Consider the following 57,671-nt stretch of genomic DNA (forward strand, 5'->3'; position numbering starts at 1 on the left):
AGAGAATGTCAATATTGCTAATTCTAGTGCAGAGATTAGTGAGAGAGTAGATAAGGTAGCTAAAGATATATTAGATGATGTGAATAAGAAGAGGTTTTAGCCACAAAGAATTTTAAATTGCCCAAAATCACAAGTATTTTGGGCTTTCTTAAACAAATCTTTTAAGTTTATCTACCTATGAAACACTGCTTTAGTTTGTGCATTTTGCATAATAAGTTTATCGCCATTCACATATATTTGGCTGACACCATCACGTATAATGTTCATTAAACTATCCTCAATAGCCATACTTTCATTGCTACACAGCATACGCGTAAGACCTGCACCCTTGATATTTATATTATTGCCCTTAAGAGAATATGAGGCAAAAAATTGATTGCACCCAGCATTTCCATTTATGGTTTTACCTTCTTCAAACTGCACAAATGGTGTATTTTCACTTGCCCTGACATCTTTTTGTAAAGCACCATCACTTAGCTCTTGCAAATACCAAGTGCCTGAAATATCTATATTTTGAGCATTCCCGCAGCCTATCATTAATGCACCTAAAAACCATATATATTTACTTCTCATCATTAACTCCTTACATTTTAGTTTCAAAAACTTAGCCCTGCCATTCAAGTTCGGCAAATGCTTCTTTAATGCTAGAATGCACCTTTAAACGACTGACAAATGTATAGCCTAATTGATCATTTTTAATTCTAAAATGCAATTCACGCTCACCTTTGAGTTGCTCTGCGTGAGCTTTGAGTTTATCCAAAATGCCACTTTCCACACAAGTAGAATCAATCACCACACATAAAGGCGTGCAGGTATCAATTTCTGTAGGTTTCATATCAATAGGGATAATCTCCTCCTCTTCTCTATTTGAAGCTTTAAATTCTACTCGCGTCTTTTCTTTTGCCGCCTCTTCAAGTGTAGAAATTTTTAAGATTCTAAAACTTGGGCTTTCTTCTCTTTCTTCTATTTTACATTTTAATGCTAAAGGTTCTTGTAAATCAAGATTTTCAAGTGTTTCAAGGTGTTTTTCAAATACCATTATTTCAACTTTCCCACCATAATCCAAAAATTCAATTGTGCCAAAAGGTTTGCCACTTTTTTTGCTAATCCTACGCTTAATATTCAATATCTTTCCCACAAGCATACAAGTAGAATCTACCTTTAATTCTCCCAAATCCATACCTTTAGCTACACCCTTAATCTTTTGTATCTGTTCCTTAAAATCATCAAGTGGGTGTCCTGATATATAAAACCCCATACATTCATATTCGTAATCAAGCAAAGTGCGTATATCATACTCATCTTGATTACTAATAGACAAGCACACATTAAATTCCACCTCATTTTCGCCAAAAAGTGAATTGTTAAACATCTCTTGTGCCTTATCTTTTTCGCGTCCTTTATCGCAGAGTAAATCTATAGATTCAAGCATACTTCTGCGTGAGTAGCCTAGATTATCCAATCCTCCTGATTTTATAAGTGGTTCTAAAGAGCGTTTAGTAAGCTTAGAGAAATCTACTCTTGCAATAAAATCTTCTAAACTCTTATATGCACCATTTTTTTCTCGCTCCTCTATGATATTTTCAATGGGCGCATCACCTAACCCTTTAATTGCACTTAGTCCGAAAATGATTTTTTTCACTCCATCAAATTCGCCCACACCAAAATTATTTTCAGAAATATTCACGTGTGGTGGGACAATTTCAATACCAAGATTTTTTACTTCATCAATGTATTTTGCCACAGATTCTATTTTGTTTGTCTCACTTGTAAGCATAGCTGCCATAAATTCGTGTTCATAGTAAGTTTTTAAATATGCAGTTTGGTAGGTAATCATCGCATAAGCTGCAGAATGAGATTTATTAAATCCATATCCAGCAAATTTCACAATAAGTTCCCATAAATCCTCTGCTTTAGAGCGATTATAACCTTGTTTCTCTGCGCCATCGGCAAATTCTTTTTTTAACCTTAACATTTCATCAAGTTTCTTTTTACCCATAGCTCGACGAACTAAATCTGCTCCACCCAAAGAAAATCCACCGATAGTCTGCACAATTTGCATTACTTGCTCTTGATAGACAATCACTCCATAGGTTGATTTTAAAATTGGCTCTAATGTATCAAAAGCATAATGTATTTGTGCTAAGCCGTGTTTGCGATTAATAAAATCATCAAGCATACCAGATTCCATAGGACCCGGACGATAAAGAGCAAGCATCGCCACAATGTCTTCAAAAGTATTTGGCTTGAGTTTTTTAGCCAAACTTTGCATACCTTCAGATTCTATTTGAAATAATCCCAAAGTGTTGCCGCTTTGGATTGTTTCATAGACTTTAGAATCTTCCATATCCATTGTGCTAAAATCAATCTCTTTTCCATATCGCTTTTGAATAAGCTTGAGGGCATCATCAATCACAGTGAGTGTTTTAAGTCCCAAAAAGTCGAATTTAATCAAATCCACTGGCTCAAGCCAATTCATAGAATATTGCGTAGCTACGCCATTCATCTTATCATTTGTGTAAAGAGGGACTTTATTCCACAGCTCCTCTTTAGAATCTATCACTATCGCTGCAGCGTGTGTGCCTGCATTGCGTTTTAACCCCTCAAGCAGCAGAGCATAATCCCATACTTGCTTTGCTAGAGGATTTTTTTCTACAAGCTCTTTAATTTTTGGTTCTTTTTCCCACGCACCATCTTTTTCTTTGCCATCTTTACCTATATGTTTTGTAAGGGTAATTCCAAGTTCAGCTGGGATAAGTTTTGCAAAAGCATCAGCGTCATTATAGGGCATATTAAGCACACGTGCAACATCGCGTATCACACCTTTTGCAAGAAGCGAACCAAAGGTGATTACTTGTGCGACATTATATTTTCCATAAGTGCTTGCCACATACTCTATCATCTCGCCGCGTCTGCGTTGGCAAAAATCCATATCAATATCAGGCATACTCACTCGCTCGGGATTTAAAAATCGCTCAAAAAGTAAATCATATTTAAGCGGGTCAATATTTGTAATTTTAAGCGCATATGCTACGAGACTGCCTGCTGCCGAGCCACGTCCTGGTCCTACGGGGATATGATTTTGTTTTGCAAAATTTACAAAATCCCACACAATCAGCATATAGCCGGGAAATTTCATTGAGCTAATCACTTCTATCTCGTGTTCTAATCGTTCCTTGTATAAAGAATGAGATTGTATTGGGATATATTTAAGTCGCTCCTCTAAGCCTTGACGACATTTAAAGGCAAAATACACGCTATCATCGATAGATTCTAAAGAGCAGTTTAGAATCTGTGGCAAATTTTCATTGAGTGCATAATGTGTAGTGAGTTTAAAAGTAGGCGGGGTAGCAGGAGTATTATTTAAGAGTATCTCGCCTGTATGTTTGTTCTTAATCTCAATATTTTTTAAATCTAAGTCTAAATGACATTTTTTAGCGATTTCTTGTGTGTTTTCTAACACTTCAGGCACATCGCAAAAGAGCTTTTGCATCTCCTGTGGGGATTTAACATAAAATTCTTTAACCGAATGTTTGAGTCTGTCTTTATCGTTAAATGTTTTACCCATAGCTACACACATTGCAACCTCTTGCGCACTTGCATCTTCTTGCAAAGAATAATGTGTATCATTTGTCGCAATCACTTTGATACCAAGCTCTTTGCCAAGCTTTAGAATCTGCTCATCAATGAAAAGCTGGTCATTAATGCCGTGTCGCATAAGCTCAAGGTAAAAATCTTCACCAAAAATATCTTTGTATTCTAATGCTACTTCTTTGGCTACTTCATAGCCCTTTGCTCCAAATCGCACATTGCGTTGATTATTGATATTAAGCTGCCAATTTATCTCACCTTGCAAACAAGCAGAAGAACATACAAGCCCCTCGCTCCTCTCTCTTAGTAAAGCTTTGTTAATACGAGGATAGTAATAAAATCCCTCAATAAAAGATTGTGAGGAAAGATACATTAGATTCTTATAGCCTATTTCATTTTTGGCAAAGAGGCAGAGATGGAATCGCTGCTTGATTGTTTTATCTCCGAGTGTATCGCCATTATGCAGATAGGCTTCCATACCTATAATGGGATTAAGCCCCTCTTCTTTCATACTCACATAAAAATCAAGCGCACCAAACATATTGCCGTGGTCAGTAATCGCAACAGATTCCATACCTAATTCACGAATGCGTTTAGCTAGAAATTTAATTTTATTTGCACCATCAAGTAAAGAGTATTCAGTATGAAGATGAAGATGTGTAAAACTCATAAGCAAGTCCTTTCAATGCAATATTCATTATTACTAATAATTAAGTGGAATTGTAAAATAAACTCCATTAGAAACACTTAAAATGAGAAAGATTCTTTATTTTATTCTTTGTGGAACATTGTATCGTAGAGTTAGGTGATATTTAGATATTTGTAGTGCCATAAATCCATCACCTTGTTTTGCTTAAGACTTAAAGAGGGAACTAAGAGCGTCTATACCTATTTTTTCCACAGATGCAGATTCATTTTCAAGTGGCTTAGATTCTGTAATTTCTTGAAGCTCAATATCACATTCACAAAGCATACTTGCAAGACGGATATTTACACCATTTTTCCCAATAGCCTTGCTTTTTTGCTCACTTTTTATTTGCACAATCGCTTTTTTTCGCTCTCCCTCTTGTGCCTCTTCAATCTTAACACTTAACACTTGTGCAGGGGTTAAAGCTTTAGCGACAAAAATTTCAAGTGCGCTATGATACTCCACACAATCAATATTTTCATTCGCTAATTCTTTACTCACAGCATTGATTCTTACGCCTTTAACGCCTACGCAACACCCAATGGGGTCAATACGCGCACTATTTGAATATACCGCAACTTTTGCTCTATCACCGGGGATTCTTGCACTTTTGTGGATAATCACTTCATTATCTTTTATCTCTGGCACTTCCATTGCAAGGAGTTCTTCTAAGAATTTTGGCGTTGTGCGTGATAGCTCCACTTGCAATCCATATTTATTGATACTTACAAATTTAAGTATAGCACGAATCGTATCTCCCACCTTGAATTGCTCACCTTTAATGCGGTTTTTTTGTGGCAAAATTGCACGAATGCTCTCAATTTCAACAAAAGTATTTCCACTATCATCTACGCCTACAACTTGTCCATTGACGATTTTACCTACCATTGAGCGAAAATTTTGCAAAATTTGATTTTCAATTGAACGTTGTAAATTGTATTCAAGATTCAAAAAAAGCTTATTAATTGCTCCCCTACTCATAGAATCTAGCTGTAATTCACAATCCACTTCATCACCTATATTTACATCACCAATATCTTTTGCAGCAGAAAGCGGTATGCACCTTGCTTTTTGCTCTTCATCAAGCACTTCTGAATCTGCACATACCTTTAAACGATAAAAAAGTTTCAAGGTGCGCTCTTTACTATCTTCCTCAACAAAATAGTTACGATGAGGATTAATCTCTTCTTGAGCAATTTTGATAAGCCCCTCTTTTACAATGCTTATTACAATTTGATGATCTAAACCTTTGTCATAAGCAATTAAGTCAATAATATCTAAAATCTTCTCCAAAATTACATCTCCTAATTATTATGATTTCCCCTATATAGTGCAGCTTCAAACTTTCTAACAAACAGAAAGTTTAAGAAATGAAGAAAAGTATTATAATAAATTTTTGCTTAAAGTTTTACAAATATGCCTATTTTTAGCTATAATGAGCGATTCTATAAAACAATAAGGAGAGATATTATGGAACTCAAAGTTGCCAAAACTACACTTGATACAAAAAGCAAAGCCGCTACCAAAATCGCTTGTGAAGATATCCTTAAAAAATGCACAGAAGGCATTAATACTTTTTATTTTGATAGAGAAAATTCACATAAAGATATGCAAAAAGCTTGCGCATTTTTTCAAAAAGCAGGGCATAGCACTTATCTCAATGAAGTGCGCTATGGTCTTGATGAAACAAGTTATATTTATGAGCTTCATATCATTTAAGCAAAGTGAATAACTTTAAGACTTTAACACAATGAAACTTTTTATACAGACATTAGGTTGTGCGATGAACGAGCGGGATTCTGCACATATGATTGCCGAATTACAAAATAAACTTAATTACACCCTCACGCAAGATTCAAAAGAGGCAGATTTAATCCTTATCAATACTTGTTCTGTGCGTGAAAAACCTGAAAAAAAACTTTTTTCGGAGATTGGAGCATTTGCCAAAACGAAAAAAATAGGTGCAAAAATTGGTATTTGTGGCTGCACGGCAAGTCATTTAGGTGAGGAGATTATTAAAAAAGCCCCGAGCGTAGATTTTGTGCTAGGGGCAAGAAATGTATCAAAAATCACACAAGTGCTAGAGCGTCCTAAAGCTGTTGAGGTAGATATTGATTATGATGATAGCACTTATGTCTTTGCTTCTTCACAAGATATGGGTATTAAAGCGCATTTAAATATTTCCATTGGTTGTGATAAAAAATGTAGCTACTGCATTGTGCCTTTTACACGTGGAAAGGAAATTTCAATCCCCACGGATTTGCTCTTAGCTGAAGCACAAAAGCTTGTCTCAAATGGTGTGAAAGAATTACTTTTGCTCGGGCAAAATGTGAATAATTATGGTATAAGATTCTCTCACTCTCACCCAAAAACAAACTTTACACAACTTTTGCGTGAGATTAGCCAAATTGAGGGACTTTATAGAATCCGCTTTACTTCACCCCACCCTTTACATATGGACGATGAGTTTTTAGAAGAATTTGCAAATAATCCTATAATTGCCAAAGGCATACATATTCCATTACAAAGTGGTTCAAGCAGGATTCTCAAAATGATGAGACGAGGTTATGACAAGCAGTGGTATCTTGATAGAATCGCTAAACTCAAAGCTCTTGTGCCAAATGTTGGTATTGGCACAGATATTATTGTAGGATTCCCAACAGAATCTAATGAAGACTTTGAAGATACACTTGATGTGCTTAAAATTGTAGAATTTGATACACTTTATAGTTTTGTTTATTCGCCTCGTCCGCATACAAGTGCGTATGAATATGATAAAAGTATGCTTATTCCTCCTCAAATAGCAAAAGAGCGTCTAGCACGATTGCAGCAACTTCACAAGGAGATTCTTAATAAAAAAGCACAACTTGAAATTGGACGCATTCATCAAGTGTTTATTGAAAATCATTATGACAACGAAGGACAATGCTTTAGCGAAGGGCGGAGCAGCAGTAATAAACTTATTAAGATTCTAGGCAAAAAGTGTGATATTGGCTCGATTACAGAAGTAGAAGTTACGCATAATGAAGGGGGTGCTCTTATGGGAAAATTTATACGCGAGATAAGCTTAGGTGAAGCTCTTAGCTCAAAAAATGGTATCACTTTAAGAAGCTATAATGTTTAAAATAAGTAGAGAAAAAAAGCGTCAAATCCTTATCAAAATCGCTCCACCGCTTATGTATATGGCATTACGCATTATCTATGTTTTTACACGGCATAGATTCCATATTAATGAATATGCGCGGGAGCATAATTTTATTGGTGCGTTTTGGCACGGAGAGTTGCTGATGTTGCCTTTTTTATATAAACATTTTCAAAAAGAAGTAAGCAAAGAGCGTGATAAGGGTTTTTATATTGTGCAATCTCATCATTTTGATGCTGAACTTATGGTTCGCGTTATTGCTCTTTTTCACTTAAAGAGCTTACGTGGCTCATCTTCAAAGGGTGGCTTACGCGTATTAATGGAAGCTTTAAAGTTACTTAGAGAAGGCTATGATATAGGCTTATCTCTTGATGGACCAAAGGGACCTTATCATACAATATCTGATGGCATAGTGGCAATGAGTCAAAAAACTGAGCGACATATTATCCCTATACGCGTAGTATATAGCCGTTATTGGGAGTTAAAAACTTGGGATAAATTTCGTATCCCTAAACCATTTTCACGCATAGATTATTATATGCTTGATGGTTTTGTAATTGACAAAGATATGAATCTTGACGAAGCTAAAACCTTAATATGCACTCACTTAGAAAAGGAACTCTAAATGCTTATAGATTCACAAACAGATTTTGTTAGGCATAATATACAATACGACAAATTCCTAAGAGTGAGGGCTTAAAGAGTTGCTAAAATTTTTGCTTCGTCCATTTTTTTCTACAATTCTCATCGGTGTAAATCTTGATGCGAAAGTATGCCTCCTTAAAATAGTGGTCATTAAAAACAAACGCGTAAAAAACACCATAAGCAAAGAATTTAAAATCGTAGATAAAGAGCTACCAATGGAGGCAGCAAAGCTTATCAAGGACTACAAACGTAAATACCCTTTTACTTATCTTAGTGCTATGAGCAAAACTTACAATCAAGGTTTAGCAAATTGTGCAAAAAAGGGAGATCTTATCAAATTTGGTATTAATGCTAAAACTTCGCATATCATAGAAATGCCAAATCAATGGCTTTTTTATATTCAAAATCTTGCTATAGATGAAAATCGCGTGAAATTTATCCGTGCCTTGGGGCTTGATTATCTTTTCTCACCTTTTGTGGTTATGTATGAAAATATCAAAACACAGCTCAAAACTTCTATTAACCTCTATGTTTTACAAGAGCGCGGGAGTATGACGCTTTTTGTCGCGAATAAAAAAGGAGTGTATTTTGGTGGATTCTTTATGGTGGGTGGCGAGCTAGAGCAAAATGATGATGATAAAAACTCAATGAAAGAAGTGCATTCACTTCAAGAACTAAGTGAGCTAGATTCTATACTTGGCTCACTTGATGAGCTCAATGAAATTGGTGAATTAGAAGGCTTAGACGAAGACCTTATCCGCAAAGAATTTGCACCAGAGGAAGTAGATTCCCAAGAGCAGCAAAAAGCTGAAATATCGCGTTTAGAGAGATTAAGAGATTTGGCACGAGCATCAAATGCGGTAGAGATTCTCAAAAATTCTATCAATGAATTTTATAGTAATCCTATCTACAATGCGCAATTTATAGAATCTATCATCATTCTTGATACCTATGGTATGACAGAACAAGCCATAGAACATATTCGCAATGCATTGATGCTAAATCTTGAGGTGCGCCCACTTGATATTCCTGATGCGCTCATTAAACTTGCGCAACAAGAACTTAAAAGTATGTGAGGATAAATTATGACTTCTTATAGTTTCATACGCCCTAAACCCAAAAGTATTTTTAAACGTTACACAAAAATTTGGTTTGCTTATACTCTATTAGCGGTGATTTGCGTGTTTAGTTTTGCAAAAGTGCTGGAGAGGCAAAGTATTGCCAAAATCAATGAGCAAACACAAATTGAAGAAAAAATCCAGCACACAAAGCTTAAAGCCATTGTTGTGAAAGACTACATAGAGCGGCTTGATTATGAAGTCAAACTTGGCGAAGAGATTGAGTTGCAAAATAAAATGCTCCAAGAGGGCTTGTCAAACCTGCTTAAACTTATCCCTGACCAAATTGTTGCTACAAGCATAGAGCTTGATTATAATATGTTAGCAATGAAAGGCATCACACCTTCAAAAGAAGTATATAAGTTTCTTCTTGAAGCCCCATTACGTGCGATTTTTACACAAACAAGGGTAGATTTTTATCCTCTTATGAGTGGGTGGTTTAATTTTGTATCCATAAGCAAAACAAATCCTATGCTTAAACCGCTCAATCTTGAAAAAAAGGAGTCAAACGATGAATAGCGATTTTCGCATAGACTATGCACTCAAAAATTTTGTATGGTTTTTAGTGTTTAGTGCTATTTGCGCGCTTTGTATTGTAAAAATCCTCCTCCCTCAAATCACAGAATACAAAAAGCAAGCCTTGGAGAGTAGAAAATCACGCCTCACCTTTAATCAAATCAACAAAGATTATCTTGCCATAGAAGCACAATTAAAGACTTTTTCTATTCAACACCATAAAATGCTAACAAGCCTTAATAATGAAGGCGATGAGGCAAAATTGCTTGAACTCTTACAAACGCGATTTAATGCCGTAGAAGTCAAAAAACTTGATTCAACAAAAGAAAATGAGATTATTAATACGCGTTATCAAATTATCGGTTATGCCACAGATTCTCAAAATATTGAAGACTTCATCGGCTGGGTAAATACGATGCCTTACTTTGCACGAGTAGATTTGCCAATCAAAATGCAATTTGATGAGAAAAGCAAACATATTTATTTTGTGATGATAATTAGTCTCAAATACTCTGATTACGCTGAACACCCTATTATTCTTGACAATCATTTGCGTTTTGATTATTTCAAACCATAAGATTTACAATGTCAAAGCATTTTTCTGTTTTAAAAAATGAATTACTCCAATCTTTTGCGTGGCAAGGTGGTGTGCTTATTGACTGCACACTCGGTTATGGCGGACATAGCCTTGCTTTTTTAGAATCTTCTCCAGATACACAAATCTATGCTTTTGATAGAGATAGCTCTGCCCTTGCTTTAGCGCAGGAGCGACTACAAGAGTATGCTTCACACATACATTTTTATCATAGTGCTTTTTCTTACGCCATACCCTCTTTAGACGATGCAATACTTGCCAAAAGTAGAGGAATTATCGCTGATATTGGCGTAAGCTCTATGCAGCTTGATGATATGCATAGAGGCTTTGGATTCGCTTCTTTAAATTTAGATATGCGTATGGATACACGCACTGAACTTAGCGCACAAAAGGTGCTTAATTCTTACTCACCCACGCGCTTAGAAGAAATTTTTAGAATCTACGGCGAGATAACACAAAGTAAAAAACTTACACATATTATTGTAGAATCACGAGAAAAAAAACTATTTGAAAGTTGTGTCGAGTTAAGTGAGCTTATTGAGCGACATTTTCCTCGCACAAGTGGGATTCACCCAGCTACTTTAGCCTTTCAAGCTCTGCGAATAGAAGTCAATGATGAGCTTAATGAGCTACGTGCCTTATTACAAAGCATAGAAGAAGCTTATCGCAAGGGTGTATTATACAACTGCAAGGTAGGTATTATCTCCTTTCATTCTTTGGAAGATAGAATCATCAAGCAGTGCTTCAAACAATGGAGTAAATCTTGTATTTGTGCAAAGGAGAGTTATAAATGCGAATGTGGAAACAATCACGCTTTGGGGGAGATTCTCACCAAAAAACCAATCACACCCACACAAGAAGAAATCAAACAAAACAAACGCTCTCGTAGTGCGAAATTGCGTATTTTTGCATTAGGTGAAAGCAATGAATGAACAATATCCATTAAAAGACCTTATTCTACCCAAATCACGCGTGAGTGAGTGGGAAAAAGATGATCTTTTAGAAACTTTTGAATCTCATAACTCCTCCACACAAAACAAAGTCAATGGCTTGGGACTTAAAGAGTTAAAAAATGCGGGACTTATTATTCTTTGTGTGCTGCTTCTTTGTGTGCCAAAAATCTATCTTGCAAATACAATTTATTACTTAAGTAAAGATATCAATACTTTACAAACCCAGCACGATACTCTCCTTGACGAAAATAAACGCCTAAAACACGAAGTTGAAAGTCTTCGTTATAAATTTTTAATCCTCAAAAAACCTTCAAGCAAAGCTCAATAAATTTTGCTTAATGAGGAGGTATTTTATGCGCTGTAATAATAGTATAGCTTTGTGCGTGGATTGTTAGCTTACAATGGGGACAATACACATAAAAGTTTTTACCTCTTTTTTCTAAAATGGTATTCTTGCTTAGAATCTGCTTTTTACACCAAGAAAGAATATCATCGCTTTCAAGTTCTAAATTCCTCTTTATCCGCTCCATTCCCATTTGCGTGGTGTGGAGTTTATCAATATTCTCAATCAAAGACTTCATCTCATACCACCAATAACCTGCTTTGCAAATTATAGCCTAATTGATAATACTCAAAGATTTTATGCTTATTTTTATATTTATTCCCTTGCAATTTGTTTTTTTTTTTTTTGATAAAATGCAGGGTTTGAAATCAATAAAAAGGATTTACAATGTTTCATAATGATGATTTAGGCAAATTGATTGTGCGCTTATGCGTAGGTGGGCTTATGCTCTTTCACGGAGTTAATAAAATAACAAATGGTATAAGCGGTATAGAAGGTTTTATGGAATCTCAAGGATTACCCATATTTTTTGCCTATGGTGCGTATATTGGCGAAGTCCTTGCACCATTGATGATAATTGTAGGTTATCAAGTGCGTATAGCTGCTGCCTTAGAGGCTTTTACAATGCTTGTAGCAATTTATGTTGCAACAGGCTTTGAGATTTTTGCCCTTGACAAGTACGGAGGATGGGTGATTGAGCTGCATTTACTCTATATGCTTCCTTGTATTGCCTTGACATTTATGGGTGGAGGTAGATATGGCGTGAGGTTTAAGAAATAAAAGAATAAAAGGTTTTCGTAATGCCACCAAAAAAATCCGCAAGTGCAAAATTTGATTTTAAAAAAGTGTATAAAGACTGCTACGCGCCCAAACCTACGCCCTTAAGGATTTTTGTGCCAATGCTTTCTTTTATCGTTGTGCAAGGGGCAGGGAATCCAAATGAGAGCGCGTATCAAAAGGCATTGCAAACTCTCTATGCCCTCTCTTATACACTCAAGATGAGTAAGCAAACAAAAAACTTAAAAGACTATATGGAATATGTCGTGCCTCCGCTAGAGAGCCTTTGGTGGGGCAATGAGAATTTGAGTGATAAAGCAAATTTCAAATGGCAAGCGATGATTGCCCAGCCTGATTTTATCACGCAAGAACTCTTTGAATGGGCACAAAAGGAAGTGCAAGGCAAAAAGGGCATTGATTGCGCAAAGGCACGATTACTACGTTTTGAAGAGGGGCAATGTGTGCAAATACTACATATCGGCTCGTATGATGAGGAACCACAAAGTCTTGCAAAGTTAGAAGATTTTATCGTGCGGACTGGTTTGCAAAACGACACAAGCAAAGACAATCCCATAAGGGCACACCACGAAATCTATTTGAGCAATCCAAACAAAACTCCCGCGCATAAGCTTAAAACGATTTTACGCATTCCTGTGCGAGAAGTGTGAGGTAAAAACACAAAGAGAAAGCACGAGAGTGAAAGGCTGAAAATCGCGGCAAATTAAGCTTTTGGCACAAGCGGGAATGAATAATAAACAAATGAAAGCGCACTACACAAAATTATTCCCGACACTAAAAAGGTGGCAAAGGAATTAAGGAATCTAAATTTTAGGCAATCTTAAAATATTGATAAAGTCCCTCTATTTAGTATTATTTCAAGTAATTTTTAAATCTATACCATAAGAGAAAGCTAGAATTTATATCGTGCCTCTGCATAGACACTTGCTCCCGCCACACGATAAAAATCATAATAGCGATTGTTTGTTATATTAAAAAAGCTAAGTGAGGTATCTAAGCCCATTTTCCAAGTATAACCAATCTTTGCATTAAAGGTAAATTGACTTTCATAATAGCCATAGGTGTTGCCAAGAGGCTTAGAGTTTGCATCATCATTATAGAATGCAGGAGCATAATACGCCCAAAGCGAACTATACAATCCATAATTTGGCAGATAATTGAGAGCTATATTTGCCATATGCTTTGGCACACCAACAAGCTGTTTCCCCACTGATTGTGGTCTTGCTGTATTCTCTAGCACTTTAGCCATAAGTAATGTATAGTTTGTCTCAACACTTAAATCTCGCCAAAGAGGAATAAGCGCACTCAATTCAATTCCATTAATGCGCCCTTTTCCTGCGTTGATATATCGCCACGGGTCAGCTTGACTTCCACCACCAGAGCGATAAATCATATCTTTGCTTTCAAGTTGAAAATAATATAAGCTCCCTATAATATATGATGTGCGAATCTCTGCACCTATATCAAAACTAAGCGCACTCTCTTTTTTCAAATTTGGATTCAGTGCCCAATAGTTACTTGCGTGCGTAAATTGATACATATCGCGCATTGTAGGCATTCTAAAGCCTGTGCCTATACTTGATTTAATAAGCAATGCCTTTATAGGTGCGTAGCTTAAGCTAAATTTTGGGCTAAATATAGATTCATAATTTTCTATATTATCTTGACTTGTGTGAGGTGTTACAAGGTTATTTACCATATAGCCATTGAAATTACGCCAATAATCATATCTCCCTCCTAGATTTGTGGCTAGGTTATCTAGCCATTGTGCTTCCCAATTCACATAAGCAGAACCAACAAAGGCTTTATTTCCAAATTTACGGCGAGTGTCTGCCCTCGTGCTGTTTTCAAGCCAATTTGACATATTCCTTTGCTCTTGTGTGTAAGTGTAGTAGCGAAACTGCGCACCTAATGAGAGTTTATGTCTATTAGATACATCTGTTTGATAGATAATATCTAAATAATTAGAACTTGAATCTGTATCTTGTGTGGTTCCAGCTCCTCCATAGCGATTTGCACTCCCTTGAGCTGCATCTTGCCAAATACTCATAAGATTCATAGAAGAAAGTGCGACTTTTAAAATAGAATCTTCAAAAGAGTGCATATAGGTGAGATTGCCATAGAGATGTGAATATCGCCCTATACCGCCAAGCCCAGAACCGACAAAATAATCAATAGAATTGCCCCCACTTGTGATGAGGTGTGTAGGATTTCCATTATTGTCTCTCAAATAACTCACAAAGTTTTTGAATCTATAATCATAACTGCTAAAGCCCACCATTGCGTTTATTGCATCTGTATCACTTATATCATACTCAAGCTTAAAGCGTGTATCATAGATATTATAATCCCTATCTCCACCTGTGCCGATGATTGTCTGTCCTGCTTTATCCACATAATAGCCGCTTATATTACTATCACTTTGTGCAGTATTATCTCCTTTGGCAAAGTAAGTAGGAAAGCTTGAATATCCATCACTGCCTTTATAGCCAAAATTAAATTTCACGCGCAATCTCTTGTCTAAAAACACATTGCCCACGCTACCATAAAACTTGAAAAGATTTTTATCAGCTACATTTTTTGCCAATTCTGTGCCATAGCCTACTATCGCTTGAGATTCAAAGTCTTTTGGCATAGCTGTAATAAAGTTTATCACCCCGCCAATTGCACCTGTTCCATAAAGACTTGAATACGAGCCTCTAGCAATCTCTACACGCGCAATGTCTTCTAAGAATATTTGATTAATAATGCGATTTTCTCCCTCCAAATCGCTTAAAATCATTCCATCAAGCATAAGCAGCGTGCCATAATTAATTCCACGAATTTTAATCTTTGGGCGCGGATTGAAGCTTACATCGTTATCAATCCTTACACCCGCAGTCTTTTTGAGAATATCGCTGATTTTTGTATTTGGAGATTTTTGAATCTCTTTAGATTCTATAACTGAAATATTACCTGGGATATTTACTACATCTGTCTCTAGTGGTGAGCCTGTAACAATAGAGTGTTTCAAAGTATGAATGGGGTAAATATCACTCTGTGCAAAGACAGAATCTTCCTTACCAAAACTCACATTTACTAGCATACTCCCAAATGCAATAATAATCCCTACTTTGCATAGACTACCCCTTGCTATATTAATAGCATAAATCTTGCACATCTTTTATTCCTCCTTAAAATTATATTACTAAAATATAATAAATAATATCTTAGTAATACTTATATAAAAATTATATGTAAAAAAAAGTATAATTTTCTTATGCAAGATATTTATTTTTTATTGCTTGGGCTAAGGTAAAAACTTTTATTTTCTAAATTAGATAAACACAAATTATAGAGGAGAATACATACAAAATAAAATATGTCAAAATTAAAGTAATGGATTTATCCATTTCGGGTGGAATAGATAAACCATAATTGGAGAAAAGCTTACTTAGTGGTAAGAGTGTGCTTAAATACTGAAATAAACAGCAAGTATAGTAACAACTAATCCTATGCCTAAAACACCAAAAGCACTCTTGCGTTTGCCTTTGCAAAATGAAGTCATAATGAGTCCAGAGAGATAAAAAAGTATCATAGATAGCCCAAAACACACAGCGATAAAATCAAAAAATGTGAATTTAAAGCCGCCAAGCTCAAACTTGCTCCCGCCACTTTTGTGCATCATCATTAATACCCCATAGAGATTCCTATCGACAGAGCGCAAAATTGGTCTATCGCGTTTATCTTTTGTGAGAGCCACGCTATATTTGATATTTCCCATAGTTGCTTGTCCTTTCATTTCACGCACTTGGGTATTTGAAGGGACTTTGAGATTATGCTCTTTGAGGATTTTGAGAATAAAGTCTTGTTCTTCACCCTTTTGAGGCAAATTTTCAAGAGGTATTTCTATGATAGTAGCACCAGAATTTTGGCGAATCTCAAAGATATAAAGTGCTCCTGTGATAGCATAAATTAATGCCGCAGGTAAAAAAAACAAACTTAAATATAAGTGAATTTGCATCCATAATTTGCGATGAAGTTTCATTGAAAGCCCTCCTAATAAGATTCTAATATATATTCTCACAATCTTATCTAAAAAGTGTGAGTTATATGTGAAGTATTAAAAATCTGCCCTAAAACTCACCCAATAATTTCTGCTTGGCAAGATTCTTTGATAGGCATTTTGCGCACTTTGACTGCCTCTATTTGTATAGGGTATATAATCCATAAAATACACATCAAAGAGATTATTTACTGCTAGAGTGAGCGCATAATGTTTAGCAAATTTATAAGTTGCCGCAACATCTACAAGCTGATAATCTTTGTAATACTGCCCTACAATTTGACGCACATTGGTTCGCGCATTGCTCCCTGCATAAGGTGTAGGTGTTTTGTATTTCCCACTCCAACGCACATACATATTGAAGTTTTTATAAGTATAGCTTGGCTTAATGGTGAAATTATGACGCGGGATAGAATTAACAGATTCGCCTTTACCTGCTCCACTTAAAGCCTCTGTATAGGTGAATCCATAGCTAGTATCAAGTCCAAAGCCATTAATAGGCTTAAGTGTGAAACTTGCTTCTACGCCGCTCACTAAGGATTTATCGATATTGCGATAATAAGAGCAAGTTGTATTTGCAGGGCAAGTGATATTAATTTCAGACATATATGTCCCTGTTGGTAAGCCACTAAGTGTTTCAATTTGATTATGGAAGTCTGTGTAGTAACCCGTTAAAATAAACATTGCTGGGTCAAAATCAAGAATAGCACTTAGCTCATAATTTAGACTTTGCTCAGGCTTGAGGTTTGGATTCCCATAGGTATTGGTCGTTTGTCCATTATTTGAAACTTCTGCATAGCCATCTATTGTGCGAAGTAGTGGAGGCGTAAGCATACCACTTGCCACACCAGCTTTAAGTGTGAGCCAATCTGTTGGATTAAAATTCACATAAAATCGCGGATTGAGTGCAGTAGCTGATGCGTATGTATCGCTGTAATTGTAGCGCAATCCCAAAGTTGTGCTGATGTATTCATTGAAAATATATTCCCCCTCTCCAAAGAGCGCGGCTTGATTTTGATGTAAATTTCTTTTACCAAATCCATTGCCAAAGTTTCCCGCAAGATTCTCATACAGATAATACACCCCTCCATTAAAAATAAGACTTCCTGCCTTATCAAAATCAAAATTATTTGTATAAGTGCTTTGAAAGACGATATTTTGATTTGTGCGCTTATTTGCCCAATTTATAGAATCTCCTCTATCTGCACCCATTTTTACTCCTGTATGTGGAGCAATAACATTATAAGCATATTGAATATAGCTAGAGAGTTTCCCCCAGTCATAGTTCCCCTCGTAGCTAAGAATGCTATTATTTTTATAAAGTTCTTGAATAGAAGTAATGCTGTTAGAAGAGGTGTTTAAAGTCCCAAATCGCCCATTATACACTTCAGAATCTAAATAAATATAGTCTCTTGTAGTAGGTGTATAGTTAATCCGAAATCCTGCACTCCAATTTTGTGAGCCTGTGGAAGAGTGTGCAGCATATGGGTTCCCCGCAGCATTGACTACATAACTCGGATTCAAAAAAGCATTTGCTTCATTATAGCGATAAGAACCTCGCAAACTAAGAGAAAGCTTATCTTTTATAAGTGGGGTGTTTAAATAAGCATTTAGTCCATAAGCATTGCCCCATTCACCAGGCTCAAAAAACTTAGATTCTAGTTGCGCACCACTTGAGATAGTATTAAAATGTTTTTTAGTGATAATATTAATAACTCCTCCCATTGCATCAGATCCATAAATTGTAGATGCAGGTCCTCTTATCACTTCAATGCGTTCAATCATACTTGGCGGTGGCATAAATGAAGTTTGATTCCCTAAGCCATTTTGGATAAAGCCTTGTGAAGTATTTTGCCTTTTGCCATCAATAAGGATAAGCACATAAGCAGAACTAAGACCACGCATAGAAATTGTATTTTGTCCTGTTTTGTCCTGCTCGACATACACACCCGGCACATCTTGCACTGCGTCTCCAATATCTCTAAGAGGGCGAGTCATAATATCCTCTTTATTAATAATGCTTATACTTGCGGGTGCTGTTTTTATATCCTGCTCATATCCACTTGCACTTACAACAGAGCGATTAAGATTGATTGTCTTATATGCCCCCCCCCACTAGCATTTGTATCTTGTGTATAAGTCTCTAATTGGTCTGCCATTACGCTTGTAAGTCCCATACTTGCTAAGATAAACGCGTTTAAATATTCTTTCATAAAGACCCCTTTTGTTTGATAGCCTATTCTAAATAATAAGAATAGTTTTTATAAATAGATATTAATATTACATCACTTAAAAATAAATTAAAAATGAAATTTTTTACCAATATTAAATATTGAGTAAGATGAGTATCATCACATATATCCTCAATATTTTTAAAACTTTCATAGGTTTTAAGCGATATTTATATTTGATTTGTTTTGCGAAATTAGAATCAATATGCGTTAGAGCAAATTTCTTAAAGGAGTAGGTTATGAGAAAGATTTCATTTTTTGCAGCAGTTGGGCTATTGTGTGCCTCTTCACTTATGGCAGAAAGCTATGTAGTTGATGCAAGTCATTCATCTGTAGGGTTTGGCGTAAAACACATGTCTGTAAGTAATGTGAAAGGTAACTTTAATAAATTTAGCGGAACTCTTGATGTAGAGGGGAAAAAAATTACAGCACTTGAAGGCGAAGTGCAAATCTCCTCTATCAACACAAACAGCGATGGGCGAGACAAACATCTCAACGCTCCTGACTTTTTTGATTCAAAAAAATTCCCAAAAGCAACTCTCTCACTTGTCAAGCACAATGGCAAAAAGCTTGAAGCAAATATCACAATGAGAGGTATTACAAAAAAAGTCAATTTTGAAGTAGAACTTAATGGTCCTGTGAAGCACCCAAAAACAAACAAAGACATCATTGCGGTTACATTAGAAGGAAAACTTAATCGTAAAGATTTTGACATCGGCACAGATACTGCAAATGTAATGGTAAGCGATAATGTCGAAATAAAAATTGAGCTTGAAGCTTTAGCAAAATAGACTCATTACTTTTTTAGATTCTCTTACTTGAGAATCTAAACTCCTTATTTTACTTTAAATTTTTTATTGACTTTGATATTTTTAACTTCACCCTTAAAAACACAGAAATTTATTTTTAAATTCCATTCATCTTTATAACATAAACTTTTTTATATACTTCCACACCTCAAAATATTACGCGTAAATCACACATATATATTTGCAGAATCCCAAAAAACACAAGCAATAAAAACAATACCAAACATACTCCTCAAATCTTTAAAGAGGTAGGTATAACAATCTCAATTCTTGTAAATTTTATAATATAGTAAAAAGAAGAAATCTCCCCTCTTTTATTAAGAGGAGAGAAAAGAAATTAATGGACTTCACTCCAAATACGTTTTTTCCAAAGGTATGCAAGCACACTCATTATACCAAAGAATATCATTAAATAGATACCAAGAGTTTCTCGTTGTTCTTTTTTCGCATCACCAATAGATTCCAAATAAGCAACAACTCGCTCTTGCGCTTCTTCTGTCAAACCAACGCGTGGCATAGAAAGCCCAACAGGCATTACACCAAGCTCTTTGGCAAGATTGCTATAATCTCTGTCATCTTGCCAAGGACTCTTTTTGTCATTTGGTGGAAGTGTGCCTTCCTTTTGAATAATTGCATCTTGTATCGCTTTAAAAGATACTTTTTGCGGATCATTAATGAAATATTCCAAATAATGTTTGCCTTTACTACGAATCATCATTGAAAGGTCAGGTGCAGTAGAACCAAGATAAACATTAAGGCTTTCAGGTGTAGTGCGAGAAGCTACATCATCATATTTCATTGTATGACAGCGAGAACACGCATTGAGAAATACAGCTTTATTTGTAAGGTTTTCTTCAAGCGAAGCAATCTCTGTTTGTTTTTGTTCATTAGAAAGTTCTGTTTTTTCAATCGCTTCTTTTTTAGCGATAAACTCTTCAGATTCTAATACTTGCTTTTTAAGAGAAATAGAACCAACTGATTTAAGATAAGCTACAATGTCCGCAACTTCTTGATTCGTATCTTCAAGTCCAAAGTATTGTGTCATTGGGAAATCACCATTAGGAAACTTATGCGCAAGGTGAAGTGCATTCACAGGGTCAATAATAAGATTAGCTAAAAACTTCCCATCATAAATCGCGCCTGCAGTAGAAATATCTGGAGTAAAGATAGTAGCCTCTTTGTTATCACGGAAATACATTGTCATATCTGCACCAGCAATACCTGCATCATTAAGCGTATGACACGCCACACAATTTGTCTCTACAATCTCTTTACCACGAGTTGCATCACCTTTGCTTAAGTCAATATCTTGCAAATCTTTAAACTCAAAATCAGCTTTTGCCACTTCAGGGTGGAATGTCGCGTGAGCAAGAGGTTCAACACCCCAATACAACACACCTACAATGACTACAATAATTGCTAAAATTTTTATTTCTTTCATCTTAGTGTGCTCCTTTCTTTTTTTCAAGTATTGTTACGATTGGCAATGCCACAAACACAAGGAACAAGAATCCAATAGAAGCTACAAAACCAATGAAGTTATTTGCTCCTTCAGGTGGAAGCTTACCAAAGATTGTAAGAACAATCATATCAACAACAAGTAGCACAAACCATAAAAGATATCCAGGACGCTTATGAGCAGGAGCAACAACAGAGCTTCTATCAAGCCAAGGCAAGAATAAAAACGCTACTTGTGCAATACCAAAAGCCGCTAAACCAAGGTCAGCACTAAAGAAAAAGCCTCTCAATACTTCATAGCTCCACAAGAAATACCATTCAGGGTAAATGTGAGCAGGAGTTTTGAGATTGTTTGCAGGGTCAAAATTGATAGGGTCCATCGCAAAATCAAAATGGAAACATACAAGATAGAAGAATCCAATCATAAACAAGCATACTACAAAAATATCTTTTGAAAGGAATACAGGCCAGAAAGGAATAACTTTAGATTCTTTTTTCTTACCTTCCTCATATTTTTTAGCTTCAGCTTCATAATCAATATGTTCGCCATCTTCGTTATTTACGTGAGGCATTCTCAAAGTATAGAAGTGTAATCCTATAACACCAAGAATTACAATAGGAAGTAAGCACACGTGAAGCATAAAGAATCTTGTCAATGTAGAATCCGCTACTACAAAGTTACCACGCACCCATTCAACTACATCAGGTCCAATTACAGGAATACCACCAAAAAGATTTGTAATAACTGCAGCAGCCCAGTAGCTCATTTGTCCCCAAGGAAGCATATAACCACTAAATGCTTCAGCTGAAAAAAGAACAAAAATGAGCATACCACCTATCCACACCATTTCTCGCCCTTTTTTAAACGAGCCATAGTAAATTGCTACAAACATATGGATATAAATAATAAGGAATATCATACTTGCAGCCACTGCGTGAATATGTCGCCATAACCAACCAAATGCTACTTCAGTCATAATCGTATGATTTACACTATCAAAAGCAAGATTCACATCGGGTTTATAATACATTAAAAGAAAAAAACCAGATACAACAAGCAATGAAAATAGCGTAAGTAGCACAACACCCATAGCCCATAAGAAGTTGATGTTTTTTGGAATCCAATACTTAGTCATCAATACTTCTACTAATTTTCTAACAGCAAGGCGTTGGTCGAGCCAATCTACCAAACCTTCAGCTTTTTTTACTTCCATATTGTCTCCTTATGCGTTTTTAGCTTCAAGCAAGGCTTTGTATTCTTGCCCTTCTTCGCCTAGCACCATTTTTGTCCCATCAATTTTAAAAGGTGGGATATCCATAGGACGAGGTGGTGGTGTGCCAGCTTCATTTACTCCAGAAGAGTCAAATCTTCCACCGTGGCACGCACACGCAAACTCTTGTGTTCCTTGATTAAAACTAGGAATACAACCCAAATGGGTGCATATTTGAATCCCAACCGTATAAAGCGCACCATTGAGTTCAAAATCTCTCCCTTGTGTTTTTTTGCTATTAGGTAACTTTTTGAGGATATATACAGGCTTCCCCCTCCATTCCACCGTTTGAAGCACTCCTTCTTGTAGTGCGCTCAAATCAAATGTCGTAAAACCAGCCGAGACAACACTAGGCAATGGGTCCCAAGAGCGTTTCATTGCATATAAAGATGCCACAGCACCTACAGCAGCAACACCACCTAGAGCCATTCCCAGAAAATCGCGTCTTTTTGTGTCTTGCATCTTTTCTCCTTTCTTTCACCTTATCGTGAGGTTATTAAAACTCAATATCGTATGTAAAAAAAACTTAAATATTGTTTATTTAAATAAAGGTTTTTTTGTTTGTTTTAAGAGTGTGTTATAATGCGACATTTACACAAAATTTACTAAAAAATGAAAACAATATTAATAAATTAATAAATGCAAAAGAATTTTCAACTAAGATGTGTTCAAAGGACTATGATATGGATAAATTTGTGCGTGATTGCATATATTTTATACAAGATGAATTTACCAAACGCGGATTCAAAAAAGCAGTGTTGGGTTTAAGTGGCGGTATAGATTCTGCGCTTGTAGCAACCCTAGCAACCCTAGCTTTAGGCAAAGAACATCTTTGCGCCCTGCTTATGCCATCTCTTAGCTCACATCATAGTCATTTTGATGATGCTCTTTTTCTCGCCCAACATTTAGATATCAATCACAGAATTATCCAACTCGCACCTTTTCAAGAAGTCTTTGCAAAACAAGAGGGTATGGATTTAGGCGGAATACATATGAATAGGCTTGATAATGCACAAAAACAAAGAATGGGTAATTTTTGTGCAAGAATGCGTATGACATTGCTTTATGATTGTGCAAGTGCAGACAATGCCCTTGTTCTAGGCACAAGCAACAAGAGTGAGATTTTATTAGGCTATGGCACGATTTTTGGTGATTTAGCTTCTGCAATAAACCCTATTGGAAATCTCTACAAAACACAGATTTTTGCACTCTCTCGTGCATTAGAATTGCCTGAGTGCATTATCACTAAAAAACCGAGTGCGGATTTATTTGCAAATCAAAGTGATGAAACAGATTTAGGATATAGCTATGAGCGCATTGATAAATTTTTACACGCCTTTACGGATTGCGGGGGCTTAGAATCTAACACACTGAAGACACAAAATAATGTTAAAACACATTTAGCACAAGCAGGATTTGAGCAAGAAATGATAGAATCTTTAAGTGCGCGTATATGGAAAAATACCTTTAAACGCGCTATGCCTGTAATTTTTATGGGTGATTTTACACAAGATTCATACACGATATAAAGTTTAAAAATTTACTTTTTGAGAAAGGTAAGTATGCGATGGATTGACTCTTATTTTTATCAGCCAAATATGTGGCAAAAGGCTTTAAGCATTGTGCTTTTACCTTTATGCTTAATATATGGCATTGGGGCATTTTTGCGCCGTAAATGCGCGAGATTCTATGATTTTTCTCTCCCTATTATAAGTGTGGGGAATCTTATCGTTGGCGGGAGTGGCAAAACACCCTTTATCATTGAAGTAGCAAAATATTTTGATAAAGTAGCTATCATCTCAAGAGGCTATAAACGCGCATCAAAAGGACTTGTGGTGGTGAGTGAATGGGGCAAGATTCTCACCTCACAAAAAGAAGCAGGAGATGAGCCTTATTTACTTGCAAAAGAGCTACAAAATGCGAGTGTGATTGTAAGCAAAGACAGAAAACAAGCCATAGAAAAAGCCAAACAAATGGGTGCGAAAGTGATATTTTTAGATGATGGATTCCGTTTTAACTTTGCAAAACTCAATATTGTGCTTGAGCCACTTTTAAAGCCCTACTTCCCTTTCTGTTTGCCAAGCGGAATGTATCGTGAATTGCCAAGCGCATACAAAGAAGCTGATTTACTCGTGCGTGAGGGTATAGACTATAAGCGAGAAGTTCATATAGAAAATCCAACCCAAAGAATGCTCCTTTTAACAGCCATTGCCAATCCTGCACGACTTGATGAATTTTTACCTTCTGTGGTGGGCAAAATTACATTAAACGACCACGCGCGATTTGATAAGGATTTTTTACAAGAAGTGTTGCAAGCACATAATGCGACAAGTCTGCTTGTAACGAGCAAAGATGAGGTAAAGCTTTTAGACTATGACTTTACCTTAAGTGTGATGAGGCTAAAGCTCACACTTAATCCTGCTATTTTAGAGTGTATAAAAACATACATTGCGAGTTTTGAGCAATGATGCTAAAACAGAGTAAATTTATTATAAGGAGTGAAAAATGAAATTACAAAATGGCGACAAAGCACCGCAATTTAGGCTAAAAAGTGCTGATGGGACAGAAATAGCTCTACAAGACTTATTGAGCCAAAAAGTCGTAGTGTATTTCTATCCTAAGGATAACACGCCCGGCTGCACAATTGAAGCAGAAGAATTTAGTGCTTTAATAAATGATTTTGGTGCAAAAAACGCTGTGGTAGTGGGTATTAGCCCAGATAGTCCTAAATGTCATCAAAATTTTATAGACAAAAAATCACTTAAAGTATTGCTTCTAAGTGATAGTGATAAAAGTGTAGCGAGTTCCTATGGTGCGTATGGCACAAAAATGATGTATGGCAAAGAGGTGCAAGGCATTATTCGTAGCACTTTTATCATAGGCACAGATGGCATTATCACGCACTGCTTTTATAATGTCCGCGCTAAAGGGCACGCCCAAAAAGTGCTTGAAAGTATCAAATAAGGTTTTGTATTAGAATTTTTTCTTCTTCACATCATCAAAAATCTTATGGGCAATAGTATTCACCGAATTACTAATGTTTTGAGAATGATTTGCAATTTCCACATTTTGTGAATTTGCATTCTCTAGTTGTGAGACAGCATCATTAATCTGTCCTATTCCTAAAGTTTGCTCCTTAATAGACTCGCTCATTTCATTTACACCTTGAACCAAAATATTAATATTTGCCTCAATTTCAGAAAGCGATTTGCCTGTGCGTTCAGCAAGCTTCCTCACCTCATCTGCAACAACAGCAAATCCTCTTCCGTGTTCTCCAGCTCTTGCTGCTTCAATAGCTGCATTTAATGCTAAGAGATTTGTTTGGTCTGCTATATCTCTAATCACACTTACAATATTGCGAATATCATTAGCTTGACTACTTACATCATTGGCACGTCCAGAAATGCTTTCCATAGAAGCATTCATTTGTTCCAATGCTTGGGCAGTCTGTCCCAATGCTGAAGCTTGCTTATGTGAGCCTTCGGTGAGATTATAAACGGCTTGTTTTAAGTCTTTTGCGCTTACTTCTAATTCTTTGGCAAATTCCGATGAAGTATGAAGCATTTCTCTAATACTTGAACCCAAAGCGTTCGTAGTGGTTTCTACTTCTCCGTGTGCATTCTCAACTTGAGTAGTAAAATCTAAATCAATGTATGACTTAAACACGCTCGAAATCTCATTCATATCCTGTCCAATTTTATTTTGTAAGGTATCTAGCATTTGATTAAGCACACTTTTGAGTTCTAAAAGCTGTGGATTATGTGGATTCTCTACGATTCTAGCAGTAAAATTACCACTTCCTATATGATTTGCCACATCAATAAATTGCTGCACTGCTTGTTTATCAGTCTGCAATCCTTTTTCTGTTTTTTGTATATTTTCATTAATAGCAATACATATATTTCCAAGCTCATCTTCTGCTTTGGGATTAAGCAAACTCGGGGGCTGTTGTTTCTCATAGTTAAGATATTTTAAAAAATCAAAAAGCAAATCAGAAATACTTTTTACTCGTGCAAGTAGAAAAAATTTAATCGTCATAAAAGAAGCAATGAGAATAGCACAAGCCAAGATAATAATCCCAAATACAATAATAAGTTCAATTTTTTCATTAGCCGAAGTAAAATCTTTCATTAAAACTTCAACCACAATATATAAATCAAGCTCGGCATTATAATCCACATAACTTTGATAATCTTTTCCATTAAGAGAGTAAGAAATTTCCATTTTAGGCTTGAGTGTTTTTAAATGTGCAAAATCACTAGGCTTACCTTCTCCACCGAGAATAAATGTGTCTTGTGTTTTATCAAAAATGATAATTTTTCCTCTCTCCCCTATATGAATATCCCCTAATTTTTGTGCAATTAATTCATATGCATCTCCCAAATCATATGCAACAAATAAAATACCTATGACTTGATTATTTTCATTTAAGATGGCTTCATAAATAGACATATAATCCTTGCCCACAAGATGCACTTTGCCACGAAATATACTTGGATTGGGCTTTGTCATTTCAGCAAAAGCTGGGTGAGATTTACCAAGTGGTGTGCCTACCATTCTATTGCCTTGTGCATCTTTGAGTGAGGTTGCTATGCGTATGAAATCATCACCACTTTTGACAAATATAGTTGCCACACCACCGACTAAATTTGAAAACTTATCAACAAGTTCTGTATTACCCACAAGATTCACGCCATTGTAATACAAGGTAGGCACATCTTTATCACCAAATCTCATAGTGTCGCCGATTCTGTAACTATTTTTTCTTAAAGCCCCATACAAAGCTGTTAAATCATTTTTGAAAAACTTTAATGAATTTTCGCTTTCGTTAATGATTTGTTGAGAAGTAACTTGAAAATTACCCTCTACTATGGAAGCCACTTGGTTGATTTGCAATTTGGCTTGCGCTTGTGTAGTATTCCCCATTATCCATTGAACAAACAATATAAGTGGAACAGCAACCACCACAACAATAACAGCTTGAACAAATGAAAATTTTGCACCTATGGATAATTTATTCCACATAGAATTTACCTTCCTCACCCCGATTTTTGAAATAAAACTTAACATAATATAGCATATGAATATCTTATAATATGAGCTTATAAGTAATAGTAAATATTGTTAAAAGCCCTGTTATAAAGACAAAAGCATCAAGGGCTGGATTCTTAAATTGCTTCATCTTAGATACGGTATAAATAGCAATGATAGGCATAAGAAAAAGGATAGCTGCGATAATCGGACCTCCTAAATCCTCAATGAATCCTAAAACGCTTGGATTGATATAGGCAGTAACAAGCATAATAACATACATTACAAATGTGCATATTGCTGCGATAAGCCTAAGGTTTGGCTCTTTATTACCTACAATTTTGCAACATTTCCTTACAATACCATATGCACCCTCACGCGCACCAAAATAATGCCCAAAAAATGAACTAGAAATTGCCAAAAATGCAATCAAAGGACCACCATAGGAAATCAATGGATTGTCAAGTTTATTGGCAAAATATGAAAGCACAGGGATATTTTGTGCTCTAGCTTCTATAAGCTCTTGTGGCGATAGAGAAAGCACGCAAGAGATAACAAAAAACATCACAAAGATAAGAAGCATAATTAAAGTGCGCAAAAGTATAGAATCTGATTGTGCGATAGCATTTTCTCCATATTCGCGTTTAACACTTAATGCAAAGGTAGAAATTGCAGGAGAATGATTAAAGGAAAACACAAGCACAGGGAGCGTGAGCCATACAATTATCAAAAAATCTTTCATATCGGGCACGAATGTAATATTTTCAAGATTCCAATGAGGAATAAGATAGAGTGAAAATACAAATAAAATAGCGCAAAGAGGATATACAAGCCATTGACACACTTTTATGATAAGCTTTTCACTAAAAAGCATAATAATCATAAAGGCACTTACCAAGATAAAAACAAGCCCAGCTCGCCAAAATGGTCGCAAAGTAGCATAATTTTCAGATTGAAGCTTAAGAAGTGTTCCGGTTTCGCTTTGTTGGAGAAAACTATATGGGTCATAGTAAATGCTTTGTATGAATCCTGCTAAAGTCCCAAGTGGAGCAACTTTAGGGTGATTTTCATTAATAATTGGGAGAATCTGATGGTAAATAAAACTTTCAAATGTGTTTGTAATACCCACACAATATGCAAGACAAATAGGAAAAATTGCAAAAAAATAGAGAATTGAAATGAATATACTCACATTGCGACCAAAATATTCTTCAGCAGCGTAGGTAATATCTTTATCATTACCATTTGCTTGGCATACAAAACGACTAAGTGCGCGATGACTAAGATAAACCATAGGAAATATAATAAAACACATTGCTATTACAGGCCAGATTCCCCCTCCACCTGCTTTAATGGGTAGATATAAAATCCCAGCACCCACAGCTGTTCCAAAAAGAGAAATCACCCAGCTTGTATTAAAGCTATTCCATTTACTTGTTGTATTCATTGCATTTTCCTTTAAAATAATGATATGTTTGGCTCATTGTGGCTTTTTAGAATCTTTTTTTATCAATCTACGCAATGAAACATAGAATTTCATCCACTCACTTAGCTCCATAAGTGGGTGTCCTCCCCATTTGGTATGTGGAGGCAAATTTTTGCCTACTGCGCCGCGTCCAGCAACCTGCACAAAATCGCCAATATGGATATGCCCTCCTGTGCCAGCTTGTCCGCCCATTATGACATTTCTACCTGTGGTTGTAGAACCAGCCAAACCCACTTGTGAAACTAAAATACTATGTTCCCCAACCACGCAGTTATGCCCTATTTGCACGAGATTATCAATTTTTGCACCCTTTTTGATAATTGTCTCCCCAAATACAGCTCTATCAATCGTATTGTTTGCACCAATTTCCACATCATCTTCTATAACAACGCGTCCATTGTGCTCTATTTTAATATGCTTACCATCATTTGTATGCGCATAGCCAAAACCATCACAGCCTATTATGCTTCCTGCGTGGATATTTACACGATTACCAATAATACTATCACGATAAATGACAACATTAGGATAAATTTTACAATGCTCCCCAATGCTGACATTATCGCCAATAACGACATTTGGCATAATTATACTATGCTCCCCAATGCTGACATTATCGCCAATAACGACATTTGCACCTATTTGAATATTGTTTGAGCGGGGATTTTGAGTAGTGAGCGTGAAACAAGGTGCAGCAAAAAGCTGTGAAAGTAAGGCAAAGGCAAGATGTGGATTCTCGACTACAAGAGGTTGAATATGCGAAGGGACTTTCTCAAGCAAATGAGGGCGGATAAAAACAGCACCCACTTTAGAATCTACAAGATTACTCAAGTATTTATCTTGGTCTATATAACTAATTTGCGTAGATGTAGCAGATTCTAAAGGAGCAATACCACTTAATTCAAAATCGTTTTCTATGGTATTTTGTAAGCTAAGATAGCCTTTAAACGCTGTATCTATGGCAAGTGAGAGAAGCATATATATCCTTTGGCTAAAGATAAAATGTAATCATAACATAAACATTACAGAATCTAGGGCTGCAGCGGTGAAATTTAGCTAGATTCAAGGATTTGGTGTATAATGATATATCAAAGTAGTGATAAAAACATACAAAGGAGAGATTATGGCTGTTGTTTTACAAATCGGAGCAGGAGGAGTTGGAGGCGTTGTTGCGCACAAAATGGCGCAGAATCGTGAGGTGTTTTCACGCATTATTTTGGCTTCACGCACATTGAGCAAATGCAAGGCAATCGCAGATTCTATTCGCGCCAAAGGCTTGGGTGAAATTGAGGTGGATGCAGTAGATGCGGACAATGTGGAATCCCTTGTGGCTTTGATTGAAAAATATCGCCCAAAGCTCGTGGTGAATGTCGCGCTTCCTTATCAAGATTTGGCGATTATGGAGGCGTGTTTGCGCACAAAGACGCATTATTTGGACACCGCAAACTATGAACACCCCGATTCCGCGCATTTTGAATATAAGGAGCAATGGGCGTATGACACGCGCTACAAGGAAGCTGGAATCTTTGCTTTGCTTGGTAGCGGCTTTGACCCGGGTGTTACGAATGTCTTTTGTGCATACGCGCAAAAGCATTATTTTGACACAATAGAGAGCATTGATATTTTGGATTGTAACGCTGGAGACCACGGCTATGCGTTTGCAACAAACTTTAATCCTGAAATTAATTTGCGTGAAGTGAGCTCCAAAGGGCGATTTTGGGTGAAAGATTCTCAAAGTCAATATGCCCAAAACTTTGACCTCTCTCGTGATAGTATTTATCGCAAATTTGAGCGAGTAGAGAAGCATTTTAAATTAGAATCTAACACACAGGATTTGCAGGTAGTGGATTATGCAGGGGGGCAATGGCGCGATATTCCGCCTCTTGCGCTAATGAAAGAATGGGATTATCCTGAAGTGGGTGTGAAAAACAGCTATTTGCTCTACCACGAGGAGCTAGAATCGCTTGTGCGCAATATCAAGGGACTAAAGAGAATCCGCTTTTTTATGACCTTTGGAGAATCCTACCTCACGCATATGAAATGTTTAGAGAATGTTGGGCTTTTGCGCGTGGATTGCGTGGAGCATAAGGGGCAAAAAATCGTGCCAATAGAGGTGCTAAAGACGCTTTTGCCCGACCCTGCAAGTTTGGCAAGTCGCACAAAAGGCAAGACAAATATCGGCTGCTACATTAAGGGTGTGAAAGACGGAGTGGAGCGCACGATTTATATCTATAATGTGTGTGAGCACGAGAAATGCTATGCGGAAGTGAATGCGCAAGGCGTGAGCTATACCACAGGTGTGCCAGCAATGATTGGGGCGAAGCTTATTTGCGAGGGCAAATGGGGAATAGATTGCGCGAAAGTTGCAAATGGTGCAAATAATAGTGATATGCCAAAAGGTGGGGAATATCAAGGAATTGATAATGCGCTAGAGTTGCAAAATGAAAACAATAAGAATTGTGCGGAAGTGGCAAGTCGTGATAGAAATTCTAAGATTGTAGATGAGAAATCGGGGTTGCGCAGTTGCGAATGCGGAGATAAGACACAAGCGTCTATCGCACAAATGAGCGACAAGCTCTCCGATTTATCGCTACAAGCTGAATTTCAAGGAAGTGGTGTGTGGAATATGGAGCAAAACGACCCCGACCCCTTTATGCAGGAGCTAAACAAGCAAGGGCTGCCGTATGTTGTGCTAGAAATAGAATCTAATGGCGAGACGAAAGTGCTAGAAGATGGGAGAGAGTGAAAAAATATTACAACTAAAAAGGAGGTGGAATGGAAAATAAACGCAAATATGACGAATTTTATTATAGTGCAGACAGTAGCATTGTGTCATTTAATAAACTCAACGAGGAAAATTGCTATTCCTATGAGCATAAAATATTTTGCCCCGATTGTCGTAAGGCTGCATTATCTTATGTGCGTAATATTACAACACCACATTTAAAGCAAAAGCCAAGCACTCCACACCAAGAAAATTGTCCATATAGATATAAAGCTGCTTCTAATAAAATGACTGAAAGCTATATAGAAACATTAAACGACACGCAGATTAAACGCAAACTAGATTCAATGCTGCGATATTTATGCACAGACAAAAGCATAAGACAGACTTATTTATCGGGCAATACAATGCAAGATAATCCAATGTTAATTCATAATGCAACAGAAGCGACTAGAACCTACAACACACTAAGGAGAAAAAGCTTGGGAGTATATTTTACAGAGGAAGATAAAGGTAAAATTTATGTATTTTATGGGAAAGGAAAACTGAATCTTGTCCCTAAAAAAGATTATGCTTTTTTAGAAATTTCAGCAGGAAACAACAAGTTTTCAGTCTATCGTTCAAAAAGCCTTATCCCTAATGATATAGAGGAAAATACAGAGTATTACATTGTTTGCATAGGTTACTTAAAAGATATATTTAAAATAGAACTATTAAAATCAAATTGTTTAAAATATCAAAAAGTCTAAGATGAGGAGTAACAATGCAAAACTTCCCTTTTCTTAACAACAACCTCTTTACTACCTACACACTAGAAGTAGATTTTCCGCACATTTATGAATTTGATAAAAATAAGCAAAAAGCACAAGCTGCCCTAGATTCTATCAAAGCACTTTATGATAAAGCGAAGTTTTTAAAGCAAAATGAACATCAATTTGAAGATGATTTTATTGCTAAAGTATTGGAGATTCTAGGTTGGGAGTTTATCCGCCAAGATGAAAAAATCATTCAAGGCAAGTTAGAAAAGCCAGACTTCTTACTTTTTAGCAATACAAATTCTAAAAAAGCCTATGAAAGCATAGAAAAAGGGCAAAGACAAGCTACAAACGCCCATATATCGGTGATTTTAGAATCCAAAGCCTACAATGTAGAAGTGGATAACAAAAAAATCAAAGATAATCCACACTTTCAGCTTTTGCGCTATTTAAGCAATCTTAAGCTTGATTTTGGATTTCTTACCAATGGTAGAATTTGGCGATTTTATGATAATTCTAAACTTAGCAGTCAAAAAGTCTTTTATGAAATCAACCTTGAAATGATTGTAGAATCTAACGACACGCAAGGCTTTAACTATTTTTATCACATATTTCACGCAAACAACTTCACAAAGCCAAATACAGAATCCAAAAATACAATCACAGACATTCTTAATAAAAACAATCAAGCCAAAATCAATATAGAGGACGACTTGCAATCACTCATTTATGGGATTAATGGCAAGGATTCCTTGTTTGAGCAAATCGGCTCTTGCATTTATGCTAAAAATCCTAATGTCAAGCTAGAAGACATTTATCAATCCTCGCTTTATTTTATCTTTCGTCTGCTTTTTATCGCTTATTTTGAGGATAAGTTTGACGCGATTCTCTTAAAGCATTCAAGTTTTAAAGAGCACATTAGCCTTTACACTCTGCTTGAAAAGCTTAAAAACAAACAAGAGAATTTAGCGCAAAGTTATGGTGGTTTAAGTGACTTAGAGCAGATTTTTAGAATCTACAATGAAGGCAATCCAAACCTAGATATGCCAATCTTTAATGGCGGACTTTTTGATGAAGCCAATGCTCCACTTTTAAAAATGCCTAAAATCTTCAACGATAAGGATTTAATGGACATTTTAGATTCTTTATTTAATTATCAAAGCACAGATACGCAAAATACGCTTTTTAGGAGAGATTATCGCACCTTGAGCGTAGCGCACTTGGGCACGATTTATGAGGGCTTACTCTCTTACTTTTTTGCCATTGCAGAAGAGGAGATTTTCTACCTTGTCTATGCACCCAAAAAGGGCAAGGGCAAATTAGATTCTATTGAGGGCTACTTTGATAGTTATGATTATGCAAAAATTAAAAAAGATTCCACAATCCACCGCCAAGCTACCTACAAAAAGGGGCAAATCTATCTCAAAAACACGAGCAATTCCCGCAAAAGCACTGCGAGTTTTTACACGCCCGATTCTATTACCAAATTCCTTGTTCAATCCGCCCTAAAAGACAAACTCAATGATAACAATATCTTGCATTTTAAAATCCTAGATAATGCCTGTGGAAGCGGACATTTTCTCGTAGAAGCCTTAAACCAAATCACGCAAATCGTGCAAGAGGATTTTGAATCTTTCCCTGCGCTTAAAAGCGTGTATGAGCAAGAAAAACAAGCAGTGCAAAATAATATTTGTGCCTTTATCAAAGGCTATGAAGCCGATGAAAGCGATATTTTGAAGCGATTGCTTTTAAAACGCGTGATTTTTGGAGTGGATTTAAATCCCTTTAGTATAGAGCTTACGAAACTCTCCTTATGGATAGATAGCTTTATTTTTGGCACACCCCTAAGCTTTTTAGAGCATCATATCAAATGCGGAAATGCGCTTATTGGCACGAATATAAAGGAATTTAAGGATTACTATCATACATTACAAGCAAAAATGAGTAAGCAAAAGGGTAAAAAATCGGGGCAGAGTTTGCTTATCTATAATTTTTTAAATGAATTCCAAATTTTAAGCGAAGTTTTCGCAAAGCTAGATTCTATCAAAGACACCACAGAAGAGCAGATTAAAGAGAGCAAGAGGCTTTATAAAGACGAGATTGCTCCCACACTAGAAAAGCTTAATTTGTATTTAAATATGCTCAACAGCAGAAGTTTTATGAATGCGCAGGAGCTAAAGCTTTTTTATGCACTCACACAAAGTGATAATATAGAAAAACTAGCAGATACTAAAGAGTATGAGGGCTTAAAGAAAGCAATCCAAGCTTATGCTAAGGAATTTAGCTTTTTTAACTATGAGATAGAATTTCCTGAAATTGTAGATGTAAAATCTAGCTCTTTTGTAGGATTCCAAGCCATTGTAGGCAATCCCCCTTGGGATAAGACAAAATTTAGTGATAGCGACTTTTTCCCGCAATATCAAAGCAACTACCGCACCCTAAGCAATAGCGGTAAAAAGGAGGTGCAAGATAATCTCCTAGCCAAAAGCTATATCAAAAAGGAATATGAAGCAACCAAAGCCTTTGTAAGCGTGCAAAATGAATATTACAAGGCACATTTTCCGCTAAATGTAGGCAGTGGCGATGGCAACTTGTTTCGCTTTTTTGTAGAGCGCAACTTAAGCCTTTTAGCTCCTAATGCCTCGCTAAACTATGTCTTGCCAAGTGCACTTATGCTAGAGGAGGGAAGCTATACTTTACGCAAAGAGATTTTAGAAAACAAAACATTGAAGTATTTTTATAGTTTTGAAAATAGAGAGGGAGTATTTAATGATGTTCATCGCAGTTATAAATTTGCGCTGATACAAGTAGTAAATGCGAAGCCAAAGCCAAAACACACGATTCAAACAATGTTTTATAAAACAAGTATTGAGGAAATTTACGATAAATCAAACATTATCCCGCTTACCCCGCAAGATATTAAAGCTTTAAGCCCCAATCAACTCGCCCTTCAAGAAGTGCGTAGTCAAAAAGATTTAGAGATTTTACAAAAATGCTATGCTGCCTTTGCTCCGCTTAATTCTCTTGATATGAGGCGAGAGCTAGATATGACCAATGACAAAGAGATTTTTTTAGATTTTCGTAATGAATTACATATGACCAATGACAAAGAGATTTTTTTAGATTTTCGTAATGAATTACATATGACCAATGACAAGCACTCTTATGTGCCTCTCTATGAGGGCAAGATGATAAACCAATTTGACGCAGAGGCAACTCATCCGCAATATTTTTTAAATATTGCGGATTTTGATAGGCGACTAAGGAGCAAGGAGATTTACCGCTTAAAGCAGGATTTAGGCATAGATAACAAAGAATATGAGAGGCTTTTAGAATCTGTATATCCCAAAATGAGCAAAGAGAAAGCAGAAGATTCCTTTATCGTGTATGACAGGCAGTTTTACCGCTTAGGATTTCGTGCGATTGCAAGTGATACCAATGAGCGCACTTTGATTTTTTCACTTTTGCCAAAGAATTGCGGGTTTGGGAATAGCATTTGGAGCAGTGTGCCAAAAATCTATATACAAGAGAATGGGACAATCACTCATCGCAAAGTAAGTCATTTAAGAATCTGCTTTGCACTTGGAATCTTTAATTCTCTCATAGTGGATTTTATTACAAGAGGAATGGTGCAGATGAATGTAAATAAAACTTACCTAGAGCGAATCCCATTGCCTCAACCTAGCGATAAGGAAATTGTAGAAAATGCAACTTATTTATCTATCGCCAAGAACGCCTTAATCTTGCAGCTTTATAACGATAAAGCAGGGCATTTTAAGGAATTGCAAGAGGAATTTAAGATTTCACAAAATGCAATTCCAAAAACTTCTAAACTCTATGATGAACTCAAAGCAAAGCAAGATATTGCCATTGCCAAGCTGTATGGATTAGACAAAGAGGAGTTTTGCTATGCTTTAGAATCTTTCAAGGTTTTGCAAAAGCAAAAATCCGAATACATCGCCTTGCTTAAAAATTCTTGGGAGTGAAATATGAATGCTGCGTTTAAAGAACCAAAATTTAATGAATCGTCCTTTACTTGTCCGCATTGTGGAGTGTTAGCACAAATGGATTTTTGTATTCCTAGTGAATTTGAACGAGCTATTATTGATGAAATAATGGATATAGAAAGTATAGCACAGAAAATTGATAAGCATATTCTTAATGAAGGAGAGGGAGAGAGATTGCATCATAGAATAGAAGCCATAAAAGAAATTATGCAAGATTATAGAGCCTATGCAAATACCTTTTGTGTTTGTCAAAATTGCAATGAAATCAGCATTTGGATAAATCAAAAAATGGTATATCCCAAAGCGCGTTTAACGCCTTTGCCAAACAAAGATTTGCCCGATGAGATAAAGGCAGATTATGAAGAGGCTTCAAAGATTATGCAAGATTCTCCAAGAGGGGCTTGCGCTTTGTTGCGTTTAGCTTTACAAAAACTAATGATACATTTAGGAGAGGATAGGAATCTTGATAAGGCGATTCAAAGCTTGATTGATAAGCAAAAAATTGATAAAACCCTGCAAAAGGCTTTAGATTCTGTGCGAGTGATAGGCAATAGTGCAGTGCATCCAAATGAACTAGATGTAAAGGATAATGTTGAGATAGCCGCAGCTTTATTTAAGATTATTAACTATATTGCAGAAAAAATCTTAAGTGATAAAAGGGAAATTGAGGAAATTTATAGCCTTTTACCTGAAAGTGCAAAACGAGAAAATAGGAAAAAGTAATGCCCAACCTCCTCCTCTACACCACGCAAGATAAAAAAGTCAAGGTTGAGCTCTATGAACTTGGCGAAAGCGTATTTTTAGCCCAAGATGCTATGGCAAAACTTTTTGACACCTCAAAACAAAATATAAGTTTGCATATAAGAAATATCCTGCAAGAGGGGGAATTACAAGAGGATTCAGTTGTCAAGGAATACTTGACAACTGCCAATGATGGCAAATCCTACAAGGTGAAATTTTATTCCTTAGAGATGATTTTAGCTGTGGGTTTTCGTGTGCGAAGCAAAAGGGGTGTGCAGTTTAGAGTCTGGGCAAATGAACATTTGAGGAGTTATTTGCAAAAGGGCTTCATTATTGATAGCGATAGGCTAAAAAATCCCAATGGCAGAAGCGATTACTTTGATGAGCTTTTAGAGCAGATTCGTGATATAAGAGCGAGTGAAAAACGATTTTATCAAAAAGTGCGCGAACTTTTTGCTTTGAGTGCGGATTATGACCCAAGCGATAAGGCAACGCAAATGTTTTTTGCTCAAACGCAAAATAAGCTTTTATATGCAATTACACATAAAACTGCTGCGGAGCTGATTTGCGAGAGAGCAAATGCAAAGGAGCTTAATATGGGGCTAACAAGCTGGAAAGGTAATATTGTGCGCAAAGGCGATGTGATTGTGGCGAAAAATTATCTACATAAAGAGGAACTAGATAGCCTGAATCGCTTGGTGAATGTGTTTTTAGAATCCGCAGAGATTAGAGTGAGGGATAAACAAACTTTGACTATGGACTTTTGGAGGCAAAATGTGGATTCTTTGCTTGTCTTTCAAGGCAAGGAAATTTTAAAAGATAATGGCAGTGTTTCTAATGCGCAAATGGAGCAAGTCGCCTATGAGCAGTATGAAAAATTTAATCAAAAACGCAAAGAGGAAAATTTGCTTAAAGCAGAGAAAGAAGATGAAGAAATTTTAGAATCTACCTACAAAGCCTTGCGTAAAGGAAAAGCAAATGAGTAAAACAAAATCCACACGAGTTTCTTTGAAAAATAAAGCAACTTTAGAGAAAAAACTCATTCTTAAAGAAATCCTTGCACCAAAGATTCAAAACTTTGAATCCCTTTTTGCCTCCCTTGAATTTGGTAGCTTTTCTCATACTATTTCTTTGCAAGAATATCAAATCGCAGCCCTTAAAAGTGCGATTACTGCTTTAAGCCTCTACACGCAAAGCCCCGATTCCCTTTATCACAATTATTTAGAGTGTGAATTAGAGGACATCACAAAAGAGCAAATCAACACAGCAAGTTTTTGGATGGCAACAGGGAGTGGCAAAAGTATCGTGATGATAAAGCTTATCGCGCTTTTGCACGATTTGTTTGGGATTAAGAGTTTGCCTGCCAAACCCATAATGTTATTAACGCCAAACGATAAGATTTTAGAGTAGTTTAAAGCACATATCAAAGAATATAACGCGTATCAAAGCAAAACAATTACATTAAAAGATTTAAAAGACTATGAAAGCGTGAGTTATGGCACTTCACTCTTTGATGAGAATATCGTTTTTGTTGGACGCAGCGATTTACTTGATACGAGCGAAAATGTTGGCAAGGATTCTAAGGCGAAACGATTAAATTATAAGAACTTTTTAAGAGATGAGGGCTGGATTGTCTTGCTTGATGAGGCGCATAAGGGCGATAGCAAGGATTCTGTGCGCAAAGGCTATATAAGAGAGCTTGCAGAGGGCAAAAGCAATAAGGGCTTTATCTTTAATTCTCCGCAACCTTTAGCGATAGTTTTGATTTGCAAACTTGTGCGTTTAATTACAATTTAGAACGATTCAATCTTGAGGGCTATGGCAAAAATATTGCGGTGTTAGATTCTGATTTGAAATCCTTTAAGGACAAAGAAAAAAGTGAGGAGCAAATCGTAAAAATCTTAGAGAGTTTTATACTCTTTTGTGCGATGAAAAAGCATAGAGAAAACATAATGCAAGAATTTGCTTTAAAAAATAAGTCTCTTTTCTACCATAAACCGCTGATTATTGCTGTTGTGGATAAAGTCAATACGCAAGATGCGGGGATAAAGCTTTACTTTGAAGCGATTTTACAGATTTTAAAAGAGGATAGAGACATTACGCCTTTAGCACAGAATCTCTATGAGAATCTTTTGCAAAACCAAAACTTGTATTTTGATAAAAATCTAAGCTTAGATGAGGAATTTTTAGGGCTTATTCAAACAATGGATTCTAAGGTTTTAAGAAAAGAAATTTTTTATGCTAAAGAAGCTTCTATGGTTGAGGCGTGTAGGATAAAGGGCAATACCAAAGAGATTGTCTTTAAATCTAAAAATGCTAAAGAGCCCTTTTTGCTCCTTAATATTGGAAGCATTAGAGAGTGGGAGAAGCAGTATTTGCAACATCTTGGTGTTGAAAGTGGTGAGGACATCACAAGCGGATATTTTCAAGGCATTAATGAAGAATCTTCGCCGATACAAATTATGATAGGAAGCAAAGTCTTTAGCGAGGGTTGGGATAGCAACCGCGTGAATATGATTAGCTTTATTAACATAGGCAGCAAAAATGCCAAAAAATATGTTTTGCAAACCATTGGGTGAGGTGTGCGGATTGAGCCTTTTAAGGGAGTGAGAAAAAGGCTTGGGCAATGTGAGGGGCTTGATTTTAATATGCGGACAAGATTCTCTCATAAAGCCTTAGGTATTGAGACGCTTTTTATAATGGCAACCCAAGCAGAGGCGATAAAAGGGATTTTAGAGGGATTAGAGGAATTTATCCAAAGCTACCCCTTAAGTGGCTTTAGAAAAAGCAAAACATTTAAACCCCTGCTTGTCCCAAAATATAAGGATTCTACTGCTTTGCAAAATAAGCCTTATATCCTCTCGCATTGCGATTTTGAGGAGCTTAAAAGTTATATAGAATCCTTTGATGAAGATGTGCTGCTTTTATCCTGATTTTATCTTTTGGCTTAAGACATAAGCAAAGCAAAGAATATAAAATCATTTTCATAGACCCTAAGGGCTTAACACACGAGGTGAATGCAAGGGATAAGGTGCAAGGCTTTGAAAGTATTTTTGGCAAGAATGGGAGCAAGGGATTAGAAAATCAAGTGTTTTTGTATTATTTCAATCCGCAAGGCACTGCAAATCTAAGTCAAGAATTGCAAAACTACACCAAATCTACTATTAAAGAGATATTTTATTTACTCTCTTTATATTTTTAAATTATTGCAAGGTTCTTTATTTTGATATTCATAAAAAATTTTGCTACACTTATGTTTTATCAAACTAACTAAAGGATATTTATGCAAACACTTCTTCTTTTTTCTCACACATATTGGGAACAATCTAAGGTTAATAAAGCCCTTTTAGAATCTGCCAAAACGCTGAGTAATATCAGTATCCACAATCTCAACACAACTTATCCAAATGGAGATATTCATCTTCAAAGTGAGCTTGAGCTTTTAAAAAAAGCAGACAGGATTGTGTGTCAATTTCCATTGTTTTGGTTTAGCACACCTGCGATAATGAAAGAATGGCAGGATAAAGTGCTTTCACATATTCATTATAGCGATAATCCAAGAGCACTTGAACATAAAAAATTTAGCATTATTACCACAGCTGGGGGTGAGGCATCAAGCTATGATGGACATCACGGATATAGTCTTGATACACTTCTCTCACCTATCTATAATGCTTTCGCGTATTCTTATTGTGATGTAGATAAAAAAGCCTATTGCATTTATAAAGCCAATGTGGATAATCTCCCAATAAATGAATACCTTGCAAGGCTACAAGGATAAGTAGCCTCTAGTTTAGATTCGAAACTTAGGAGCAATTTTAGGGCATAGCTTTTGAGTTAGAATCTAAGTGTATCTATATGCGAAAAAGATTCTTATAGCCCTATCACGCCCACACGCACTTTATCATATCTAGAATCTTGAGCAATTTCTATCATCGCACTTGCATAGTCTGCATAACTCCCTTGACTTTCATTCTTGCTATTTGTCTCAAACTCTTCACCAATGATTTTATATGCTCCACTTTTTGGTGCATCTGCGATAAATGCAGCCGGAGGGCAAACATAGACCCAATGCAGATTCTGCTCCCCTCTTAAAGCTCCTAGCACCTCCGCAGTCGCCTCTGCTACCCCCATATATTCCTTAGGAAACTCTGACGTATCCATAAGTCTTGTCGTGTGTGTTTTGTCCATATACAAGCTCCCTGCACCTCCAACGACAAGTAAGCGCACTTTACTGCCTTGTAGAATCTTGATTAAATGCTCAATATGTTTTTTATGCAACGATAAATCCTGCCACTCACCAAAGGCATCAATAATCACATCAAAGCTTTGTAAATCGGCACTTGTAAGCGAAAAAATATCTTTGATGACAAGATGCACTCTCTCATCAAACTGCGCTTTGCTCCTCGCAAACGCACTCACCTCAAACCCTGCATTCACTGCCTCTTGCACGATTGCACTTCCTGCCCTGCCTTTTGCTGCTAAAACTGCTATTTTCATTATGTCTCCTTTAATTCTTAAATTGTGAAATATAAAATTTCAACTTTGGAATTTTATTAAACTTAGTATGTAAAATCAAGTAAGCACTTTTTTACAATATAGTATTCTTTTTGATACTATTATGTAAAATGGGTGATTTTTTATGCTATAATTTTTAAAAATTTTAGAATCTCATCACAAAATCAAGCAAAAGGAAGCAAAAATGAATGCGTATATTTCACCTTGTCCGATTGAGACAACTCTAAACCTCATTGGCAATAAATGGAAAATCATCATCGTGCGAGATTTACTTAGCGGAACAAAGCGATTTGGTGAGCTAAAAAAATCTGTGGGTGCAACCAAAAATCAAAGTATCTCCCAAAAAGTGCTTACGCAAAACTTACGAGAGCTTGAAGAAGCAAAGATTATCAAGCGCAAAGTCTATGCGGAAGTGCCTCCACGCGTGGAATATAGCCTTACAAATCTAGGGCTTAGCCTAGATTCTGTGCTGCATTCCTTAGAATCGTGGGGAAGCGAGTATAAAAACAAGTATGTATAATATTTGAAGGCATATAAAAGGATTTCTAAGATTGCATATTATACAATCGCGCTTTTATGTATAATCCAAAAACACTAAATGCAAAATAGCGATTAAAGGAGCAATATGGATTTGCTACACAAGGCATTAGCTAGAGAGCCGCTAAGCGCAAAAGAGCTTAGCAAACTTTATGATTATGATATTTTCACATTGGGTGAGGCGGCACAAAATATCCGCGCACAACTTTATGACACAAAGGTATTTTTTAATAATAATCGTCATATTAATCCAAGCAATATTTGCGCCGATGTATGCAAATTTTGTGCGTTCTCTGCCTCACGCAAAAATCCAAATCCCTACTCTATGAGTATTGATGAGATTCTCACCCTTGCACAACAAGCCTACAATAATGGTGCAAAAGAGATTCATATCGTTTCAAGTCATAACCCAAACTACACTTATGAATGGTATTTTGAGTTATTTAGAGAAATAAAAAAGGCTCTGCCACAAGTGCATTTAAAGGCACTCACTGCCGCAGAAGTAGATTATATTGACAGAATCTCAAACAAAGGCTATAAACAAGTGCTTGAAGATATGGTAAAAGCAGGTGTAGATTCTATGCCCGGAGGCGGAGCAGAGATTTTTGATGAGGGTGTGCGTGAGTATATTTGTAAAGGCAAGGTAAGTTCGCAAAGGTGGCTTGAGATTCATACATATTGGCATAGTTTAGGAAAAATGAGTAATGCTACAATGCTTTTTGGACATATCGAGCAAAGAGAACATAGAATCGACCATATGCTACGCTTACGCGATGCACAAAGCGAGAGCGAAAGAGTGGCTAATAAACAAGGTGGATTCAATGCCTTTATTCCTCTTCTTTACCAACGCGAAAATAACTTTCTCAATGTCAAAACATTTCCAAGCGGACAAGAGATTCTAAAAACTATGAGCATAGCGAGAATCTTACTTCATAATATCCCACATATCAAAGCATATTGGGCGACTTTAGGGCTTAATCTCGCACTTGTCGCACAAGAATTTGGTGCGGACGATATGGACGGAACAATTCAATTAGAGAGTATTCAATCTGCTGCTGGAGCAAAAAGCAAAAGCGGTTTAAGCAAAGAAGAGCTTGTGAGCCAAATTAAAGATGCTGGATTTCGTGCCATAGAGCGAGATTCTTTATACAATGAACTTGCCGAGTGCTAAATGCGCTGCTCCCATTGTCAGCTAGAATACGAACCCTCTGCGCTTTTTACGCGATATAATGAAGCAGGAGAGGAATTGCATTTTTGTTGCAATGGTTGCGAAAGTGTATATTTTTTGCTCCAAGATTCTCATCTCTCTAGCTTTTATGATAAACTCACACAACCACTTTCACCACCACAGCAAAAGCAAAAAAACGATTTAATGCGCTTTGACACAGAGGCATTTGCTCAAAAATACATTCATACCTTTATAAAAAATAATGTAGAGTTAAGTGAAGTGCATTTAATTATCAGCGGGATTCACTGCGCAGCGTGTATTTGGCTCAATGAAAAAATGCTTCTTAACACAGAGGGCATAGAATCTGTGGCGATTAATTATACAAATAATAAAGTCACAATTATATGGGATAGGAACAAACTCGCCCTAAGCGAAATTATCGCACTCATTCAATCCATTGGTTATGATGCGTATGTATATGATAGCAGGATTCAAGAAAGTGCAGATAAAGCGCAGATGAAAGAATACTATATCCGCGTCATTGTCGCGCTTTTTTGCACGATGAATATTATGTGGGTAGCCATTGCGCAATATAGCGGATATTTCTTAGGCATACAAGAAGATGCAAAAGACATACTCAATCTTGCCTCCTTTATCCTTTGCACCCCTGCACTCTTTTATTCTGGCTGGGTATTTTATCGCTCAAGCTATTATGGGCTTAAAAATGGCTTTATTGGTATGGATTTGCTCGTAGCAGTGGGTTCTACACTTACTTATGGATATTCTATTTACGCCGCACTTACGCGCAGTGGTGAGACTTATTTTGAATCTGTGAGTATGATTATCACCTTTGTGCTTATTGGTAAGTTCTTAGAAGTGCGTGCGCGGAAAAATGCTGGAGATAGCCTTGATAAACTTAATCATCTTTTGCCTACAAGTGTAATAATATGCGAAGATTCTGGAGCAACGCGTGAAGTTACACCCGAAGAAGTGCAAGTAGGAGATAGAATCTTGGTTCGTGCTGGAGAAAAAATCGCTGTTGATGGTGTGCTTTACTCTCAAAATGCACTTTTTGATACAAAGGCAATTAGTGGAGAATCACTCCCGCTGGAGTGCAAAGAGGGCGATGAGGTGCTCTCCGGCTATGTGAATCTTAATCATCAAATTTTTTATACTGCAAGCAAAGCATTTTCACAAAGCCTAATGAGCCATATTATCGCCCTTGTAAGCTCCTCACTCAATCATCGTCCGCAGATTCAAAATCTCGCTAATAGTCTCTCGCAATATTTTTCACGCGTTATTTTAAGCATTGCCCTGCTCTGCTTCTTGGGGTGGTATTTTATAGGTGATGTGGGAAATGAAAAGGCATTGATGATAGCCATATCTGTGATTATTATCGCTTGTCCTTGTGCATTAGCTCTTGCTACACCAATCGCCTCTGTCGTAGGGATTGGAGAATCTTATAAGCATAATGTGCTTTTTAGAGAGGCGAGATTCCTAGAAAGTCTTGCAAAGGCAAAACTTGTAGTATTTGACAAGACAGGCACTTTAACTCTTGGGGAGCCAAAAGTGCAAAAATGCCATTTAAATGGGGCGTATGACAAAATGCTGCTTTTGGAATTTGTGCGCTTAAGCAAACACCCAGTAGCAGAAGGTATTACACATTTTTTAGAATCTACACAAGATTGCAAAGCGTATAATCACTTTATCTTAAAAAATTTCACGCAGTTTGATGCACAAGGCATAAGCGCAGATTTACAAGATTCACAAAATCCACAAGAGCGCATAAAGATTCTAGGAGGGAATCTAGATTTTCTCTCTGCTAATGGACTTAAGATTCCTTTTTTATCGCTTGGTGGCGGTATGGTCTTTGGCTTTGGAATCCAAAGAGAAAATGAATGCACCTTATATGAGGTATTTGAACTTTATGATGAGCCAAAGCCCTATGCAAAAGAACTGATACAATCTTTGCAAAAAATGGGGATTGAGAGCGTTTTGTTAAGCGGCGATAGAGAACAAAGTGTGAAAGAGATAAGCTCAAAGTGTGGTATTACACAAGCTTTTTATGCTCTATCTCCCTTACAAAAAGCGCAATGGATAGAATCTTATAAGAATAAGCACCCACAAGATGTGCTTGTAATGGTAGGCGATGGAATTAATGACGCTCCTGCCTTGAGTAAAAGTGATATTGCCATTTCTATGGGTGCAGGAAGCGATATAGCAATATTAAGTAGTGATGTAGTCATACTTGATGATAAGCTTACAACTTTGCATAATGCCTTTGCTATTGCGCATAAGACTTATAATACGATTAAACAAAACATTCTATTAAGCATAGGATATAACGCATTGAGTGTGCCAATAGCTACCGCTGGGCTTGTAATACCACTTTTTGCTGCGCTCTCTATGAGCTTAAGCTCTCTTATTGTAGTGCTCAATTCTATGCGCTTAAGGTATTTTAAAGGCGCGGAACATAACAAAAATAAGCATAAAAATGGGTAGATTCTAAAAAAGCAATTAAAAATCTTATAAGAATATAAAAAATTGAGTAAATCTTATGAAACTTTAACGTAATATAAAGATGTTTTAAATTTTTACTAAGGAGGCATCAATGAAAAAACATATTGTGTTTTTCGAAGCAGTTGGAGGTAGTGATAAAGGTAAAGATGGGCATAGAAAAGACACCGTGCCTATGATGGATTATCTTAAGAAACTTGGTTGGAGTGCAGAAGTTGTATTCTTCACCGATGAGATTCTAAAAGATGAGGCAAAGAAAAATGAGATTTATGAATATGTCAAAAAGGGTGCAGATGCGTATGTTTCTCGCGTAAATCCGGGGAATCTAAAAGAAGAAAAACTCTACTTTGATGTATTGCGCAAACTTTGTGCTGATGGTGTGATTGGTATGCCACACCCTGATGCGATGATTGGCTATGGTGCAAAAGATGCTTTGACAAAACTCCGCAACACAGAGCTTGTGCCAACAGATACTCTTGCCTATTATGACCCAGCAGAAGCTCAAAGAATCGGCGTAAAATGGGAAGCAGGCGGGGAACACGACTTTAAGAAAAACTTCCCAAAAACTCTTGCAAAGGGTGAGCGCGTTTTGAAGCAAAATCGTGGCTCAACAGGTGAAGGTATTTGGCGTGTGCAAATCAAAGACCCAAGCAAGTATCAAGGCGTAAGTGAGTTACCACTTGATGCAGAGATTCGTTGCACAGAAGCGGTAGATAATCACGTAGAAGAGCGCAAACTTGGCGAATTTATGGATTTTTGTGAAAAATACCTCAAAGGCGATAATGGAATGCTTGTAGATATGACATTCTTGCCTCGTATTAAAGAGGGCGAAATCAGAATCCTTATGCTCTACAAAGACCCTATTTATGTTGTGCATAAAAAACCAGCAGAGGGCGCAGACGCATTTTCTGCTACACTCTTTAGCGGTGCAAAATATCGCTATGACAAGCCAGAGCAATGGAGTGAGCTTGTAGGCTACTTCTTAAGCAACTTGCCAGAGATTAAGAGCAAACTTGGCAATTATGACTTGCCTTTGATTTGGACAGCAGACTTTATCCTTGATACAGACGCGAATGGCAAAGATAAATATGTTTTAGGTGAAATTAACTGCTCTTGCGTGGGCTTTACTTCTCCTGCTGAATTTTTGGATAAAACTGCACGAAGAGTGGCAAATACGATTATCAACATTGTAGAAGACGCAAAATCTTAATCCTCGCTTTTTCTTCATAAGCTAGATTCTATAGAATCTAGCTTACCTCTCAATTTTAATGCATATTCACTCTACAAAGAGCAATACAAAAGTTTCTACAATAGTATAAAATGATTATCTTTAGTGTTAATCTTTATCCTTGCTTTGGATATGCACAATATGTATATGATAAAAAGAAAGAGTAGTATCTAAGGAGATAAAATGATACAAAAGCAAAAAACAAAAGACTATTTTTCTTATTTACCCATAAGCTTTTTTGGAGCGTGTATGGGGCTTAGCGCAATCAGCATAGCGTGGAATAAAATGACACACTTACTCCAAAACCTCACTATAAATACAGAAAATTTCCTTGTCCCAACCCATAACACAAACTTCTTGCTTTCAACTCTTCTTGCTAATTTTAGCTCTGCTCTCTCTGTCTTTTTTGCGCTCCTTACCCTTATTGCATTTATAGGACTAATGAGTGCTTATATTCTAAAGATTCTAAGCAACTTTGAGAGTGTCAAACTTGAATTTTTCTCACCTCTTACGCGTCCATTTTTTGGCACATTTTTCATCTCTTTGTTGCTTTTGCCCTTTGCACTCCATAGGCTTAGGCTTCCTGAATCCTTAAGTCTTGCTGTGTGGATTGTAGGAGCGGTTTTAATGTTTATCTTTAGTGTGCATATCGTGCAATTTTGGATTTGCAACAAGCTTGATCTTTCCCATATTACCCCCGCTTGGATTATCCCTGTCGTAGGTTTGCTAGATTTGCCCTTAGCTTTGCCTTTGTTTGCGGATAAAGTATGGGTGCAAGATTTTAGCTTTATCATTGCAGGATTTTGCGTGGGCGTTGGATTCTTTTGGAGCATTGTGCTGTGTGTGCTTATTTTTGCTCGCATTGTGTTTTTTGAAAAGCTCCCTGAAAAACTAATGCCTACCCTTGTGATACTTCTAGCTCCTTTTGGTGCGGGAGTAGGTGCTTATGCAGTATTTATCCAAGACTTTAGTTCTCTTGGAGTAGATAACTTAAGCTATGCGCTGTTTTCTATTGGATTATTTTTACTTTTTGCTCTATTACCTCAAATTTTTAAAATTGGCAAATGTTGCCCATTTAGAATCTCGTGGTGGGCGATTAGTTTCCCTTTAGCTGCAATGTGTATCGCAAGCTTTAGTATTACAGAATCTATCATTCTAAAATCCTCTGCTCTAAGTGGTGGAGCAATATTCTTTTCTGCGCTCTCTAGTGTGCTCTTAATTGCTGTAACACTTGCTTTTGTGTGGCTACTTGTGCGCACATTGAAAGGAATTATCAAGGGTGAATTAAAGAATCTTGCTTAAACCATATTTTAGCCGCTTTCAATTATAATGCTTTCAAAATAGGTTTAGGAGAAAAAATGTCTGTAAATACCCTTGTATTTTTTGACCCAAGCCTACCGACTCAAATCCTCCTACTTCATACTTACAACAACATACAATGATTTACACGCAGCAATTTCACTCTCCGCTTGGCATAATCACACTTGCAAGCAATACAAACACATTGCTTGGGCTATGGTTTGAAGAGCAAAAATACTTTGGCAATATACTGCCAAAAGATTGTGTAAAAAAGCAGACACAGGTTCTAGCAGACACGCAAACTTGGCTAGAAATTTACTTCAGCGGGGAGATTCCATCTTTTACCCCTCCTTTATCTGCTCAAGGCACACCCTTTAGGAAATCTGTATGGGAAATTTTGCAGACAATCCCTTATGGACACACGATGACTTATAAAGAGATTGCAAATAAACTCGCACTTAAGAGGGGCATTAACAAAATGTCTGCTCAAGCAGTCGGCAATGCAGTGGGACATAATCCTATCTCACTCATTATTCCTTGCCACCGAGTGATAGGAAGTAATAAAAGCCTCACAGGTTATGCTGGGGGATTAGAACGCAAGGCGTGGTTACTCAAGCTAGAAAAAGCAATATCTTAATGCACCAAAACACACAACCTATCATTTAGCTGCATTTTTTGCAAGTCAAGGATTGTTACAAATTTATTATAAAATTTGTAACTCAATTTAAAAAAAGGAATGTAAATGTATATCCGCACTCTCATATATTATTTTTTCTATAACCAATGTGTGAGAATCCTCTCTGGTCTCATACCCTTTAAATCCTATCGCAAAAGATTTAGAGAGGCTTTTTTTAAGGAGACCCCACCTTATTTTGTGAGGCATTCTCTCTATGGCAAAATTTATATGCCACACTATGAACTTGCGTTTCCCATTATATATCAAGAGCCAGAAATCTATAACGCACAAGGAGAAAAAATGAGGACATTTTTTGTGCGAAGTTATTTAGACGCTCATTATCCAAATAGTGATTCAAAATATTTTTTATGGGATAGATTTAATATTGCTTTACCTGTGCATTTTTATAAAGAAAAGGCAATCTTAGAAACAATGAATAATAACGGGGGGGGGGGCGAAATACGCCTATTTTAGTGAGAGTGAATCCATAATCCCAAAAGATTATGAAATATTCCAAACCCACAAGGGAATCCACAAAGATTTTCAAGCCGTTTTTACATTCTCTGAAAAATTACTCCACACATTAGAAAATGCGAAGTTTATCCCAGCCACAGGATTTTGGTATGGACAAGAGCGAGGTTGTGATATACAACTTGATGAAAAAGTCTATCAAATAAAAGATAAAAATATCTCAATGGTATGCTCTCATAAAATACTTTGCCAAATGCACAAAATCCGCCATTCTATTGCACAAAAAGCTTTAGATTCCAAAAAAGTAGATATATTTGGAAAATTTAATGGTGGCAAATATTTACCACATAAGGCGGATTCTTTACAGAAATATCGCTTTCAAATTGTGATAGAAAATGACATCACTGCTTATTATTTTACTGAAAAGATTTTAGATTGTTTTGTAGCGCAGTGCATTCCTATCTATTTAGGAGCAAGCAAGATTGACCAATTCTTTAATAGCGATGGTATTATCACTTTTACTCCTGATACACCACTAGAAGAAATATTTAAAATGTGTAATGAAAAGGAATATCTCAATCGCCTAGAAGCTGTGCTTGATAACTATCACAGGGCATTACCCTATAAAAATGTGAATGATATGCTTTATGAAGAGTATTTCACAGATAAGCCTAAGCGATTTACAGGGGTGAGGTAATTTTATTTCCTACGCTTTTTGCACAAAACTTTTTATGCTTCAAATACTGATATTACTGCTTAAATCTTATTTGAAAGTTTTACAATAATTTGTGAGGCTAAATACTCCCTACAATCAAGCCACAAAGCCCAAAAAATAGCACTGGCAGAGTAACTACAAATGCCACCGCCATATAGCGCATAAATCCAATGTGGATTCCGTGAATTTTGAGACTTTCAAGCCAAAGTAAAGTCGCCAATGAACCTATAGGCGTGAGCTTTGAGCCAATATTGCAACCGAGTAGATGTGCCATTACCAAGCTTTCTAGAGAATCTAAATGTGGCGCAAAGTCTGCAATGGTGAGATTGCCTAGCATCACCATAGGCAAATTATTCATCACGCTACTACCAATACCACTTGCAAAACCCATACTTAGAATCTGCAAAGATTGGGGCAACTCGATAAAATATGGGAGTTTATCGCTAAGAATCTGCAAAATCCCGCCATTTTTAAGCCCAAAAACGACAATAAACAACCCCAAAGAAAACAGCACAATGCCAAAGGGAGCGCGTTTTAAATCCGCAAATTGCACTCTTTTGATTAAGATTCCATAACAAAATGCTAAAAATGCACACAAGAGCGTAAAACTAGAGAGTGGCAAACCTAAGGAGTGAGAAAAAAGGATTCCAAAGAGCAAAAGGCAAACCAAACCCAAACAAAACACAATCCCAAAGCGAGAAATATTCTTCTCCAAACTCTTAAACTCTATAAAACGCGGCAAAATGCGCCTTAAATATAACCAAAAAATGCCAAAACAAAGTAAGATGAAAATCTGCGGCAACAACATCATCGCACTAAAATAAAGGGGAGAGAAATTAAAAAATTGAGCGGTGATAATATTTGTGAGATTAGAGATGACAAAAGGATTAGAGGCAAAATCACTCAAAAAGCTTACAAGCAGCAAAAATACAATTAAAGGGCTTGTTAAATGCTTGCTCTTATCCTCCTTTAAAAGCGTGAAAATCAAGGGAGTTAGAATCAAAATCGCCCCATCGTTTGCAAAAACTGCACTCAAAATCGCACTAAAAAGCACGATAAAAACATAGAATCTTAAGGTGCTAATGGCATTTTTCCCCGCGCTCAAAAGATTCATCATCACAAGGGAGAGGAAGTTAAAAAAGCCTAGTTTGTCTAGCAAAAGTGTAAGCAAAATAAGCCCCACAAGCGTCAATGTGGAATCCCAAACCATTGCCCACACGCGCCAAATATCGCCTAAATCCACCACATTCAAACAATAAGCCCCCACAGCCCCCAAAGTGCTAAACACCCATAAAGGCAGCCCAAAAGGACGCCAATAAATAAGCAACATCGTAAGAACAAAGAGGGTAAAAGCTACAAAGTCCATAGATTACCTTAATTTTGCTATTTTTGATAGAGATTCTAGCACAAATAAGAAATTTATTTGGATATAATCAAGTTTCAAAATGCTCAAACAAAAATCCCATAAGGAGAAAATATGGAAGCAAAAACCATTCGGCTCATCTATCCACAATGGCAAGGTGGGGACATTGCGCATTGGTTTAAAGATATGCCTAAAGAGGAGATTTCCAAAGGCTACTTTTTGGGCGCAAAAATCTTAGAACTTCTTACGCATAACACCCCTTATCAAACTCTTGAAGTGCCTGTTACAAGGGAGTTTAAAAGAGAGGTAAGAGATGGGGTGCTAGACAAAAAGGATATTTTAGAGCAAACCAAAGCCGCAATGGATCTTATCAGAGAATCCAAGCCCGATAGGATTCTAACGCTCGGGGGCGAATGCTCTGTGTCTGTCGCGCCCTTTAGCTACCTTGCAGAGAAGTATCGCGATGATGTCGCAATGCTATGGATTGACGCACACCCCGACATTGGGCTACCAAATGACGAGTATAAGGGCTATCACGCTATGGCGGTTACGCATTTGCTAGGGCTTGGTGATAAGGATATTCTAAAGGTGCTTCCCGCAAGTTTAGAATCTCAAAATGTCTTGCTCGTGGGGTTACATAGTGAGGAGGCGAAATTTTATGCTAAGCGTCAAAAGAAGCTTGGGCTAAAGTCTCTTAAAGCAAAGGAAGCAAGCAGTAAAAAAGTCTTGCAATGGTTGCAAAGCACTAAAGCTTCTAAGGTTGTAATACACCTTGATTTAGATGTGTTGGATTCCAATGAAATCTATGTTGCTGTGGGCAATAGTGGCAAACTCAAAATGAAGCAAGTCACACAAATTATTGAATCTGTGAGCGCACACTATGAAATCGTGGGCTTCAGTATCGCCGAGCTAATGCCAAAGGAGCTGATAAGATTGCAAAAACTACTCTCTAAGTTGCCTTTCATCTCGCAATAAATTTACTTAAGCTCTTAAGGGTTTTAAGTCATCGGGCTACATACATCAATGTATTTTTCAAAGCAAGAGGCTTTTTCTAGCTCCTCTAAAGTCAGGCAAACCGCGCTATTTGCGTTTCCACAAGCAGGATAAAGTGTGGTAAGATTTTGCAAACAAATATCCAAATACGCTTTAACATTTGCATTCACGCCAAAAGGGCACACACCACCCACTGCGTGTCCGATGCGCGATTCCACCTCATCAAAAGGAATCATCTTTGCCTTTGTGCCAAATGCTTCTTTAAACTTTGCGTTATTGATTTTATAATCCCCTGCAACTGCGATAAGTATGGGATTCTCTCCTAGCATAAAGGAAAGTGTTTTGACAATCTCTCTTTCTTTGCAACCAATCGCGTTTGCTGCCTCTACCACTGAAGCCGATGAGGCAGAAAACTCCATTATTTTGCCCTCCAAGCCATACTTTGCTAAATGCTCCCTTGCCTTTGCTAAAGACATTTGCACTCCTTATAAAGATATAATTTATATTTTATCATAATTCCTCATTGCGCATAAATTATCACGCACTTTTCCTACGATTGCACTCACGACAAAATATTTGGCAATTCTGCTTTCACTCTTTTGCTAAAAATCAAGGTGGATTCAAGCTAGTATGCAAAGTTACATTTCAAGCAAATTATACTAGAATACCAAAAACAACTTAAGGCAATCCATTGACACAGCAATATTCTTTATTTGATTTTGACCAACGAAGATATGCAGAGCAAAACACCCCTAAAAAACTTTTTTTGCAGAATCTCAAAGGCAAATCTTTACACTACAAACGCTACACAAAAAGTCCTTTGCGCTATGGTGGAGGCAAAAGCCTAGCAGTTGGGTTAATCTTGGAGCATTTTCCTAATGATACAAAAAGGCTTATTTCGCCCTTTATGGGTGGAGGAAGCGTAGAAATCGCAAGTGCTTTGGAGCTAGATTTAGAAGTGAAAGCCTTTGATATTTTTGATATTTTGGTGAATTTTTGGCAAGTTTTGATTAAGGATTCTGAATCTCTTTATGAATCTTTAGCTAAACTTGAACCCACAAAAGAAACCTATGCAAAAATAAAAGAGGAGCTAAAAGCCTATTGGAATGAAAGGCATAAAAATGCAAAGAATATCCCACAGAAACATTTAGATTCCCTCACACTTGCAAGAGATTATTATTTTAATTTTAATCTCTCCTATGGACCCGGCTTTTTGGGCTGGATGAGTAAGATTTATGAGGACAAAAACCGCTACTTTAATGCGTTGCAAAAGCTTAAAAGTCTAGGGCAAGATAAGAGATTGCAAAATCTAAGTGTAGAATGTGTAAGCTTTGAAAAAGTGTTTGAAACCTATCCTAAAGATTTTTTCTATTGCGACCCGCCTTATTTTTTGGAGGGAGATTCTCAAATGTTTAAGGGAATCTATCCTATGCGGAATTTTCCTATTCATCACAATGGCTTTAATCACGCACTTTTAGCAGAGCTTTTGAAAAATCATAAAGGCAAATTTATTTTAAGCTATAATGACTGCGAATTTGTGCGGGAAGCATATAAGGATTTTAGAATCTTAGAGCCTAAATGGCAATACACAATGGGACAAGGCGAAACGCGTGTTGGTAAAAATCGCATAGAGAGGGGCGATAAAAATAATATCAAACAAAGCCACGAGCTATTAATTATAAAGGAATAAAAATGAAAATAGACGAAGTCAAAACTGCTTTTAAAATTGCCGATGTAGAATTTGTAGAGGGAAGCACGAGACTTAATTTTAACTATCTTAAAGATTTGAAAGACGAAAAGGGCAATCCATTGCCTCAAAGCATTTTAACGCAGAATGTTGCAAGGGTTTATCTTATCGTTGTCAATGGTGAGATTAAAAAGATTGGCGGAAGTCAAGCCGATGGCGGCATTAAAAATACTTTATCCATTTATCGTGATGGCGGGACAAAGGGACGACCAAGCATTAGAAGTTTTGGAATCTGGTATTTTTTGTATCATACTATCTTAAGCGGCGCAAAAATAGAATTTTATATGATTTATCAAGAGAATTTTACAAAAGACATTAAGGGGCTTTTCGGGCTTAAAAGAATCCCAAATGCCTATATTTCCTATAAGCTTATAGAGCAATGTTGTGTGGAGGACTATTTAAGTGTTGAGGGTGGAAAACACCCTGATTGGAATGTGCAAGAGCAAGGAATGGACTGGCCTCTTGATATTAAAAATGAACACGCAGAGATTCTAAAAAATAGCTCTGTGCGGGAGAAAAATATAAAAAGAGAGGAAGTGAAAAGGTAAAGGATAATTTTTTATTTTCTAAAGATTCTATTTGCGGGATTTTGTGAATAAAAACTTTAGCAAAATAGATATTTTTCAAGCTTGAATACCACAAAAGCTTGAACTTCCCTTAATAATTTGTCCAAGAAAAAGAGCTTTTGTTTGTATCCAAACTGCTTAGAATCTGCTTATCCTGCGCACTTAAAGAGAAATCAAAGACATTAAGATTTTCTATCATTCTATGCTTTTTAGAAGTTTTTGGAATCACGCTGATACCTTGCTCAATAAAGAATCGCAAAACTACCTGCGCAGGTGTTTTATCATATTTTTGCGCAATACTTTTAAGCGTGGGATTCTCTAAAATAGAGCCTCCCTCTACATTTTTTCCTGCAATAAAAGGACTCCAGCTTTGCAGTAATGTGCCTTTAGTTTTCATCACCTCTCTTAAGGGCTTTTGCTGCATTAATAAATGTGTCTCACATTGATTGATTGCAGGGACTATTTCACAAGTTTGCACAAATTCTTTATATGCCTTTGCGCCAAAATTTGAAATGCCAATAGCCTTTAGGATTCCTTGTTTATAAAAAGATTCCATTGCCTTATACATCGCCTTTGATTGCGTGTAGGGCTCGTGGATAAGCAAAGAATCTATGTAGTCAAGCCCTAAGCTTTGGAGTGATTTTTCAATGGATTTTTTCGTAGAATCCTCGCTATTTGCGCCCAAAAGTTTTGTTTGGATAAAAAACTCCTCGCGCTTTAGCCCGCCCTTGATTGCGTTGTTTATCGCCGCACCAAGCTCGGCTTCATTATGATACATTTGCGCACTATCAAAAAGCCGATAACCCACCTCTATGGCTTCGCTCATTGCCTTTTGTCCTGCTTTACCTGTGAGTGAATAAGTGCCAAGCCCAAGAAGTGGCATTGTAACGCCATTGTTAAGTGTGAGAGTTTGCATTTTTGCTCCTTTTTTAGAATCCCTTTGGGTTTGCTTTAAATCTTGCGCCAAGAGTTTGGGCGAGAAAGCTCCAAATGTCGCTAATCCTGCGATACAAGCGGAAGCCTTTAAAAACTCCCTGCGCTTAAAGATAGAATGCTTTGCCATTTGCGCTCCTTAAAAATTTGATGATTCAAATAGATTCTGTAATTATAAAGCCTGATACCTAGTGTTTGTCAAGGGTGGTTCTAAAAATCTAAAGCAAAATGTGCTAAAATTATTGTGCCATAATTATCACGCATTATTTTTAATTTTATATATCACTTTTACAAACTTCTCTTTGCCCTTACATCAATTTTTAAGATTAAAATTACAGAATCTAAAGAAAAAGCAATTAAAAACACACTATAATCACAAGAATTTTACACAAGGAGTGTGTATTGATTCTTTCTGTCCCCGCTACAAGCGCAAATCTCGGACCGGGATTTGATACTTTAGGTTTAGCACTTAAACTTCATAATATCGTAAGCATTACACCTACGCGTCTAACTAGCATTCAAATTTCTGGCGAGGGAGCAAATCACCCAAAATTGCGTGTAGATAATATATTTGTAAGAATCTTTAATGAAATTCTTACTCTTAATAACTTCCCTAACACGCACTTTAAATTTAGTTTTGATAATGCCATACCCATATCGCGAGGACTTGGTTCAAGCTCTGCAGTGATTATTAGTGCAATTGTGAGTGCCTATCACATTATGCAAAAACCTATCAACAAACCTGAAATTTTGCAGCTTGCCCTTACTTATGAAAATCACCCAGACAATATTACACCTGCGCTTTATGGGGGATTCAATATCGCAATGATTAATGAGGAGAAAAAATCAAAAAAAAAGAATGTGATAAACTTCCAAGCACCTTTGCCCGATGATATTAAGGCAGTGGTAGTCGTGCCAAATGTATCAATCTCTACAAAAATGTCTCGTCATAGTTTGCCTAAAAAATATACAACCAAAGATGCTGTTTTTAATTTATCTCGTTCGAGTATGCTAAGTGCAGCGTTTATCACTCATAAATGGGAGCTTTTAGCAGAGGCAAGTGAGGACAGATTCCACCAAAAGATTCGTATGAAGAATTGCCCCGCACTTTTTGCAGTGCAAAAAATCGCCCTACACAATGGCGCACTTCTTAGCACACTTTCAGGAAGTGGGTCATCATTTTTGAATATTTGTTATCGCAATGAGAGTGCCGCATTAGCACAGATTCTCCAGGAGAATTTTCCAAAATTTCGTGTGCTTGAGCTTGAATTTGACAATATGGGCGCAACCCTAATAGAATCATAAAAACTTTAGGTATAATAGTGTGAAACAAACCAAACAAACGCGTATGTGTATAAAATGTCGCAGAAGATTTCAGCAAAAGGAGCTTTTAAGACTGCAGAGCAATGGATATTCCCTATGTAAATTTAGCGGGAAGGGACGAAGTTTTTATGTATGTGAGGAATGCTTAGCGCAACCCAAAACATTTCAAATAATTATTAAAATGAATAAACTCAAACCAAGTGAAGAGCATATAGTGCAGATAAAGGAGATATGGAATCTATGGAAAAAGTAAGATTAGGAGATGTGGCAAATGAAGTTGGTAAAAAAGCAGGTGATGCTTTTAAAATAGCTAAAGAAATGGGCTTAAATGTCAAAACAGCCTCAAGCTCTATCACAATGGAAGAGGCAGGTTGGCTGCTTGAATATATGACAACAGGTGTGAATCCCATACCAGCCCGCCAACAAGAAACAAATAAAAAGCCTAAAAAAGGCACAAAAACTACTAACACAGACGCTAAAGCAGATACAAAAATAGAAACAAAAGTTACTAAAGAAAAAGCTTCCAAAAAAGAAAAGCAAGTTGAACCAAAGCAACCAAAACAAGAAAAAAAGACCAAAAAAGAAAAAGTAGCGGGAGAGGAAGTTGCTACGCAAGATTCTAAAGAAACGCTTCAGTCTCCTGCTCCTACTGAACCTAAAAAAGGCTTACGC

General features: G+C 36.7%; 57 protein-coding genes and 1 pseudogene (1 of these 58 running past the window's edge). 39 read left to right on the plus strand and 19 right to left on the minus strand.

The genetic code is table 11. The annotated features are described in order from the left end of the window. Positions 1–171: 171 nt before the first annotated feature. The 3 genes from LS65_RS07425 to nusA form a co-directional block, all read right to left on the minus strand. The gene (locus LS65_RS07425) at positions 172–573 is read right to left on the minus strand and encodes an META domain-containing protein (RefSeq protein ID WP_052061034.1); all 402 of its coding nucleotides are present in this window, start codon (positions 571–573) and stop codon (positions 172–174) included. A gap of 31 nt (positions 574–604) precedes the next feature. Next, positions 605–4,261, minus strand: a complete 3,657-nt coding sequence (gene dnaE, locus LS65_RS07430) for a DNA polymerase III subunit alpha (RefSeq protein ID WP_034361299.1) — start codon at positions 4,259–4,261, stop codon at positions 605–607. 183 nt (positions 4,262–4,444) lie between these two features. Beyond that, on the minus strand, positions 4,445–5,572 hold the full coding sequence (nusA, locus tag LS65_RS07435) for a transcription termination factor NusA (RefSeq protein WP_034361301.1): 1,128 nt from the start codon (positions 5,570–5,572) through the stop codon (positions 4,445–4,447). A 177-nt stretch (positions 5,573–5,749) separates the two neighbouring features. Between nusA and LS65_RS07440 the strand changes: the two genes are divergently transcribed. The 8 genes from LS65_RS07440 to LS65_RS07475 all read left to right on the plus strand — a co-directional run bounded on the left by LS65_RS07440 (position 5,750) and on the right by LS65_RS07475 (position 11,576). Then, the gene (locus LS65_RS07440) at positions 5,750–5,998 is read left to right on the plus strand and encodes an HP0268 family nuclease (RefSeq protein WP_034361303.1); all 249 of its coding nucleotides are present in this window, start codon (positions 5,750–5,752) and stop codon (positions 5,996–5,998) included. Between the two features lie 31 nt (positions 5,999–6,029). Beyond that, entirely contained in the window at positions 6,030–7,403 is a 1,374-nt protein-coding gene (gene miaB / locus LS65_RS07445) for a tRNA (N6-isopentenyl adenosine(37)-C2)-methylthiotransferase MiaB (protein WP_138129822.1), read from the plus strand. Further along, positions 7,396–8,046 carry a lysophospholipid acyltransferase family protein gene (locus LS65_RS07450; RefSeq protein ID WP_034362992.1) on the plus strand — a complete coding sequence of 217 codons (651 nt, stop codon included), beginning with the start codon at positions 7,396–7,398 and terminating at the stop codon, positions 8,044–8,046. Before miaB ends, LS65_RS07450 begins: the two co-directional genes overlap by 8 nt. Positions 8,047–8,125: 79 nt before the next feature. Next, positions 8,126–9,142, plus strand: coding sequence for a hypothetical protein (locus LS65_RS07455; RefSeq protein WP_034362990.1), 1,017 nt, complete (start codon positions 8,126–8,128; stop codon positions 9,140–9,142). Positions 9,143–9,151: 9 nt separating this feature from the next. Next, on the plus strand, positions 9,152–9,703 hold the full coding sequence (locus tag LS65_RS07460) for a hypothetical protein (RefSeq protein WP_034362989.1): 552 nt from the start codon (positions 9,152–9,154) through the stop codon (positions 9,701–9,703). Beyond that, positions 9,696–10,277, plus strand: a complete 582-nt coding sequence (locus LS65_RS07465) for a hypothetical protein (protein ID WP_034362987.1) — start codon at positions 9,696–9,698, stop codon at positions 10,275–10,277. The genes LS65_RS07460 and LS65_RS07465 overlap by 8 nt, the downstream gene beginning before the upstream one ends. 8 nt (positions 10,278–10,285) lie before the next feature. After that, positions 10,286–11,227 carry a 16S rRNA (cytosine(1402)-N(4))-methyltransferase RsmH gene (gene rsmH, locus LS65_RS07470; RefSeq protein ID WP_034362985.1) on the plus strand — a complete coding sequence of 314 codons (942 nt, stop codon included), beginning with the start codon at positions 10,286–10,288 and terminating at the stop codon, positions 11,225–11,227. Beyond that, a complete protein-coding gene (locus LS65_RS07475; RefSeq protein WP_034362982.1) occupies positions 11,220–11,576 on the plus strand; it encodes a hypothetical protein in 357 nt (118 codons plus the stop codon). Before rsmH ends, LS65_RS07475 begins: the two co-directional genes overlap by 8 nt. A gap of 7 nt (positions 11,577–11,583) precedes the next feature. On the opposite strand, the gene LS65_RS07480 is transcribed toward LS65_RS07475, so the two are convergent. Beyond that, complete coding sequence (locus tag LS65_RS07480; RefSeq protein WP_034362981.1) at positions 11,584–11,829, minus strand: DUF3781 domain-containing protein; 246 nt, start codon at positions 11,827–11,829, stop codon at positions 11,584–11,586. 149 nt (positions 11,830–11,978) lie between these two features. Here LS65_RS07480 and LS65_RS07485 point away from each other — a divergent pair, with 149 nt between their 5' ends. Both LS65_RS07485 and LS65_RS07490 read left to right on the plus strand, forming a co-directional pair. Next, complete coding sequence (locus LS65_RS07485) at positions 11,979–12,371, plus strand: DoxX family protein (protein WP_034362979.1); 393 nt, start codon at positions 11,979–11,981, stop codon at positions 12,369–12,371. A 20-nt stretch (positions 12,372–12,391) separates the two neighbouring features. After that, positions 12,392–13,036 (plus strand): GyrI-like domain-containing protein, encoded by a 645-nt coding sequence (locus LS65_RS07490; protein WP_034362977.1) that lies wholly within the window; start codon positions 12,392–12,394, stop codon positions 13,034–13,036. Positions 13,037–13,278: 242 nt separating this feature from the next. On the opposite strand, the gene LS65_RS07495 is transcribed toward LS65_RS07490, so the two are convergent. The 4 genes from LS65_RS07495 to LS65_RS09810 all read right to left on the minus strand — a co-directional run bounded on the left by LS65_RS07495 (position 13,279) and on the right by LS65_RS09810 (position 18,644). Continuing rightward, on the minus strand, positions 13,279–15,546 hold the full coding sequence (locus LS65_RS07495) for a TonB-dependent receptor (protein WP_138129823.1): 2,268 nt from the start codon (positions 15,544–15,546) through the stop codon (positions 13,279–13,281). A gap of 291 nt (positions 15,547–15,837) precedes the next feature. Further along, entirely contained in the window at positions 15,838–16,413 is a 576-nt protein-coding gene (locus tag LS65_RS07500; protein ID WP_138129824.1) for a hypothetical protein, read from the minus strand. A gap of 75 nt (positions 16,414–16,488) precedes the next feature. Next, the gene (locus LS65_RS07505; RefSeq protein WP_034362973.1) at positions 16,489–18,525 is read right to left on the minus strand and encodes a TonB-dependent receptor domain-containing protein; all 2,037 of its coding nucleotides are present in this window, start codon (positions 18,523–18,525) and stop codon (positions 16,489–16,491) included. Then, the gene (locus LS65_RS09810; RefSeq protein WP_161976262.1) at positions 18,501–18,644 is read right to left on the minus strand and encodes a hypothetical protein; all 144 of its coding nucleotides are present in this window, start codon (positions 18,642–18,644) and stop codon (positions 18,501–18,503) included. The genes LS65_RS07505 and LS65_RS09810 overlap by 25 nt, the downstream gene beginning before the upstream one ends. A gap of 257 nt (positions 18,645–18,901) precedes the next feature. On the opposite strand from LS65_RS09810, the gene LS65_RS07510 reads away from it, so the two are divergent. Then, complete coding sequence (locus LS65_RS07510) at positions 18,902–19,453, plus strand: YceI family protein (RefSeq protein WP_034362971.1); 552 nt, start codon at positions 18,902–18,904, stop codon at positions 19,451–19,453. Between the two features lie 355 nt (positions 19,454–19,808). On the opposite strand, the gene LS65_RS07515 is transcribed toward LS65_RS07510, so the two are convergent. From LS65_RS07515 to petA, 3 genes are read right to left on the minus strand one after another with little or no spacing between them, the layout of a single operon-like run. After that, positions 19,809–20,912 (minus strand): c-type cytochrome, encoded by a 1,104-nt coding sequence (locus tag LS65_RS07515; protein ID WP_034362969.1) that lies wholly within the window; start codon positions 20,910–20,912, stop codon positions 19,809–19,811. A 1-nt stretch (position 20,913) separates the two neighbouring features. Further along, positions 20,914–22,143 carry a cytochrome b gene (locus LS65_RS07520; RefSeq protein ID WP_034362968.1) on the minus strand — a complete coding sequence of 410 codons (1,230 nt, stop codon included), beginning with the start codon at positions 22,141–22,143 and terminating at the stop codon, positions 20,914–20,916. A gap of 9 nt (positions 22,144–22,152) precedes the next feature. Next, positions 22,153–22,662: a ubiquinol-cytochrome c reductase iron-sulfur subunit gene (gene petA, locus LS65_RS07525; RefSeq protein ID WP_034362967.1), complete on the minus strand. Its 510-nt coding sequence runs from the start codon at positions 22,660–22,662 to the stop codon at positions 22,153–22,155. A gap of 200 nt (positions 22,663–22,862) precedes the next feature. Between petA and LS65_RS07530 the strand changes: the two genes are divergently transcribed. The 3 genes from LS65_RS07530 to bcp are packed head-to-tail and all read left to right on the plus strand — an operon-like array spanning position 22,863 to position 25,164. Continuing rightward, positions 22,863–23,729: an NAD+ synthase gene (locus tag LS65_RS07530; RefSeq protein ID WP_268903710.1), complete on the plus strand. Its 867-nt coding sequence runs from the start codon at positions 22,863–22,865 to the stop codon at positions 23,727–23,729. 33 nt (positions 23,730–23,762) lie between these two features. Further along, on the plus strand, positions 23,763–24,668 hold the full coding sequence (locus tag LS65_RS07535; protein WP_034362965.1) for a tetraacyldisaccharide 4'-kinase: 906 nt from the start codon (positions 23,763–23,765) through the stop codon (positions 24,666–24,668). 37 nt (positions 24,669–24,705) lie between these two features. Next, the gene (gene bcp, locus LS65_RS07540; RefSeq protein ID WP_034362964.1) at positions 24,706–25,164 is read left to right on the plus strand and encodes a thioredoxin-dependent thiol peroxidase; all 459 of its coding nucleotides are present in this window, start codon (positions 24,706–24,708) and stop codon (positions 25,162–25,164) included. Positions 25,165–25,173: 9 nt separating this feature from the next. On the opposite strand, the gene LS65_RS10475 is transcribed toward bcp, so the two are convergent. The 4 genes and pseudogenes from LS65_RS10475 to lpxD form a co-directional block, all read right to left on the minus strand. Then, on the minus strand, positions 25,174–25,920 hold the full coding sequence (locus tag LS65_RS10475) for a methyl-accepting chemotaxis protein (RefSeq protein WP_419471485.1): 747 nt from the start codon (positions 25,918–25,920) through the stop codon (positions 25,174–25,176). Next, positions 25,915–27,270, minus strand: a pseudogene (locus LS65_RS10480) (Cache 3/Cache 2 fusion domain-containing protein); the annotation flags it as partial. The pseudogene LS65_RS10480 and the gene LS65_RS10475, both read right to left, overlap by 6 nt. 19 nt (positions 27,271–27,289) lie before the next feature. Then, the gene (locus LS65_RS07550) at positions 27,290–28,678 is read right to left on the minus strand and encodes an SLC5/6 family protein (protein WP_034363126.1); all 1,389 of its coding nucleotides are present in this window, start codon (positions 28,676–28,678) and stop codon (positions 27,290–27,292) included. A gap of 33 nt (positions 28,679–28,711) precedes the next feature. Continuing rightward, positions 28,712–29,695, minus strand: a complete 984-nt coding sequence (gene lpxD / locus LS65_RS07555) for a UDP-3-O-(3-hydroxymyristoyl)glucosamine N-acyltransferase (protein ID WP_138129825.1) — start codon at positions 29,693–29,695, stop codon at positions 28,712–28,714. A 145-nt stretch (positions 29,696–29,840) separates the two neighbouring features. Between lpxD and LS65_RS07560 the strand changes: the two genes are divergently transcribed. From LS65_RS07560 to LS65_RS07595, 11 genes are all read left to right on the plus strand, one after another. After that, complete coding sequence (locus LS65_RS07560) at positions 29,841–31,463, plus strand: saccharopine dehydrogenase family protein (RefSeq protein ID WP_034361176.1); 1,623 nt, start codon at positions 29,841–29,843, stop codon at positions 31,461–31,463. 29 nt (positions 31,464–31,492) lie between these two features. Next, complete coding sequence (locus LS65_RS07565; RefSeq protein ID WP_034361175.1) at positions 31,493–32,191, plus strand: hypothetical protein; 699 nt, start codon at positions 31,493–31,495, stop codon at positions 32,189–32,191. Between the two features lie 14 nt (positions 32,192–32,205). Next, positions 32,206–36,183 carry an Eco57I restriction-modification methylase domain-containing protein gene (locus tag LS65_RS07570; RefSeq protein WP_034361174.1) on the plus strand — a complete coding sequence of 1,326 codons (3,978 nt, stop codon included), beginning with the start codon at positions 32,206–32,208 and terminating at the stop codon, positions 36,181–36,183. Positions 36,184–36,186: 3 nt separating this feature from the next. Continuing rightward, a complete protein-coding gene (locus LS65_RS07575) occupies positions 36,187–36,927 on the plus strand; it encodes a DUF4145 domain-containing protein (protein WP_052061027.1) in 741 nt (246 codons plus the stop codon). Beyond that, positions 36,927–37,931 (plus strand): virulence RhuM family protein, encoded by a 1,005-nt coding sequence (locus LS65_RS07580; protein ID WP_034361173.1) that lies wholly within the window; start codon positions 36,927–36,929, stop codon positions 37,929–37,931. Before LS65_RS07575 ends, LS65_RS07580 begins: the two co-directional genes overlap by 1 nt. Continuing rightward, positions 37,924–38,355 carry a DEAD/DEAH box helicase family protein gene (locus LS65_RS10220; RefSeq protein ID WP_052061026.1) on the plus strand — a complete coding sequence of 144 codons (432 nt, stop codon included), beginning with the start codon at positions 37,924–37,926 and terminating at the stop codon, positions 38,353–38,355. Before LS65_RS07580 ends, LS65_RS10220 begins: the two co-directional genes overlap by 8 nt. A gap of 78 nt (positions 38,356–38,433) precedes the next feature. Next, a complete protein-coding gene (locus LS65_RS10225) occupies positions 38,434–38,742 on the plus strand; it encodes a hypothetical protein (RefSeq protein ID WP_052061025.1) in 309 nt (102 codons plus the stop codon). Continuing rightward, complete coding sequence (locus LS65_RS10230) at positions 38,712–39,524, plus strand: hypothetical protein (RefSeq protein WP_052061024.1); 813 nt, start codon at positions 38,712–38,714, stop codon at positions 39,522–39,524. Before LS65_RS10225 ends, LS65_RS10230 begins: the two co-directional genes overlap by 31 nt. Positions 39,525–39,551: 27 nt before the next feature. Beyond that, positions 39,552–39,878 (plus strand): hypothetical protein, encoded by a 327-nt coding sequence (locus LS65_RS10235; protein WP_236096677.1) that lies wholly within the window; start codon positions 39,552–39,554, stop codon positions 39,876–39,878. Between the two features lie 80 nt (positions 39,879–39,958). After that, positions 39,959–40,147 (plus strand): hypothetical protein, encoded by a 189-nt coding sequence (locus LS65_RS07590; protein ID WP_138129826.1) that lies wholly within the window; start codon positions 39,959–39,961, stop codon positions 40,145–40,147. Between the two features lie 81 nt (positions 40,148–40,228). Next, positions 40,229–40,726 carry an NAD(P)H-dependent oxidoreductase gene (locus LS65_RS07595; RefSeq protein WP_034361171.1) on the plus strand — a complete coding sequence of 166 codons (498 nt, stop codon included), beginning with the start codon at positions 40,229–40,231 and terminating at the stop codon, positions 40,724–40,726. 92 nt (positions 40,727–40,818) lie between these two features. Here the strand turns inward: LS65_RS07595 and LS65_RS07600 are convergent, their stop codons facing one another. Further along, on the minus strand, positions 40,819–41,445 hold the full coding sequence (locus tag LS65_RS07600) for an SDR family oxidoreductase (RefSeq protein WP_034361170.1): 627 nt from the start codon (positions 41,443–41,445) through the stop codon (positions 40,819–40,821). 202 nt (positions 41,446–41,647) lie between these two features. Here LS65_RS07600 and rrpB point away from each other — a divergent pair, with 202 nt between their 5' ends. The 8 genes from rrpB (at position 41,648) to LS65_RS07640 (ending at position 50,056) form a co-directional block, all read left to right on the plus strand. After that, positions 41,648–41,983, plus strand: coding sequence for a MarR family transcription factor RrpB (rrpB, locus tag LS65_RS07605; RefSeq protein WP_034361168.1), 336 nt, complete (start codon positions 41,648–41,650; stop codon positions 41,981–41,983). Positions 41,984–42,088: 105 nt separating this feature from the next. Continuing rightward, on the plus strand, positions 42,089–43,171 hold the full coding sequence (gene mqnE / locus LS65_RS07610) for an aminofutalosine synthase MqnE (protein ID WP_034361166.1): 1,083 nt from the start codon (positions 42,089–42,091) through the stop codon (positions 43,169–43,171). Continuing rightward, positions 43,172–45,670, plus strand: coding sequence for a heavy metal translocating P-type ATPase (locus LS65_RS07615; protein ID WP_034361164.1), 2,499 nt, complete (start codon positions 43,172–43,174; stop codon positions 45,668–45,670). A gap of 109 nt (positions 45,671–45,779) precedes the next feature. Continuing rightward, positions 45,780–46,895, plus strand: a complete 1,116-nt coding sequence (locus tag LS65_RS07620; protein WP_034361161.1) for a Cj0069 family protein — start codon at positions 45,780–45,782, stop codon at positions 46,893–46,895. A 201-nt stretch (positions 46,896–47,096) separates the two neighbouring features. Beyond that, positions 47,097–48,215 (plus strand): SLAC1 anion channel family protein, encoded by a 1,119-nt coding sequence (locus LS65_RS07625; RefSeq protein ID WP_034361158.1) that lies wholly within the window; start codon positions 47,097–47,099, stop codon positions 48,213–48,215. Between the two features lie 136 nt (positions 48,216–48,351). After that, positions 48,352–48,849, plus strand: coding sequence for a methylated-DNA--[protein]-cysteine S-methyltransferase (locus LS65_RS07630; RefSeq protein WP_034361154.1), 498 nt, complete (start codon positions 48,352–48,354; stop codon positions 48,847–48,849). Between the two features lie 105 nt (positions 48,850–48,954). Further along, the gene (locus LS65_RS07635; protein WP_052061022.1) at positions 48,955–49,362 is read left to right on the plus strand and encodes a hypothetical protein; all 408 of its coding nucleotides are present in this window, start codon (positions 48,955–48,957) and stop codon (positions 49,360–49,362) included. Positions 49,363–49,576: 214 nt separating this feature from the next. Then, positions 49,577–50,056 (plus strand): glycosyltransferase family 10 domain-containing protein, encoded by a 480-nt coding sequence (locus tag LS65_RS07640; protein WP_268903712.1) that lies wholly within the window; start codon positions 49,577–49,579, stop codon positions 50,054–50,056. 97 nt (positions 50,057–50,153) lie between these two features. On the opposite strand, the gene LS65_RS07645 is transcribed toward LS65_RS07640, so the two are convergent. Continuing rightward, positions 50,154–51,440: an arsenic transporter gene (locus tag LS65_RS07645; RefSeq protein WP_034361151.1), complete on the minus strand. Its 1,287-nt coding sequence runs from the start codon at positions 51,438–51,440 to the stop codon at positions 50,154–50,156. Between the two features lie 111 nt (positions 51,441–51,551). On the opposite strand from LS65_RS07645, the gene LS65_RS07650 reads away from it, so the two are divergent. After that, complete coding sequence (locus LS65_RS07650) at positions 51,552–52,412, plus strand: arginase family protein (protein WP_034361148.1); 861 nt, start codon at positions 51,552–51,554, stop codon at positions 52,410–52,412. A 23-nt stretch (positions 52,413–52,435) separates the two neighbouring features. On the opposite strand, the gene LS65_RS07655 is transcribed toward LS65_RS07650, so the two are convergent. Next, positions 52,436–52,906: a YbaK/EbsC family protein gene (locus tag LS65_RS07655; RefSeq protein WP_034361145.1), complete on the minus strand. Its 471-nt coding sequence runs from the start codon at positions 52,904–52,906 to the stop codon at positions 52,436–52,438. A 215-nt stretch (positions 52,907–53,121) separates the two neighbouring features. Between LS65_RS07655 and LS65_RS07660 the strand changes: the two genes are divergently transcribed. Together LS65_RS07660 and LS65_RS07665 are read left to right on the plus strand one after the other, a co-directional pair. Next, complete coding sequence (locus tag LS65_RS07660) at positions 53,122–54,120, plus strand: DNA adenine methylase (protein ID WP_052061020.1); 999 nt, start codon at positions 53,122–53,124, stop codon at positions 54,118–54,120. Between the two features lie 2 nt (positions 54,121–54,122). Next, on the plus strand, positions 54,123–54,725 hold the full coding sequence (locus tag LS65_RS07665) for a GIY-YIG nuclease family protein (RefSeq protein WP_034361142.1): 603 nt from the start codon (positions 54,123–54,125) through the stop codon (positions 54,723–54,725). Between the two features lie 109 nt (positions 54,726–54,834). Here LS65_RS07665 and LS65_RS07670 read toward each other — a convergent pair whose 3' ends face one another. Then, entirely contained in the window at positions 54,835–55,806 is a 972-nt protein-coding gene (locus LS65_RS07670; RefSeq protein ID WP_236096678.1) for an aldo/keto reductase, read from the minus strand. Positions 55,807–56,078: 272 nt separating this feature from the next. Here LS65_RS07670 and thrB point away from each other — a divergent pair, with 272 nt between their 5' ends. The 3 genes in view from thrB to infB are tightly spaced (at most 19 nt apart) and all read left to right on the plus strand, a layout consistent with a single transcriptional unit that may run on beyond the window. Next, complete coding sequence (thrB, locus tag LS65_RS07675; protein ID WP_034361139.1) at positions 56,079–56,981, plus strand: homoserine kinase; 903 nt, start codon at positions 56,079–56,081, stop codon at positions 56,979–56,981. Between the two features lie 19 nt (positions 56,982–57,000). Beyond that, entirely contained in the window at positions 57,001–57,252 is a 252-nt protein-coding gene (locus tag LS65_RS07680; RefSeq protein ID WP_034361136.1) for a DUF448 domain-containing protein, read from the plus strand. Beyond that, positions 57,240–57,671: the beginning of a translation initiation factor IF-2 gene (gene infB, locus LS65_RS07685; protein WP_034361133.1), read on the plus strand. Its footprint extends 2,160 nt past the window's final position; only the first 432 of its 2,592 coding nucleotides appear in the window; it begins with the start codon at positions 57,240–57,242; its stop codon lies beyond the right edge, outside the window. The genes LS65_RS07680 and infB overlap by 13 nt, the downstream gene beginning before the upstream one ends.

This window comes from Helicobacter japonicus (assembly GCF_000762845.2).
Classification (GTDB): domain Bacteria; phylum Campylobacterota; class Campylobacteria; order Campylobacterales; family Helicobacteraceae; genus Helicobacter_C; species Helicobacter_C japonicus.

What these genes read in the sequence shown, in the direction of transcription:
- LS65_RS07425 (WP_052061034.1), bottom strand. Translation starts at nt 573, where the DNA reads ATGAGAAGTAAATATATATGGTTTTTAGGTGCATTAATGATAGGCTGC.
- dnaE (WP_034361299.1), bottom strand. Translation starts at nt 4,261, where the DNA reads ATGAGTTTTACACATCTTCATCTTCATACTGAATACTCTTTACTTGAT.
- LS65_RS07440 (WP_034361303.1), top strand. Translation starts at nt 5,750, where the DNA reads ATGGAACTCAAAGTTGCCAAAACTACACTTGATACAAAAAGCAAAGCC.
- miaB (WP_138129822.1), top strand. Translation starts at nt 6,030, where the DNA reads ATGAAACTTTTTATACAGACATTAGGTTGTGCGATGAACGAGCGGGAT.
- LS65_RS07450 (WP_034362992.1), top strand. Translation starts at nt 7,396, where the DNA reads ATGTTTAAAATAAGTAGAGAAAAAAAGCGTCAAATCCTTATCAAAATC.
- LS65_RS07460 (WP_034362989.1), top strand. Translation starts at nt 9,152, where the DNA reads ATGACTTCTTATAGTTTCATACGCCCTAAACCCAAAAGTATTTTTAAA.
- LS65_RS07465 (WP_034362987.1), top strand. Translation starts at nt 9,696, where the DNA reads ATGAATAGCGATTTTCGCATAGACTATGCACTCAAAAATTTTGTATGG.
- rsmH (WP_034362985.1), top strand. Translation starts at nt 10,286, where the DNA reads ATGTCAAAGCATTTTTCTGTTTTAAAAAATGAATTACTCCAATCTTTT.
- LS65_RS07475 (WP_034362982.1), top strand. Translation starts at nt 11,220, where the DNA reads ATGAATGAACAATATCCATTAAAAGACCTTATTCTACCCAAATCACGC.
- LS65_RS07480 (WP_034362981.1), bottom strand. Translation starts at nt 11,829, where the DNA reads ATGAAGTCTTTGATTGAGAATATTGATAAACTCCACACCACGCAAATG.
- LS65_RS07485 (WP_034362979.1), top strand. Translation starts at nt 11,979, where the DNA reads ATGTTTCATAATGATGATTTAGGCAAATTGATTGTGCGCTTATGCGTA.
- LS65_RS07490 (WP_034362977.1), top strand. Translation starts at nt 12,392, where the DNA reads ATGCCACCAAAAAAATCCGCAAGTGCAAAATTTGATTTTAAAAAAGTG.
- LS65_RS07495 (WP_138129823.1), bottom strand. Translation starts at nt 15,546, where the DNA reads ATGTGCAAGATTTATGCTATTAATATAGCAAGGGGTAGTCTATGCAAA.
- LS65_RS07500 (WP_138129824.1), bottom strand. Translation starts at nt 16,413, where the DNA reads ATGAAACTTCATCGCAAATTATGGATGCAAATTCACTTATATTTAAGT.
- LS65_RS09810 (WP_161976262.1), bottom strand. Translation starts at nt 18,644, where the DNA reads ATGAAAGAATATTTAAACGCGTTTATCTTAGCAAGTATGGGACTTACA.
- LS65_RS07510 (WP_034362971.1), top strand. Translation starts at nt 18,902, where the DNA reads ATGAGAAAGATTTCATTTTTTGCAGCAGTTGGGCTATTGTGTGCCTCT.
- LS65_RS07515 (WP_034362969.1), bottom strand. Translation starts at nt 20,912, where the DNA reads ATGAAAGAAATAAAAATTTTAGCAATTATTGTAGTCATTGTAGGTGTG.
- LS65_RS07520 (WP_034362968.1), bottom strand. Translation starts at nt 22,143, where the DNA reads ATGGAAGTAAAAAAAGCTGAAGGTTTGGTAGATTGGCTCGACCAACGC.
- petA (WP_034362967.1), bottom strand. Translation starts at nt 22,662, where the DNA reads ATGCAAGACACAAAAAGACGCGATTTTCTGGGAATGGCTCTAGGTGGT.
- LS65_RS07530 (WP_268903710.1), top strand. Translation starts at nt 22,863, where the DNA reads ATGTGTTCAAAGGACTATGATATGGATAAATTTGTGCGTGATTGCATA.
- LS65_RS07535 (WP_034362965.1), top strand. Translation starts at nt 23,763, where the DNA reads ATGCGATGGATTGACTCTTATTTTTATCAGCCAAATATGTGGCAAAAG.
- bcp (WP_034362964.1), top strand. Translation starts at nt 24,706, where the DNA reads ATGAAATTACAAAATGGCGACAAAGCACCGCAATTTAGGCTAAAAAGT.
- LS65_RS10475 (WP_419471485.1), bottom strand. Translation starts at nt 25,920, where the DNA reads ATGCTAGATACCTTACAAAATAAAATTGGACAGGATATGAATGAGATT.
- LS65_RS07550 (WP_034363126.1), bottom strand. Translation starts at nt 28,678, where the DNA reads ATGAATACAACAAGTAAATGGAATAGCTTTAATACAAGCTGGGTGATT.
- lpxD (WP_138129825.1), bottom strand. Translation starts at nt 29,695, where the DNA reads ATGCTTCTCTCACTTGCCATAGATACAGCGTTTAAAGGCTATCTTAGC.
- LS65_RS07560 (WP_034361176.1), top strand. Translation starts at nt 29,841, where the DNA reads ATGGCTGTTGTTTTACAAATCGGAGCAGGAGGAGTTGGAGGCGTTGTT.
- LS65_RS07565 (WP_034361175.1), top strand. Translation starts at nt 31,493, where the DNA reads ATGGAAAATAAACGCAAATATGACGAATTTTATTATAGTGCAGACAGT.
- LS65_RS07570 (WP_034361174.1), top strand. Translation starts at nt 32,206, where the DNA reads ATGCAAAACTTCCCTTTTCTTAACAACAACCTCTTTACTACCTACACA.
- LS65_RS07575 (WP_052061027.1), top strand. Translation starts at nt 36,187, where the DNA reads ATGAATGCTGCGTTTAAAGAACCAAAATTTAATGAATCGTCCTTTACT.
- LS65_RS07580 (WP_034361173.1), top strand. Translation starts at nt 36,927, where the DNA reads ATGCCCAACCTCCTCCTCTACACCACGCAAGATAAAAAAGTCAAGGTT.
- LS65_RS10220 (WP_052061026.1), top strand. Translation starts at nt 37,924, where the DNA reads ATGAGTAAAACAAAATCCACACGAGTTTCTTTGAAAAATAAAGCAACT.
- LS65_RS07595 (WP_034361171.1), top strand. Translation starts at nt 40,229, where the DNA reads ATGCAAACACTTCTTCTTTTTTCTCACACATATTGGGAACAATCTAAG.
- LS65_RS07600 (WP_034361170.1), bottom strand. Translation starts at nt 41,445, where the DNA reads ATGAAAATAGCAGTTTTAGCAGCAAAAGGCAGGGCAGGAAGTGCAATC.
- rrpB (WP_034361168.1), top strand. Translation starts at nt 41,648, where the DNA reads ATGAATGCGTATATTTCACCTTGTCCGATTGAGACAACTCTAAACCTC.
- mqnE (WP_034361166.1), top strand. Translation starts at nt 42,089, where the DNA reads ATGGATTTGCTACACAAGGCATTAGCTAGAGAGCCGCTAAGCGCAAAA.
- LS65_RS07615 (WP_034361164.1), top strand. Translation starts at nt 43,172, where the DNA reads ATGCGCTGCTCCCATTGTCAGCTAGAATACGAACCCTCTGCGCTTTTT.
- LS65_RS07620 (WP_034361161.1), top strand. Translation starts at nt 45,780, where the DNA reads ATGAAAAAACATATTGTGTTTTTCGAAGCAGTTGGAGGTAGTGATAAA.
- LS65_RS07625 (WP_034361158.1), top strand. Translation starts at nt 47,097, where the DNA reads ATGATACAAAAGCAAAAAACAAAAGACTATTTTTCTTATTTACCCATA.
- LS65_RS07630 (WP_034361154.1), top strand. Translation starts at nt 48,352, where the DNA reads ATGATTTACACGCAGCAATTTCACTCTCCGCTTGGCATAATCACACTT.
- LS65_RS07635 (WP_052061022.1), top strand. Translation starts at nt 48,955, where the DNA reads ATGTATATCCGCACTCTCATATATTATTTTTTCTATAACCAATGTGTG.
- LS65_RS07645 (WP_034361151.1), bottom strand. Translation starts at nt 51,440, where the DNA reads ATGGACTTTGTAGCTTTTACCCTCTTTGTTCTTACGATGTTGCTTATT.
- LS65_RS07650 (WP_034361148.1), top strand. Translation starts at nt 51,552, where the DNA reads ATGGAAGCAAAAACCATTCGGCTCATCTATCCACAATGGCAAGGTGGG.
- LS65_RS07655 (WP_034361145.1), bottom strand. Translation starts at nt 52,906, where the DNA reads ATGTCTTTAGCAAAGGCAAGGGAGCATTTAGCAAAGTATGGCTTGGAG.
- LS65_RS07665 (WP_034361142.1), top strand. Translation starts at nt 54,123, where the DNA reads ATGAAAATAGACGAAGTCAAAACTGCTTTTAAAATTGCCGATGTAGAA.
- LS65_RS07670 (WP_236096678.1), bottom strand. Translation starts at nt 55,806, where the DNA reads ATGGCAAAGCATTCTATCTTTAAGCGCAGGGAGTTTTTAAAGGCTTCC.